Below are 57671 nucleotides of genomic sequence, written 5' to 3' on the forward strand. Positions count from 1 at the left end.
ACAGGATCGTGCCGATCGCGCCGCCTTTCACCCTGGGCTGCGCGGGCAGGAAGAATCGCGTATCGGCACGCACATGCGTGCGGCCGATCGCGGAAAGAATCCGCGCAATCAGGTCGGGACGCTTGTTCCGAACCGTCAGGAATGCGACCGATTCGGGCAACCAGAGCATCAGAATCGGCACGCAGAGCACCGCGAGCGCACCGCCCACCGTCAGCATCGCGCGCCATCCGTAACCGGGAATGATCCATGCCGCGATGAAGCCGCACAGCGCGGCGCCGACCGTGAATCCGCTGTACACGACCGTCACGAGGAACGAGCGCCGGCGTTCCGGCACGTACTCGGACCACAGCGTCACCACGTTCGGAATCACGGCGCCCAGCCCGAGCCCGGTGACGAACCGGATCGGCAGCATCGTCGCGAGCGACGTCGCATGCGCGGTGGCGAGCGTCCCGACGCCGATGATCAGCACGCTCGCGACCAGCACGCGCTTGCGCCCGAACCGGTCGGCAATCGGCCCGCCGAGCAGCGCACCCGCGGCAAGACCGAACAACGCGGCGCTGAGCACCGGCGCCAGCGCATTCTTCGTGACGCCCCATTCCTTGATGAGCTCCGGCACGACAAAGCCGATGATGACGGTATCCCAGCCGTCCAGCGAGATCACGACGAAGGTCAGCAATCCGACCAGCCACTGAAACGGGCTGACCGGGCGCTCGTCGATGAATTCGCGAACGTTGATGGCGCTTCCTGCTACCGGCATGGTTGTCTCCTGCGTTGGGGCTCCGGGCCCTTGCATTGCGTCGGTCGGACCCCGACGCGATGCCCCGCAGTGTTCGATCGCCGAAATTCGGCGTCCAACAAGAAATTCCGTTTGCGGCGACAAGGAAACGTTATCGATCGGCAGCGCTATTCGATTGCCCGGGCAGCCCGTCGCCCAGTTTCATCAGCAGCATCGGCGGCGCTTGAGGCCCACAAATACGTCCCTACCGTCACTTCCTGCCCCGTGTTAGCCACAAACACGATCGTATGCCTACTCGTTAGTTCACGTGGCGAGTCGGTGACGCTCGGCGCTGCTCGACAAACTGAATCTATCCAATGAAGGCGGCACGGTGTGATCAATCTCTCCACTAGCCCACTTATAAGAAAGAGGGATTCATGAAGCATAAACACAGATGCTTTCGACGACTACTTTGTATCCGGCGCCTATTGATGAGAACCGAGTCGGCGCGCCCGATGGTTAACCCTTATTCGAGAAAGTCGCTTTCATAGTATTCTTGCACGTAATTTTGCGTAATAGGAGTGTATCGGTTGCGCAGATCCTATGACCGAGGGGTGCGAAAACTGAAGCTTAAGAGTGGTTCGGAAATTGGAATATGGAATGATATGCCGCCCGTTATTTTCCTGGGTCTGCATTATCTTTCGGCGAGGCAATATTTGCTTTTAATGCTTGGCATTCATTTTATTGGTGGGTTTGTTGTCAATTGCTTTCCATTCAACCCAATACAAAGCATATAAAAATGACCATTACAGATGCAGTTGTCAGAGCGGGGGCATTGGCCGCAGTGTTGTTTGCCGCAAATAGAATGAGAGAAAAAGGGATGCTGACGCGGCAACCTGCCAAATCGAAATCTGCAGCAAGACAGAGAGTCGCGGCGACTGTGGTGTCGGCATTGATATTGGTCTTCTACCTCTACATCGTCCGCCACTATATTGCAAACATATTTAAATAAAATTAATTTAATTTAGATTTAAGTAAAATAAAAAATTCTAATTTTAGGGAAAGTTTCGGGTGGCGTCGGATCGCCAATTTAATTGGCCTCCAAAGATGTGATTAATGCTGAAATGGCATCTTTCTGATTCCATATTTCTTCCGATTCATCTGGGGTGGTGAAATGCCCGGGTAAAGGGCCGACAGGCAAGCGTGCCGCTCATTGGTGGAAAAAGGGTGCTATATACGTTTCCCTTTCTTCCGCTGCCTGCCGTCATTCCGCCCACGGAATCCTGACGCGGCCGGCGCATTGCCCTAATGCGCCGGCCTTCACGCGTACAAAACGACCCGGCCGGCCCGACACCGCTGCCACGCCAGACTTCCCCACGCGCTTAGGTGTTTATACTTATGCCGATTCCGATATCGCTTCAATCCAAGATTTCATTGGAAGGTTATCGGACTTGTTCCTAGACTGGTCCGGGGTATACATGCCGGGCCGGCAGGCCCAGCCCTGAACCGCGCGCCAAGCAGAACCAGAACAGCGTCGCGGCATACAACGACATCATCGGAGACGGACCATGACATTCATCAGGAAGCTGGCGGCCGGTGCGATCGTCGCCGCGGCGACGGTACTCGCGCCCGGCGCATTCGCGCAGCAAAAGCCGATCACGCTCGGTTTCTCGCAGGTCGGCGCGGAAAGCGCGTGGCGCACCGCTAACACCGTGTCGGTGAAGGGCGCGGCGAAGGACGCCGGCATCAACCTGAAATTCTCAGACGCGCAGCAGAAGCAGGAGAACCAGATCCGCGCGATCCGCTCGTTCATCGCGCAGAAGGTCGACGTGATCGCGTTCTCGCCGGTCGTCGAATCGGGCTGGGAGCCGGTGCTGACCGAAGCGAAGGCCGCGCATATCCCGGTGATCCTGACCGATCGCGGGATCGACGTGAAGGACCCGTCGCTGTACGTGACGATGATCGGCTCGGACTTCCTCGAGGAAGGGCGGCGCGCCGGCCACTGGATGGAAGAGCACTACAAGAACGACGCGGGCCCGATCAACATCGTCGAGCTGCAGGGCACGGTCGGCTCCGCGCCGGCCAACGATCGCCGCGCGGGCCTGCTCGAAGTGATCAAGAACAACCCGAAGTTCAAGGTGATCGCGTCGCAGAGCGGCGACTTCACGCTCGCCGGCGGCAAGCAGGTAATGGAAGCGTTCGCGAAGACCTACGGCAAGCAGATCAACGTCGTCTACGCGCACAACGACGACATGGCACTCGGCGCGATCCAGGCGATGGAAGAGGCCGGGATCAAGCCCGGCAAGGACTTGACCGTCGTGTCGTTCGATGCGACGAAGGGCGGCTTCCAGGCGATGATTGCCGGCAAGATCAACGTCGATGTCGAATGCAGCCCGCTGCTCGGCCCGCAGCTGATGAGCGCGGTGAAGGACGTCGCCGCCGGCAAGCAGCTGCCCAAGCGCATCGTGACGAACGAGACGGTGTTCCCGATGAACGTCGCGGCGCAGGTGCTGCCGACCCGCAAATACTGACATGGTCCGCACGGGCGGCGGCGTGTCACGCGTGACATGCCGTCGTCCGGCAACCGCTTCGAGGGAGGGTTCATGACGAGTCAGCCGGTGGTCGAGATGATCGGCATCGACAAGTCGTTTCCGGGCGTCAGCGCGCTGCAGCGCGTGAACTTCCGGCTGTTTCCGGGCGAGATCCACGCGCTGATGGGCCAGAACGGCGCGGGCAAGTCGACGCTGATCAACGTGCTCACCGGCGTGCATGCGCACGACGCGGGCGAGATTCGCGTCGGCGGCGAGCCCGTGCGCTTCGCCGCGCCGCGCGAGGCCGAGGCGGCCGGGATCCAGACGCTTTACCAGGAAGTGAACCTGTGCGCGAACCTGTCGGTCGCCGAGAACATCTTCGCGGGCCGGCAGCCGATGCGGCGCGGCGCGATCGACTGGAACACGATCCATGCGCGCTCGCGCGCCGCGCTGGCCGAACTCGACCTGTCGCTCGACGTCACGCGCTCGCTCGACGCGTATCCGATCGCCGTCCAGCAGATGGTTGCGATCGCGCGCGCCGTGTCGGTCGATGCGCGCGTGCTGATTCTCGACGAGCCGACGTCGAGCCTCGACGACGGCGAGGTCGCGCGGCTGTTCGCCGTGCTGCGCCGGCTGAAGGCGTCGGGCATCGCGATCCTGTTCGTCACGCATTTCCTCGAGCAGACCTATGCGGTGTCCGACCGGATCACCGTGATGCGCAACGGCGAACGCGAAGGCGAGTACTTGGCGCGCGACCTGCCGGTCGATGTGCTGGTCGCGAAGATGACCGGCCGCGAACGGATGTCCGATACGCTGCAGGCGGGCGCCGCCGCGGTCGAGCGCACCGCCGGCACGGCCGCGCCGTTCCTGTCGATGCAGCAGGTCGGCCGGCGCGGGATGATGAGCCCGCTCGATCTCGATGTGCGGCCCGGCGAAATCGTCGGGCTGGCCGGGCTGCTCGGCTCGGGGCGCACCGAAACCGCGCAGCTCGCGTTCGCGGCGGAGCGCACCGACACCGGCGCGATCGAAATCGACGGCACGCGCAAGCGGCTGGCGTCGCCGCACGATGCGGTCCGGCACGGAATCGCGTATTGCCCGGAAGACCGCAAGAAGGAGGGCATCGTCGCCGCGCTGTCGATCCGCGAGAACATCATCCTCGCGCTGCAGGCGCGGCGCGGCTGGTGGCGGCTGATCGGGCGCGCACGTCAGCGCGAGATCGCCGACACGTATATCGCGCGGCTCGGCATCAAGGCGCGCGACGCGGAGCAGCCGATCGGGCTGCTGTCGGGCGGCAACCAGCAGAAGGTGCTGCTCGCGCGCTGGCTCGCGACGGACCCGAAGCTGCTGATCCTCGACGAGCCGACGCGCGGCATCGACGTCGCCGCGAAGTTCGACATCATGGAGCGCGTGCTCGCGCTGTGCGCGACCGGGCTCGCGATCCTGTTCATCTCGTCGGAGATCGGTGAAGTGGTGCGCGTGAGCCACCGGATCGCGGTGCTGCGCGACCGGCGCAAGGTCGCCGAACTGACCGGCGCCGACGCGTCGGAGGAGCAGGTTTACCGGCTGATCGCGGGAGGCCAGTCATGATGCGTGTGCGCACGCTGTTTCGTCATCCGCTTGCGTGGCCGGTGCTGACGCTTGTACTGCTGTTCGCGCTCGACGTCGCGCATCGTCCGGGCTTCCTGTCGATCGCGCTGCTCGACGGCCACCTGTTCGGCGCGCCGATCGACATCCTGAACCGTGCGGCGCCGCTCGTGATCGTGTCGCTCGGCATGACGCTCGTGATCGCGACGCGCGGGATCGACATCTCGGTCGGCGCGATCGTCGCGATCGCCGGCGCGGCCGCGGCGATCGTGCTCGAGGCCGATCCGTCGCAGGTCGGCACGGCGCTGGCCGCCGCGCTCGGCGTCGGGGTGCTCGCGGGCGCGTGGAACGGCCTGCTCGTCGCGTTCGTCGGGATGCAGCCGATCATCGCGACGCTGATCCTGATGGTGGCCGGCCGCGGTGTCGCGCAATTGCTGACGGGCGGCCAGATCATTCCGATCGGCGCGCCCGGCTATCTCGCGCTCGGCGGCGGCTATCTGGCGACGGTGCCGTGCTCGGTGTGGATCGCGGTCGCGACGATCGCCGCGACCGCGCTGCTGGTGAACCGCACGGCGCTCGGGCTGTTCATCCGCGCGATCGGCGTGAACCCGGTCGCCACGCGGCTCGTCGGGCTGCGCTCGGGCGCGGTCGTGTTCGGCGTGTACCTGTGTTCCGGCGTGATGTCGGCGATCGCGGGCATCCTCGCGAGCTCGAACGTGCGCAGCGCCGACGGCAACAACGCGGGGCTGCTGCTCGAACTCGATGCGATCCTCGCGGTGACGCTCGGCGGCACGTCGCTGCTCGGCGGCCGCTTCAGCCTCGCCGGCTCGGTGCTCGGCGCGCTGATCATCCAGACGCTCACCTACACGACCTATTCGATCGGCGTGCCGCCGGAGGCGACGCTGGTCGTCAAGGCGGTCGTCGTGATCGTCGTGACGCTGATCCAGTCGGACGTGGCGCGTGCGCTCGTCGTCCGGCACGCGTCGCGACTGCTGCCCTCCGCGCGTTCGCGCGCCACCCCTGGAGCCACGCCCCGATGACCCGATTCCTTGGCCGGCTCGCCGACCCGCGCACGCTGCCGATCGTCGTGACGATCGTGCTGTTTGCCGCGCTGTTCGGCTTCGGATCCGTGATGTACACGGGATTTTTCTCGATGCAGGTGCTGACCGGCTTGCTCGTCGACAACGCGTTCCTGCTGATCGTCGCGATCGGGATGACGTTCGTGATCGTGTCGGGCGGGATCGACCTGTCGGTCGGCTCGGTCGTTGCGCTGACAACCATATTCTGCGCGATCGGCGCCGAGCGGCTGCACTGGCCCGTGTGGGTGATCGTGCCGCTCGTGCTCGCGTTCGGCGCGCTGTACGGCGCGGCGATGGGTGCGCTGATTCACTATTTCCGGCTGCAGCCGTTCATCGTCACGCTGGCCGGGATGTTTCTCGCGCGCGGCGCATGCTTCCTGATCACGACGCAGTCGATCACGATCAACGAGCGGACGTTTCATGCGGTCGCGGGCATCAGCGTGCCGGTCGGCGGCGGCACGCTGAGCGCGGGCGCGCTGATCGCGCTCGCGACGCTGGCCGTCGCGATCTACGTCGCGCATTTCACGCGGTTCGGCCGCAACGTGTACGCGATCGGCGGCAACGAGCGTTCGGCGCTGCTGATGGGGCTGCCGGTCGCGCGCACGAAGGTCGGCGTCTACGCGCTGAGCGGCCTGTGCTCGGCGCTCGGCGGCGTGGTGTTCACGCTGTACGTGCTGTCGGGTTACGGGCTGCAGGCGCAGGGGATGGAACTCGACGCGATCGCCGCGACCGTGATCGGCGGCACGCTGCTCACCGGCGGCGTGGGCTACGTGGTCGGCTCGGTGTTCGGCGTCGGCATCCTCGGCACGATCCAGGTGCTGATCACATTCGACGGCACGTTGAGTTCGTGGTGGACGCGGATCGTGATCGGCGCGCTGCTGTGCGTGTTCTGCGTGCTGCAGCGGGTCATCGAGCGGCATGCAACGCGGCGGCGCACGGGCGGCACGGGGCTCGGCGCGCAGCAGCCGAAGCGCGACGCCGCGCAACCGCGGCCGGCCGAGCCGGGCGAGGACGCGGCGGCGCTGGTGTCGACGATGCGGCGCGTGTAGTGCGAGTAGTGGATCGCACGACGCGCGCCGCGCCGTGACGGGCAACGGAGCCGCGGCGCGCGGTGCGGCCGATGCCTGGCCGCCGGTGCCTGTAGAAGACGGCCGGCGCGCGCGTTACGCGCGAACGGCTACCCGGTACAGGGTCGTTTGACGATAGACGGCGCCCGGATGAAGGATGACGTCGTCGCGCAGGTCGGCCATGTTGACCTGATCCGGGAAGCCGCCCGCTTCGACGCACAGCGCGGCGTGTTGCGCGCACTGCGCGCCGCCCCTCACGCGCAAGCCGCCCAGATAGTTGCCGGTATAGAGCTGGAGGCCGCGCTGATCGGTCGACACGACCAGTTCGCGGCCGCTTTCGGGATCGTAGATGCCGGCGACGGGCCTGACCGAGCGCGCGCCGTCGCGCAGCACGAAGCAGTGATCGAAGCCGCGCGCCCGCGCGAGTTGCGCATGCGGCCAGTCGAGGCGCGCGCCGAGCGGCGCGCTCTGCCGGAAATCGAAAGCGGTGCCGGTCACGTCCGCGGTGCCGGTCGGGATCAGCGCGTCGTCGACTTCGAGGAACGCATCGGCGTCGATGCTCAGCACGTGGCCGCGCACGTCGCTGCCCGCGCGGCCGCTGAGGTTGAAGTAGCTGTGATTCGTGAGGTTGAGCGGCGTAGGTGCGTCGGTGACGCCGGTGTAGTCGATCGTCAGCGTGCCGTCGTCGTCGAGCGCATACCGAACCTGCACGCTCACGTTGCCCGGAAAACCCGCGTCGCCTTCGGGCGAGTCGAGCCGCAGCGTCAGGCCGCCGCAGTCGTCGACGACTTCCCAGCGCTGCCGGTGAAACCCGCTCGCGCCGCCGTGCAGCAGATTGCCGTTCTCGTTGCGATCGAGCAGGTAGTCGACCCCGTCGAGCGTGAAGCGCGCGCCGGCGATCCGGTTCGCCCAGCGGCCGACCGTCGCGCCGAGATAGGCGCCCGATTCGACATACTCGGCGGGCGTGTCGTGCGCGAGCACGATATCGGCGAAGCGTCCGGTGCGGTCGGGCGCGAGCCACGACACGACGGTCGCGCCAAGGTCGCTGACGACGACGCGCATGCCGTGCGTGTTGCGCAGCGTATAGCGCCGCACCGTGTCGCCGTCGGGCAGCGTGCCCCACGGCTCGGAAGGCACGCGTGCGACGCCGGGTGCCGGGCGGGGGGAATCGGTATCGATGTGCATGAGTGGATTCGATGTAAACGGCAGGCTTCAGTGCGCGGCGATCGCGCGCTCCTGGTATTCGCGCGGCGTGCAGCCCAGCTCGCGCCGGAACACCGCGTACATGTACTGGACCGACGTGAACCCGCAGCGGATCGCGACCTCGGCGCTCGACGCCTGCTTGCCGGCGAGCAGCGCCTGCGCCGCTTCGAGCTTGTGGCGCAGGATTTCCTGGTGCACGGTGCGCTGCAGTTCGCGCCGGAAGTGCTCTTCGAGCAGCGAGCGCGACACGCCGACGTAATCGGCGACCTGCTCGGTCTTGATGCCCTGGCACGCGTACTGGCGAATGAAGTGGCGTGCGCGCATCACATGCGGGCTCGCGACCGGCTGGTGGCGGGTCGAATCGAGCACGTTGATCCCGACCGGCGGCACGAGAATCCGCCGGTCGGGAAAACGCGCGCCGCCCAGCATCTGGTGCAGCAGGTGCGCGGCCGTGCGGCCCATTTCCTCGGTGCCCTGGATCACGGACGACAGCGGAATGCGCGTGAGCGTGCGCGTGAGCGGGTCGTTGTCGATGCCGATGATCGCGACCTGTTCCGGTACGGCGAGGCCCGCGATCAGGCACGCCTGCAGCAGGTGCCGTGCGCGCGCGTCGGTCACCGCGATCACGCCGACGGGCTTCGGCAGCGCATGCAGCCAGCCGATCAGTTGCTCGATCGCGTGGTTCCACCCCGATGCGCTCGTCGACAGCCCGCGGTAGATCGGCGCGTCGACGCCGTCCGCGCGCGCGAGGCCGTCGAACGCGAGCTCGCGCTGCTGCGCCCAGCGGTTCTGCTGCGCGACGGGCAGGCTATACATCGCGAAGTGCGGCAGCCCGGCGCCGATCAGGTGCGTGTACGCGAGCGACACGAGCTTGGCGTTGTCGGTCGCGATATACGGCACGCCGTCCGGATACTGCGCCGGATCCTCGTACGACGAACCGAGCGCGACGATCGGCAGCGGCGAGCCGGCGAGCGCGTCGGCGACGGCCGGATCGTCGAAGTCCGCGATGATGCCGTCGCCGTCGAAGCGCTCGATGCCGGCAAGCCGGCAGCGGAAGTCGTCTTCGAGGAACAGGTCCCACACCACGCGCGTCGAGCGCAGGTACTGGCCGATGCCGCTGATGATCTCGCGGTCGTAGACCTTGTTCGCGTTGAACAGCAGCGCGATGCGGTGCGGCGTCTGGGTGGAAGGGGCGCGGTTCATCTCGGTCTCGAGGCGCGCGCCGTCCGTGGCGTCGCGCCGTTGTCTCCGGGCGCGCGGGCGAAGCCGCGCGGTTGTCTGCTGTCCGGCGATTGTAGGACGGAACGCGTGCCGTGCGCAGCGCGCTGGCAAGAAACGTTAAGCGTGCTGCGCAATTTCGCAATTGCGGGCGACGGGGCGCGCGGGCACGATCCAGCCAGATCGAATTCGGCCCGCACGCCGCCGCGATGCGCGCCGCACTGCAACAAGAAACCGGACGGAGACGCCATGTCGTATTTCGAACATATTCCCGCGATTCGCTACGAAGGTCCGCAGTCGGACAACCCGCTTGCCTACCGGTATTACGACCGCACGAAGCTCGTGCTCGGCAAGACGCTCGAGGAGCACCTGCGGATCGCGGTGTGCTACTGGCACACGTTCGTGTGGCCCGGCCACGACATCTTCGGCCAGGGTGCGTTCCGGCGGCCGTGGCAGCAGCCGGGCGACCCGCTCGAGCGGGCGCGGCAGAAGGCCGATGCAGCGTTCGAGTTCTTCACGAAGCTCGGCACGCCGTTCTATACGTTCCACGACACCGACGTCTCGCCGGAAGGCGACAGCCTGCACGAGTATGTCGAGAACTTCGCGCGGATGACCGACTACCTGGGCGAGCGCCAGCAGGCGACGGGCGTCCGGCTGCTGTGGGGCACCGCGAACCTGTTCTCGCATCCGCGCTTCGCGGCGGGCGCGGCGACCAACCCGAACCCCGACGTGTTCGCATGGGCCGCGACCCAGGTGCGCCATGCGCTCGACGCGACGCATCGGCTCGGCGGCGAGAACTACGTGCTGTGGGGCGGCCGCGAAGGGTACGAGACGCTGCTCAATACCGATCTCGTGCGCGAGCGCGAGCAGTTCGCCCGCTTCCTGTCGATGGTCGTCGAGCACAAGCACCGGATCGGTTTCAAAGGGGCGCTGCTGATCGAGCCCAAGCCGCAGGAGCCGACCAAGCACCAGTACGACTACGACGTCGCGACCGTGCACGGTTTCCTCACGCAATACGGATTGCAGAACGAAATCCGCGTGAACATCGAAGCGAACCACGCGACGCTCGCCGGCCATTCGTTCCATCACGAGATCGCGAACGCGTTCGCGCTCGGCGTGTTCGGCAGCGTCGATGCGAATCGCGGCGATCCGCAGAACGGCTGGGATACCGACCAGTTCCCGAACAGCGTCGAGGAACTGACGCTCGCGTTCTACGAGATCCTGCGCCACGGCGGCTTTACCACCGGCGGCATGAACTTCGACGCGAAGGTGCGACGCCAGAGCGTCGATCCGGAAGACCTGTTCTACGGCCACGTCGGCGCAATCGACGTGCTTGCGCTCGCGCTCGAGCGCGCGGCCGTGCTGGTCGGGAACGACCGGCTCGACGCGCTGCGCCGGCAGCGTTACGCGCAGTGGGACAGCGCATTCGGCCGCGAGATCCTGTCGGGCGCCTACACGCTGGAGTCGCTTGCCGCCGACGCGCTCGCGCGCGGCGTGAACCCGCAGCATGCGAGCGGCGCGCAGGAGCGGCTCGAGAACATCGTGAACCAGGCGATCTACGGGCTGCGCTGACGCCATGTACATCGGACTCGATCTTGGCACCTCGGGCGTGAAGGCCGTGCTGCTCGACCGCGACGGTGCGGTGCGGGCCAGCGCGAGCCGGCCGCTGTCGGTGAGCCGGCCGCGGCCGCGCTGGTCCGAGCAGGCGCCGCGCGACTGGTGGGACGCGGCGTGCGGCACGCTGGCGGCGCTCGTCGCCGACGCGCGCGCGGCCGGCATCGATCCGCGTGACATCGACGCGCTCGGCCTGACCGGGCAGATGCACGGCGCGACGCTGCTCGATGCGCGCGGCGACGTGCTGCGCCCCGCGATCCTGTGGAACGACGGCCGCGCGGATGCCGAGTGCGCGGAACTCGAGCGTCTGGCGCCCACGCTGCGCGCTGTCGCCGGCAACCTCGCGATGCCGGGTTTCACCGCGCCGAAGCTGCTGTGGGTGCGCCGTCACGAGCCGGACGTGTTCGCACGGATCGCCCACGTGCTGTTGCCGAAGGATTATCTGCGCTACCGGCTGACCGGCGTGTTCGCGACCGATCCGTCGGATGCCGCCGGCACGCTGTGGCTCGATGTCGAGAAACGCGACTACGACGACACGCTGCTCGCCGCGTGCGGGCTGTCGCGCGCGCAGATGCCCGCCGTGTTCGAGGGCAACCGCATCACCGGCACACTGCAACCGGCGGTGGCGCGCGCGCTGGGGCTGCGCGAGATTCCGGTCGTCGCGGGCGGCGGCGACAACGCGGCCGGCGCGGTGGGCGTCGGCATCGTGCGGCCCGGCGATGCGTTGTTGTCGCTCGGCACGTCGGGCGTTTATTTCGCGGTGTCGGACGGTTTTCGCGCGAATCCCGAATCGGCGGTCCACAGCTTCTGTCATGCGTTGCCGCACACCTGGCACCTGATGTCGGTGATGCTGAATGCGGCCGGCTGCGTCGATTTCACCGCGCAACTGGCCGGTTACGACGGCGTTGGGGCGCTGCTCGCCGACGCCGAGACGAACGCACGCGCGGACCGCCCGTGGTTCCTGCCTTATCTGAGCGGCGAGCGCACGCCGCACAACGACGTGAACGCGAAGGGCGTGTTCTACGGACTGACGCCCGACACGCAGCGCGCGGATCTCGCGAACGCGGCGCTCGAGGGCGTCGGCTTCGCGCTGCTCGACGGAATCGACGCGCTGCATGCGGCCGGGCTCGCGCCCGACGGCATCACGGTCATCGGCGGCGGCTCGCGCAGCGCGTACTGGACACAGATGCTCGCCGACCTGAGCGGCCGCGCGCTGACGCTGCGCGCGGGCGGCGAAGTCGGCCCGGCGCTCGGCGCCGCGCGGCTTGCGCATCTCGCGCTCGAACCGGATGCGCCGCTCGACGCGGTGTGTCCGCAGCCGCCGGTGGTGGCCGTGCGCGAACCTGACATGGCGCGCCACGCGTGGTATCGCGACGCGCGGCGGCCGACGTTTCGCGCGCTGTATCGCGCGCTCGAACCGGTGTTTGCGACAAGCACGGGCCTTGCGGCATAACGCCGTGCCGTGCGGTGGCTAGACGATGGGCGGCGTGCTTCGGCGGCCGCCCGGCGTTCGTGGGGTTGTCCAATAAAGAGAGGAGTTGGAGACATGAAATCCGTAACGCGTCGTACCGTATTGAGTGCGCTGGCAGGCGCCGCTACGTTGGCGGCTCTCACGCTTGGCGCGCCGCTCGCGCATGCGAGCAAGGACAAGCCGGAGATCGGCTTCTGCATCGACGACCTGCGCGTCGAGCGCTGGTCGCGCGACCGCGACTATTTCGTGGCCGCCGCCACGCAACTCGGCGCGAAAGTGTCCGTGCAGTCCGCGGACGCGAGCGAGGCGCGGCAGATCTCGCAGATCGAGAACCTGATCTCGCGCGGCGTGGACGTGATCGTGATCGTGCCGTTCAATTCGAAGACGCTCGGCAACGTCGTCGCCGAGGCGCGCAAGGCGGGCATCAAGGTGGTGTCGTACGACCGGCTGATCCTCGACACCGACGTCGATGCGTACATCTCGTTCGACAACCAGAAGGTGGGCGAGCTGCAGGCGCAGGGTGTCTACGACGCGAAGCCGAAGGGCAACTATTTCCTGCTCGGCGGCGCGCCGACCGACAACAACGCGAAGATGCTGCGTGAAGGACAGCTGAAGGTGCTGAAGCCGGCGATCGATCGCGGCGAGATCAAGATCGTCGGCCAGCAGTGGGTGCCGGAATGGAGCGCGTCGAACGCGCTGCGGATCGTCGAGGATGCGCTGACCGCGAACAACAACAAGATCGACGCGATCGTCGCGTCGAACGACGGCACCGCGGGCGGCGCGATCCAGGCGCTTGCCGCGCAGCATCTGGCCGGCAAGGTGCCGGTGTCCGGGCAGGATGCGGACCTCGCGGCGGTCAAGCGCGTGATCGCCGGCACGCAGACGATGACCGTCTACAAGCCGCTCAAGCTGATCGCGAGCGAAGCGGCGAAACTCGCGGTGGATCTCGCGAAGGGCACGAAGCCCGCGTTCAACGCGCAATACGACAACGGCAAGAAGAAGGTCGACACGGTGCTGCTGCAGCCGACGCTGCTGACCAAGCGCAACGTCGACATCGTCGTGAAGGACGGCTTCTATACCCAGGCGCAGCTGGCGAGCCAGTAACGGCGCGGCGCGCGGACGGCCCACCGGTGCGTCCGCGCGCATACTGCGAGGCATGAGCGAATGACCGAACCCTTGCTGACGATGCGCGGCATCGTCAAGGATTTCGACGGCGTGAAGGCGCTCGACGGCATCGACCTGATGGTGCGGCCGGGCGAGTGCGTGGGGCTGTGCGGCGAGAACGGCGCGGGCAAATCGACGCTGATGAAGGTGCTGTCGGGCGTTTATCCGCACGGCACGTGGGACGGCGAGATCCGCTGGGAAGGCGCGCCGCTCGTCGCGTCAGGCGTGCGCGACACCGAGCGCGCGGGCATCGTGATCATCCACCAGGAACTGATGCTCGTGCCCGAACTGTCGGTGGCCGAGAACATCTTCCTCGGCAACGAGATCACGCTGCCGGGCGGGCGCATGCACTACGCGGCGATGGTCCAGCGTGCCGAGGAACTGCTGCACGAATTGCGGATCGACTCGATCAACGTCGCGCAGCCGGTGATGAACTACGGCGGCGGCCACCAGCAGTTGATCGAGATCGCGAAGGCGCTGAACAAGCGCGCGAAGCTGCTGATCCTCGACGAGCCTTCGTCGTCGCTGAGCGCTGCCGAAACGCGCATCCTGCTCGACATCGTGCGCGACCTGAAGCGCCGCGGCGTCGCGTGCGTGTATATCTCGCACAAGCTCGACGAGGTCGAGGCCGTGTGCGACACGGTGACCGTGATCCGCGATGGCCGCCATGTCGCGACCGAGCCGATGCGCGCACTGACGACCGACCGGATCATCGCGATGATGGTCGGCCGGGAGATCCGCGACCTGTATCCGCGCGAGCCGCACGAGATCGGCGACGTCGTGCTGGAAGCGCGCCACGTGACCTGCCGCGACGTGACGAACACGCGCCGCAAGCGAGTCGACGACGTGTCGTTCAGCGTGCGGCGCGGCGAGATCCTTGGCGTCGCCGGGCTGGTCGGCGCGGGCCGCACCGAGCTGATGCAGGCGATCTTCGGCGCGTATCCGGGCGCGTGCACGGCGACCGTGCTGATGAACGGCCGGCCGCTTACGATCCGCTCGCCGGCCGACGCGATCCGCGCCGGCATCGCGATGGTGCCCGAGGATCGCAAGCGCCACGGCATCGTGCCGCAGCTCGGCGTCGGCCACAACATCACGCTGGCGGTGCTGCGGCGCTTCGCGGCGCGCGGGCGGATCGACGCGGCCGCGGAGCTGGACGCGATCCGCACCGAGATGCAGCGGCTGTCGGTGCGCGCCGCGCACCCGTTCCTGCCGATCTCGAGCCTGTCCGGCGGCAACCAGCAGAAGGCCGTGCTCGCCAAGATGCTGCTGGCCGAGCCGCAGGTGCTGATTCTCGACGAGCCGACGCGCGGCGTCGACGTGGGTGCGAAGGCCGAGATCTACCGGCTCGTGTTCGCGCTCGCGAAGCGCGGCGTCGCGCTGATCGTCGTGTCGTCTGAAATGCCCGAGGTGCTCGGGCTTGCCGATCGCGTGCTGGTGATCGGCGAAGGCGAGCTGCGCGGCGATTTCGTCAACGACGGCCTCACGCAGGAACAGATCCTCGGCGCCGCGCTGACGCCCGCGCGGCGGCCGACCGAACCCATTGCAGCGAGTACCACATGAATTCCGAACTTTCCTCTTCTACCGCGGCAGCGCCGGATGCCGACGCGCGACGTCCAGCGAGTCGTCAACTTCGCCAGGTCTTCGTGCGCTACAAGATTCTCGCGCTGCTGTTCGCGGTCGTGGCGATCTGGGCGTTCTTCTCGGTGCTGACCGACGGTGCGTTCGTCACGCCGCGCAACGTGTCGAACCTGCTGCGGCAGATGTCGATCACCGGCATGCTCGCGTGCGGGATGGTGTTCGTGATCATCGCGGGCGAGATCGACCTGTCGGTCGGGTCGCTGCTCGGGCTGCTCGGCGGCGTCGCGGCGATCCTCGACGTGAACCGCCACTGGCCCGTCGCCGCGACGGTGCCGGCCGTGCTCGCGCTCGGCGTGCTGGTCGGGCTCTTCAACGGCTGGTGGTCGACCTACCGGCGCGTGCCGTCGTTCATCGTCGGGCTGGGCGGGATGCTCGCGTTTCGCGGGATCCTGCTCGGCGTGACGGGCGGCTCGACGATCGCGCCGGTGTCGGACGGCTTCGTGTTCCTCGGGCAGGGCTATCTGCCGCGCGTGGCGGGGGACGGCCTCGCGCTGCTGCTGTTCGCGCTCGTCGTGCTGCTGGTCGTGCGACAGCGCGGCACGCGGCGCCGCTACCGGCTCGCGGTCGCGCCGCTATGGCAGGACGTCGTGAAGATCGCGGGTGCGGGCGCGGTGCTGTTCGCGTTCGTCGCGACGCTCGACCGCTACGGCGGCATTCCGGTGCCGGTGCTGCTGCTGCTCGCGCTGCTCGGCATCTTCTCGTGGATCGCGACGCAGACCGTGTTCGGCCGCCGCATCTACGCGGTCGGCTCGAATCTCGAAGCGACGCGGCTGTCGGGCGTCGATACCGATCGCGTGAAGCTCGCGATCTTCGCGCTGATGGGGCTGATGTGCGCGTTCGCCGGCATCGTGAACACCGCGCGGCTCGCGGCCGGCTCGCCGTCCGCGGGCTCGATGGGCGAACTCGACGCGATCGCCGCGTGCTTCATCGGCGGCACGTCGATGCGCGGCGGGTCGGGCACCGTCTACGGCGCGCTGATCGGCGCGCTCGTGATGGCGAGCCTCGACAACGGCATGTCGATGCTGGACGTCGACGCGTACTGGCAGATGATCGTCAAGGGCGCGGTGCTGGTGCTGGCGGTGTGGATCGACGTGGTGTCGCGGTCGAACCGGCGGTGACGCGGGCCCGTCAACGAGAGGACGACATGAAACGGAACCCGGTTCCCATGCGCGGTAGCTCCGCGGTGGCGGCCGCGCCGCTCGCGAAGCCGGGCGTCGAACAGGACCACGGGCCGGTGCTCGGCCTGGGCGATCCGCGCGACCGCCGCGTCATCGCGGATGCGCTGCGCGCGCTGCTGCGCGAGCGCGCCGAAGCGCTCGCGTTCGCGATGCGCATGGCGGACGAGCGCAACCAGCCGAGGCCCGACGCGAACGATTTCGCGCTGACCGACATCATCCGGCTGGCGCGTGTCGTCGAGCGTGCGGAGCGATGCGGCGACGTCACGCCTGTCGCGGTGCGCTGACGCGCGCATCGGCGCGGCGCGGCGTTTCCTACGGCATCGGTACGCCCCACGCCGCTGTCACGTCGCCGCCGAGCCGCCATTCGCTGAACGGGCGGCGCGGCGCGATGATCGCCGGCAGGCGGCGATCGCCGAAGCGTGCGTAGTACGGCTCGACCCAGCTCAGTTCGTCGCGGAATGTCCACGGGAACAGGTCCTGCTTGACCGGCGTGATCTTCGTGAAGCTCGCGGGATTTTCGACGGCGTCGATCACGAGATTCGCGAGGCGGCCGATCGCGCCGCCGTTTTCGCGGTAGAGGTCGATATTGCGCCGTTGCACGAGTTCCGCCGCGAACACGAGCGGCAGCAGCGCAAAGGTGTGATAGTGCAGTGCGCGGTCGCCGCGCTTGACTTCACGCGCGAGCGAACCGTCCGGGCCGATGTCGCGAATCCCTTCGCGCACCCGCAGCAGGCCCGAATCGATCAGGCTCGCATTGTCGGTGACGGTGCCGATCGCGATCAGGTCGAGCCCCGCCCAGTACACGAGATTGTTGTGCAGGTGGTTGATCGCTTCCGCATCGCGGGTGGCGATCGCGATGCGTTCGAGCCACGGATCGATCGCGTTGAATTGCGCGCGGTTCGCTTCGCGCAAGCCGCGCGGCATGCGCAGAATCACCATTGCGAAATCGGTGCCGGCCCACGAGCGCTCGTAATAGCCTTGATAACCGGAGATATGGCCCATCAGCGCATCCGATTGCGCCCAGCTGTCGAGCAGCGTCAATGCGCACGACCAGTCGCCATGATCCGCCGCCGTGTTGAGCTTCGACACGAAATCGCGCATCGGCTTCACGGCGCGCGCATAGCCGGCGGCATCGTCGTAGTAGCCGGGCGGATCGATCGTCCGTACGGGGGCGGGCACTTCGCATGCACGCGACGGCGGCGCGGCGCCGAACAGCGCGGCTACGGTAAGCAACGTTGCGAATAGCGGTCGGATCGACAGATGGCGCATGCGGCCCTCGGTGGTAACGATTGTTTTACGATGCGTAAGCCGATTGCGCGGTGCCGGCCCGACGCGATCGGTACGACTGCAAGCGGTGGCAGTCTATCGTTTCGGTCTTTCATCCGCCTTTCCCGAATTGCAACAGGGATGGGCCGGCGCGGCGCTCGGTCCCGCGCCGGGCGGCGTCCTCGTGCGGCACTTCACTTCGGTTATCCGGCCGTCTTTGCGTCCGCACGCCGCGCGAAGGCCGCCCCGATGCCTCTGCTGACCATCTGCGCGTTCGTGGCCAATGCGGCGAGCATCGTGCTGCCAATCCCGAACCCGGCGAATCTAATGCCGTATGGCTCGCGCACGCCTGCGCCCGGCGCCTGACGCACGACGCACGACGCACGACGCACGACGCACGACGCACGACGCACGCCGCGCGACGCGCGCCGCACGCCAGGCGACCGATTCGGCTAGAACGAGTAGGCGAGCGACGCGAACAGGCTGCGCGGCGCGCCCGGCGTGACCCACAGGCTGTTGTACGAGCTGACGTAGGTCGTGCGATTGAACAGGTTGTTCAGCACGACCGACGCGCGCAGGTGCTTGTTGACCTGCATGTAGCCGTTGAGCTGCACGGTCGCATAGGCGGGCAGCTCGAAACCGTCCTGCGTGTTCGCCGTATTGCCGGCGCGGCGCCCGACATAGATCACGCCCGTACCGATGCCGGCCTTGTCCGCGAACGGCAGCGCGGTTTCGTACATGAGCAGCGCGCTGCCGCTCAGCTTCGGAATGTCGACGAGGCGCGCGCCGGGCGTCAGCACGGCATCGCGCGTGACCTCGGCATCGACGTACGCGAAGTTGACGATGCCGCGCAAGCCATGGCCCAGGTCGCCGTTCCATTCGAATTCGACGCCGCGGCTGCGCACCTCGCCGGCCGCGCGCGAGAAGCCTGCATTCGCCGGATCGGCGGTCAGCACGTTGCGCTTGTTGACGTAGAACGCCGCAACGGTCGCGAGCCAGCGCGCGCCGGCCCATTTTGCGCCGGCCTCATAGCCGTGCCCCTTCTCGGGGTCGAACGCGCGGCCGGCGGCATCGGCGCCGTTGTTCGGCCGGAACGAATACGCGGTGTTCGCATACAGCGACAGCGCGGGGCTCATTTCATAGACGACACCGACGCGCGGACTCAACGCGGTCTGCAGCTGGCTGCTCGTCACGCCTTTCAGGCGATTCTCGACCGACTGGTGGAAGCGATCCCAGCGCAGCCCGGCGAGGATTTTCCAGTGCGGCCCGAACGCCAGCGTGTCCTGCGCATAGACGCCTTGCCCGTCGTCGCGCTCGAGCAGGCTGGTCGCGGTGCGCAGCGCGGGTGCCGGCTGGCCGTAGACGGGATCGAAGATGTCGATCGCATACGGCGCGGCGGCGGTCGGCGTCGAGCGCGCGACGAACTGGTCGTAGTTGAAGCGATACGCGTCGACGCCCATCACGAGCGTGTGACCGATGCCGCCGGTGCGGAACTTGCCGGTCGTTTCGACGCGGCCTTGCAGGTCGTTCGAGTGAAACGCGACTTGCCGGTAGCGGCGCCACAGCGTGCGTCCGTCCGGCTGCAGCGCGAACGCTTCGGACGAGCGTCCGGACAGGTCGGTGTCGCGCTGCGCGAAGCCGGCGTTGATCGACCAGTTCGCATCGACGCGATGCTCGAGCGTGAACTGGTGGCCCGTGTTGCGCACGTCGTAGTCGCCGTCGCGCGGCTCGCCGAGGAAGCGCGATGCGGGAATCGCGCCGAGCTGCCCGTTGACCGCCACCACGCCGCGATCGAGCGGCGCGCGCTGGCGCGCGCTCTCGAACTCGTAGTGGAGCGTCGTGTCCGCGCCGATGTCCCACGTGAACGACGGCGCGAACAGGTAGCGTTTGCTCGACACCGTATCGCGGAAGCTGCCGTTGTTCTCGTTCATCGCGACGAAGCGGTACGCGAGCGATTTCGTGACGGGCCCGGTCGAATCGAGCGTCTCGCGCAACGCGCCGTAGCTGCCGGCCGACACGCCGACGGTGTTCGCGCGCGCGAACTGCGGCTGCTTCGTCGTGTAGCTGATGAGCCCGCCCGGATCGCCGCGGCCGTACAGCGCGGACGCGGGCCCCTTGAGCACTTCCATGCGCTCGAGGTTGGCGGTGTCGCGCGGGACGCTGATCCCGCGGTTCCACGAGAAGCCGTTGACGAGGTAGTCGGTGCCGGACGTGTTGCCGTCGCCGGCAAATCCGCGCACCGCGTAGTTGTCCCACAGGCCACCGAAGTTGTTCTGCCGCGCGACGCCCGCGACCCAGTCGTACAGGTCTTCGCCGCGCGTCGCGGCGACGGTCCGGGCCAGTTTCGCGTCGACGCTGCTGACCGCGAACGGGATCTCCATCACGTCCGTCTCGGTGCGCGTCGCGCTCGTCGATTCGGGCGCACGAAACGGCGCGGTGGCGCGCTGCCCCGAGACCTCGATGGCCGGCAGCGATACCTCCTGCGCGTCGGCGGCGCTCAGGCCGGCCGTGCCGACGACGATGGCCATCGGTGCGGCCGCCCAGTTCTTCCTGCTCATACCCCGTCCTTTGATGTGGTCTGCATTCGGGCAGGGCGGATGGCCTCGCGCCGACGTCTGTGTTCCAAACAGTACATTCGCGCCGGAATTTAATGCAAATGAGAGGCATTTGCAATCGTAAGTTGATGGGGCTGCCGCATGCGATGAGACTCGGTCGGCTACCGGGCGGCGACCTGCAACGCGTGGAGCACGTCCTCGTGCGCCAGGACGGCGGCGGTCCAGGTCTGCGGATGCTCCGCGCGGTCGCGCATGGCCGTCGCGATCGGGTCGCGTCGACTGCCGGACGGCGTGCCGACGAAGCGGGCGGGCACCGGATCGCCGGCGGTTTCCGCGATCGGTCGCGTTGGTCTTCCGAGGACGGTGTCGGGTCTGTTTTCCTGTACGTGGCCGGCTTCAAAAGAATGGAACATGTCGGTCACGGTGCGACGGCCGACGCGGCTAGGCGCCGGACGTGCCCGCTTCCAGCCGGAACAGGGATACCGACTCGGCAAGCCGGCTGCCCTGTTCCTCGAGCGACTTCGATGCGGCGGCGGCTTCTTCGACTAGCGCCGCATTCTGTTGCGTGACTTCATCCGTTTGCGTGATGGCCAGGTTGACCTGCTCGATGCCGCTGCTCTGCTCGTTCGATGCCGCCGCGATCTCGCCCATGATGTCCGTCACGCGTGCGACCGCCTGCGTCACCTGGTTCATGGTGTCGCCCGCGTTGTTCGCGAGGATGTTCGTCTGGAATGCGATGCCTTCGATCATCCCGGTGATATCGGCGATTCTCGTCGAGCTGTCGCTGATCTCCGTCATCGTTTCGACCACCAGGTCGTGCGGCGACTTCACGAGCACCAGGTTGCGAGCCGAGATGGCGCGCCGATCGACGGCAACGCTGAACTGGCACACGCCTCTGCAAATCCTTGCTCAGATTCTGGCTAACCCCACGGATCGAGTTCCTGTTCAGTAACCCGCGAGGTGTTGCACTTCGCCCTTGAAACCGCCCGGATTGAGGGTGCTTGAAAAACGCAATCGTTTGTCGGGTGAGAAAATTCGAAATGGTCAAGAACGCTCGATTTGGAGCGTTCTTGTGTGAGGTTTTTAATTCAGATGTTATGGAGTACGTGATTTATAAGGCGATACTGTCGCGAAATTGCCACTATCCGTTCGGATCGCCATGAGATCGCCGATCGACGCGGGATCGTCAGCCTGGAACGGCAGGTGTGTCGCTTTCCAGGCGCGAAGCCGCCGGATCGCCGGAGCCGGCGAGCAATACTGGCGGTACGATCTCGCAGCCGGCGATCGGTGTGCTGCGTTGCCCGGCGAGACGGATGCCGGAAGGCAAAGGCGGCAGCGGTCGAACGCAGCGCCCGTCAAGCCGGATGCACAAGCGATCCCGTGTCGCCGCGGCACACGCGGTTTCTACCGTGGCGCTTCGCTGTATACAACGCGAGGTCCGCTTGATGCGTGAGCGCGTCGATCGACGCCGGGCGGGCGCGATGCCCGGTCGCGTATCCGATGCTGACCGTGAAAGCGGGAACCGTCTCGTCGAATTCGGCGAGACGGTTGCGTTCCACTTCCGCGCGAATGGCCTCCGCGACCTTCGCGGCGCCACTTTCATCGGTGTCCGGCAGCACCGCGACGAACTCTTCGCCGCCGTAGCGCGCGGCGATGTCGCCGCGCCGCCGCGTGTGCGCACGGATGCATTCGGCCAGGAATCTGAGCGCCGTGTCGCCCCGCGCATGCCCGTATCGGTCGTTGTACTGCTTGAAGTGGTCGGCATCGATGAACAGCACGGACAGGCTGCCGTCGTTGCTGCGCTGGACTCGCTCCCATTCGTCGGCCAGTGCGGCATCGAGCGCGCGGCGGTTGTGCAGGCCCGTCAGCGGATCGGTGCGGGTGAGATCGGTCAGCAGTGTCTGCTTGCGAAGATTGTCCCGCAACGCGAATGCGAGCAGCCAGACGACGGCGCAGAAGAGCGCGCAGATAAGCGATGCCGACACGCCGACCGACCATGACATGCGCGTGAAACCGGCCAGCACGTCGCGCTCGGCAGGCGCGACGACGGCAATCAGCGGGGTGCCGGGCACCCGCTGGAACGTGTAGAGCCGCAAGGTTCCATCGATGCGCGAGTAGGCTGCATAGAATCCCGATTCCTGGTTCAGCATGCGATCGAAGGTCTTCGATCGGCTCAGGCGAACCATCTGGTGTTCGCTCAACGGCGGATTTCTGGCCAGGATGGTGCCGTCCGTGCGCAGGATCGCGCTGATGCCGTTCGGCCCGACGTTCAGTCGGGCCAGCAGCTGATCGAAGTAGGCGAGGTCGATCGCGACAACCGCGATTCCGTTGAACGCGTGGTCCGGCCGTTCGATGCGCCGGGACAGCGCGATGGACTCCGTGCCGCTGCGCGAGCGCGCGCGATAGGCCTCGGATACGTAAAGGCCGACGTTCGCCGAGTCACGATGGACCTTGAAGTAGTCGCGATCGCTGAAGTCCCAACGGTGAGTCGGGCCGCAACACCCGTCGATCAGCTGGCCGTTCCGGTCCGTCACGCCCATGCCGGTCACGTATTGCGCAGCCGCGCGCTGAAACAGCAGGTCGTGCCGCAGCTCGGCGTCCATGCGCCGGACCTCCGGCTTGCCGAGATCGGATGCGAGCGCGATCAGTGCGTTGTTGGACGTTTCGACGCTCCGCGCGATCTCGCTGACCAGCACGGCGGCGACGTTGCGCGAGGTCTCGTGCGCGTGCTCGACGACTCCGCTTCTCGTGGCCCACAGCGTCATCGCGCTGATGCTCAGCGCCGCGAGCGACATCAGTGTGCCGAGCGCGCCGACGACAAGATGGTTTCGTCCAGCCCAGTCGGCGATTTTTTCGATGGAAGTGGATGCGGACATGCTCGCGCTCGTGGGGAAAGCCCGATGCAATGACCGAGGCTGCGCTGAAATCCGGGTTAACGGCAGGTAAGCGGGGAAATCGAGGCTTGCATGCGAAGCGAATCGGCGGGGCGTTGCCGCAAACGTGTGCGGCCGCCCCGCCGGTTCCGTCGAAGCCGCTACGTCAGGCGGGCACGCCGGATTCGTCGACGAGCCGTCCGAGCCGGACGACGGTGACGCCGGGCCGCAATTGCCGCAGCGACGGCATCACGAGCACGCAATCGGGATAGGGCGTGACGACGGGGACGTCGTTCGACCAGCCGATCACGGTGCCGGCGTCCGGGAAATGTTCGAGGCCGGTATAGTCGCCCGCGAAACGGAACACGCCGTTCGTCGCGACCACGGGCTCCGTCACCTGCACGATGCGCATCGTGTCGGGCAGCGGCAGGAACCAGTCAGCGGGCAGGTCGTTTTGCTCGATCACGCCGGACGCAACCAGGAAACGGGCCGTCGAGTCGCGGGCGACGTCCACCGCGCGTGCTTCCCAATGCTGCCCGCATTCCACCAGCATCGCGCATTTCGGGCTGCCCGGTTCGCCGAAGGCCGCGTAATCGCGCATCCGCGTGCCTTCCGGGTGGCCTTCGTCGCGGATCACGGTGGCCGGCGCGCCGACCCGGCGCGCGAGCGCGACACCCTTGTCGAGCGGCCCCGCGACGATCAGCGGCGCACTGCGCTCGTGCATCGAATGCAGGTCGAGCAGCCAGTCGGCCGCATCGACGAACGGGCGCAGCGCGCGGGCGCGATCGAGTTCGACCGACCGGGCCGACAGATCGTCGAGCACGGCGGGCGTCCACACGCGGTTGAAATCCTGGTCGACGAAGCGCGCCGCGTCCGGCTGCGCGGGATCGAAGCGCGCGTAGGCCGCGACGTTCGCAAACGACAGCGTGAGCGTGCCGCGCCGCGGCCGCACGCCGAGCGCGAGCAGCGCGTCGACGACGATCGCGCCGCAGACTTCGTTGCCATGCGTGAGCGCGTTGACCATCACGTTCGGGCCGGCCTCGCCGGACGCGAAGCGGTAGACGTGGTCGACGCCGGTATTGCCCGCGCGGTGCGGCGCGAGGTCGGGAAACGAAACTTCGATCGGGTAGGGGGTGAAAGCGGTCATGGCGGCGTACCGGGTAACGAAAACGTAAGGAAGGGGCGCGCGATCAGTCGAGCCCGCCCTGGCACAGGTACTTGATCGACAGGTAGTCGTCGAGGCCGTAGCGCGAACCTTCGCGGCCGTAGCCCGATTCCTTCACGCCACCGAACGGCGCGGCTTCGCTCGCGAGCGCGCCCTCGTTGATGCCGACGATGCCCGTTTCGAGCCGCGCCGACACGCGCGCGATCCGCCGGACGTCCTGCGTGTAGAAATACGCGGCGAGCCCGAACGGCGTGTCGTTTGCGGCGGCGACGGCTTCGTCCTCGGTATCGAACGGAAACAGCGCGGCGACCGGCCCGAAGGTTTCCTCGCCACCGAGCTGCATGCCGGGGGCCGCATCGGCGAGCACGGTCGGCGCGTAATAGTTCGGCCCCAGTTCGGGCAGGCGCCTGCCGCCCGTCAGCACGCGGGCGCCGCGCTCGACCGCATCGTCGACATGGCGCGCGATCTTGTCGGCCGCGCGTGCGTTGATCATCGGGCCGATCTGCGCGGCTGGGTCGGTCGCAGGCGCGACTTTCAGCGCGCCGACCCGCGCGGCGAGCTTCGCGGCGAATGCGTCGTAGATGCGGGCCTGCACGTACACGCGATTCGGCGACACGCAGGTCTGGCCGCCGTTGCGGAACTTGGCGGCCATCAGCCCGTCGACGGCGGCGTCGAGCTCGGCATCGTCGAACACGATGAATGGCGCATTGCCGCCGAGCTCGAGCGACAGCTTCTTCAGCGTCCCGGCCGATTCGCGCGCGAGCAGCTTGCCGACGGGCGTCGATCCCGTAAACGTGATCTTGCGCACGCGGCCGTCGGCGAGCCAGTCGGCCACCGCGTCGATGCCCTGCTCGCGCGATGCGGCGATCACGTTCAGCACGCCGGGCGGCACGCCGGCTTCCTGCGCGAGGAACGCCAGCGCGAGCGCCGTGAGCGGCGTGTCTTCGGCCGGCTTCGCGACGACCGTGCAGCCGGCCGCGAGCGCGGGCGCAATCTTGCGCGCGATCATCGCGAGCGGGAAATTCCACGGCGTGATCGCGGCGACGACGCCGATCGGCTCCTTGACCGCACTCAGCCGCTTGCCGCGCTGCTGTTGCGGAATCAGGTCGCCGTACGTGCGGGTCGCTTCCTCGGCGAACCACAGCACGTACGAAGCGCCGTACGCGACTTCGCCGCGCGCTTCGGCGAGCGGCTTGCCCTGTTCGCGCGACATCAGTTTCGCGAGATCGTCGGTGTGCGCGACGATCGCCGCATGCCACGCGCGCAGGATCGCCGCGCGTTCGCGGGCCGGCGTCGCGCGCCACGCGGGCAGCGCGCGCACGGCGGCGTCGGTGGCGGCACGTGCGTCGGCCGCGCTGCTGTCGGGCGCGTCGGCCACACGCTCGAGCGTCGCCGGATCCGTGACCGCGAAGCGACGGCCGTCGAGCGCATCGCGCCACGCGCCGTCGATCAGGTTTGCACTACGAACGAGTTCGGTGCGGGAGAGGGTAAGTGACATGGCAGGTCCTTGAATGATGTCGGCTAGACGGCGGCAGGCGGGCCTGTCGCGGCGACGCGCGTCCGGCGCGCCGCTGCTGTGCTCGCGATGGCCGCCGCTGCTCGTCAGTGCCGCTCGCCGAACAGCGATTCGAGCGGGTAGTGCCGCTTGACGAACGGCGACTTGATGATCACGTAGCTGAAATATTTCTCGATGCCGATGTTCTGCTCGAGCAGCCCTTCGACGATCGACTGGTAGTGGCTCACGCTGCGCGTGACGAACTTGAGCAGATAGTCGTAGCCGCCGCTCGCGAGATGGCACTCGACGATCTCGTCGACATCGCGGATCGCCGCGACGAACCGGTCGAAGTCCTCGCGCCGGTGGTCGGCCAGCGTGACCTCGGTAAACACCACCTGCACGTCGCCGAGCTTCTCGAGCTGGATGTGCGCGCCGTACCCGGCGATGTAGCCGGCTTTCTCGAGCCGCTTCACGCGGATCAGGCACGGGCTCGGCGACAGTCCGACCGCATCGGCCAGTTCGACGTTGGTCATGCGCCCGCGCTTTTGCAGCTGGGAAAGAATGCGCAGGTCGATCCGGTCTAGCTTGCTGTCCGTCATGTTCACGTGAGAAGGCAGATATGGAATGTCCGGTTACTTTAGAGTCGAACGGTAGCCGCCACAAGCCCGGCTTTCCCTCGCCCGCTTCACGCCCGTTTCAAGCCCGCTTCACGCCGGCTGCGCATGGGCGGCGTCGAGCGCGCGCTGCACGCCCGCGTCGGCCAGCACGTCGTCGAGCGTCTTGCGCACGCGATCGAACAGCAGGTCGAACTCGCCGGCCGTGAAGCTCAGCGCCGGCGCGAAACCGAGCACGCCGTCGCCGAACGCGCGGAACACGATGCCGTTCGCGTACGCGGCCGCCGTGATCCGGTCGGGCAGGTTCAGCGCCGGGTCGAAGCGTGTCTTGCGCGCCTTGTCGGCCACCAGTTCGAGCGCGCCGAGCAGGCCCGCCGAACGCGCGTCGCCGACCAGCGGATGGTCGCGCAGCGCGTCGAGGCCCGCCGCGAAGCGCGGCGCCATCGCCTGGCCGTTCGCGAGCAGCCCGCCGTCGTGATAGAGCCTCAGCACCTCGAGGCCGATCGCGGCGCTGACCGGATGCGCGGAATACGTGTGGCCGTGCCCGACCACCGCGGTTTCGGTGCGGCTGCCCGCGATCCCTTCATAGATTTCGTCGGACATCAGGACCGCGCCCATCGGTGCATAACCGGCCGTCAAGCCCTTCGCGACGGTCATCAGGTCCGGCTCGACGCGTTCGGTTTCGCATGCGAACAGCGGGCCCGTGCGGCCGAAGCCGGTGATCACCTCGTCGGCCACGAACAGGATGCCGAGGCGGCGGCATGCGTCGCGCATCGCCTTCAGCCAGCCCGCGGGCGGCACGATCACGCCGCCGGAGCCCTGCACCGGCTCGCAGAAGAACGCCGCGACGTTGTCCGCGCCGAGTTCCGCGACCTTCGCTTCGAGCGCGGCGACGGACGAGGCGATCAGCGCCTGCGGATCGTCGCCGAGCGGGTGGCGATACGGGTAGGGCGACGGAATGTGGTGCTGGTCGGCGCGCGGCAGGTCGAAATGGCGATGGAACGCGGGCAACGCGGTGAGCCCGGCGCCGATCGACGACGAGCCGTGATAACCGCGCTCGAGCGCGATCATGTGCTTCTTCGTCGGGCGGCCGGTCGCGTTGAAATAGTGCGTGATGAAGCGCACCGCGGAATCGACGGCGTCGGAGCCGCCGAGCGTGAAGTACACGCGGTTCAGCGCCGCGGGCGCGAGTGCCGCGAGCCGCTCGGCGAGTTCGATCGCGGGCTGCGATCCGAAATGGAAGTAGCCGGTGGCATACGGCAGTTTCGCCATCTGGTCGGCCGCCGCCTTCACGATGCTGTCGCGGCCGTAGCCGACGTTCACGCACCACAGGCCGGAAAACGCGTCGAGCAGCGTGTGGCCTTGCGCATCACGCAGGAACACGCCGTCGGCGGAGTCGAGCACGGTGACGCCGCGCGCCTCGTGCGTACGGTAATTGACGACCGGATGAATCAGATGTTGGCGATCGGCTTCGATCAGCGCGGAGTAGGTCATGGCAGGGCGGGACTCTCGTCGGGTGTCAGCGATGGAGTCATGCTAACGAGCGAGACATTCTCGCGTGCCTTCAATTTGCCGGCTGAAACGTACGGGCGCGGCGTTTGCAGGGCGCGCTTCGGCATTTTCTGCTGCGCCCGCGCGCCGGCGTGCCGGCGCGCGCGAACGTTCCTCAGTAACCGCGCGCGCGATCGACGACGCCGATCATCGGCTGCCCCGCGCGATGGCGCGCGAGGTTCGCCAGCACGGCGTCGACGGCGGTGTCGGGCCGCGTCGCGCTGGCGATGTGCGGCGTGATCCGGATGCGTGGATGGGTCCAGAACGGGTGTCCGGCCGGCAAAGGTTCGGGGTCCGTCACGTCGAGGATCGCGCTGTCGAGCCGGCCGCTGTCGAGCGCCGCGAGCAGCGCGGCCGCGTCGAGCTGCGGGCCGCGACCGACCTGCACGAGCGACGCGCCGGCCGGTAGCGCATCGAACACGCGCGCGCCGAGCAGCCCGCGCGTGTCGTCCGTCAGCGGCAGCAGGCAGATCAGGATGTCGGTGCGTGCGAGAAACGCATCCAGCGCCGCATCGCCCGCATGGCATTCGACGCCGTCGAGCGCGCGCGGCGTACGGCTCCAGCCGGCGCACGGGAAGCCGAAGCGCCGCAGCATGTCGAGCACGGCCTGGCCGAGCGTGCCGAGCCCGAGCACGCCGACGCGGCGCGACGCGGCCGCGCGCACCGGCCGCTCGTGCCACACCTGCGTGCGTTGCTGCGCCGCATAGTCGAACAGGTCGCGATGGATCGTCAGCACGGCCTGCGTCACATACTCGACCATGCCGTCGACGATGCCGGGCTCGATCATCCGCACGACCGGGATGTGCGCCGGCACGCGCGACAGGTCGAACTGGTCGATGCCGGCGCCGACGGAGAACACGATCTCGAGGTTCGGCAGCAGCGCGACCGGATCGTCGGGCGGCTGCCACGCGGCGAGGTAGCGCACCGCGTGCGGATCGCCGATGTCCGGCCAGATCCGGAACGCGAGGTCGGGCGCCAGTTCCGCGAAGCGGCGCGCCCATTGCGCGCCGCGCACCGGGTCGGCCTTGTAGACGAAACTCATCGGATGCGTCTCTTAGCCGAGCGCCTGGTTCACGATCGCGAACGCGCGCAGTACCGGGTCGCGGGCGGGCGCGTCGCCGCGCACCATCGCGACGACCGTGTCGACGCGCGGCAGCCCGAGCCCCTGCAGCCAGTCGGACAGGCCGCTGTCGCCCGGCACGTCGAGCCGCACGAACATGCCCTCGTGCAGCGCGAGCCAGTGGCTGATGAGCGCCTGCGCGCGCAGCGCGTCCGGCGCGATCACCGGGCCGATCGCATGGCCGCGGCCGAAGCGGCGAAACAGCGCGAAGCCGAGCAGTTCGCCGTCGCGGTCGAGCGCGATCCCGTTGGCGACGTCGAGCAGCGCCTCGGTCACCGCGTCGCGCGGATAGCCGGCCGCGCGCGACGCGAGCGCCGCGAGTCGCGGGCCGTCGTTGGTGCCGAGCGGCCGCAGCCGTTCGCCGGGCGGCAGCGAGATCAGCGGCGGCTGGAACACGGTGCCCTGGTGCTGGTCGATCGTGCCGATCGCGTGGAAGCCGAACTTCGCGTACAGCGGCTCGCCGGCCGGCGTCGCATGCAGGAACACCGTGCGCGTGCCGAAGCCGTCGACGAGCCGCGCGAGGAGTTCGCGGCCGATGCCGCGGCCGTGGCGCTCGGGCGACACGATCACCATGCCGAGCGACGCATGCGATTCGCCGAAGCGCCAGCCGAGCGCGGTGCCGACGACGCCGGTCTCGTCTTCGGCGACGAAGCCGCTGCCGAGCTGCAGCACGAAGCGCCAGTCGTCGACCCGATGCGGCCAGTTGAACGCTTCCGACAGCCGATGCGCGGCGGGCAGGTCGCTTTCGGCGAACGGACGATAGGTAAGCGTGCGGGAAGAATTGAGGTCGGCCACGCCGGACTCCGGATCGGTAGGAATGACGCCCCACTCTGCCAGCGCCGGCGCGGTGCGGATAGGACGATTCGCCTGTTTTTCGGCGGCAGCGGCCGGTCGCGCGAAATCGACGCAAACCGGTTCGAACGGCGCGACGCAACGCGCGTTCCGTGCCGGCGCGGGCGGTCAATCCGGCAGCATCTGCTACGGGAACGCCCGTACGATTGAAGCAACGCGGCGCGCTCGCCGCCCGGCGGGATCGCGTGGCAAGTGTGCACGAGCGGCGCGTTGCCGCTACGGCGATCCCGTCGGCCGGCCGGCGCGCGCTGCGCCTGGATCGCGCCGCAGATCGTGCCGTGCACGCCCCGCAACACGCGGCGATCGTGCGTTTCGACCGGCGCCGAACGATGCGCGAAGGATTTATTGCCCTGATTCAATTGTGTTCAACCCAGCCCGTCCCCGGCCCTGCCGGGGCTTCACACCGACAGGACGTCACCATGATTCAATTTGAACCGAAATTCATCACGTTCGACTGCTATGGCACGCTGACCCGCTTCCGGATGGGCGACATGGCGCGCGAGATTTACGCCGACCGCCTGGCGCCGGTCGATCTCGAGGAATTCGTGCGTGTGTTCGCCGGCTATCGCCTCGACGAGGTGCTCGGCGCGTGGAAGCCGTATCGCGACGTGGTCGTCAACGCGATCCGCCGCACCTGCAACAAGCTCGGCGTGAAGTTCGACGAAGCCGAGGCCGAGCGCTTCTATCTCGCGGTCCCGACCTGGGGCCCGCATCCGGACGTGCCGGCCGGCCTGTCGCGGCTCGCGAAGAAGTACAAGCTGGTGATCCTGTCGAACGCGTCGGACGACCAGATCATGAGCAACGTCGACAAGCTCGGCGCACCGTTCCACGCGGTGTTCACCGCGCAGCAGGCGCAGTCGTACAAGCCGCGCATGCAGGGCTTCGAATACATGTTCGACAAGCTCGGCTGCCAGCCGCAGGACGTGCTGCACGTGTCGTCGAGCCTGCGCTACGACCTGATGACGGCCGAGGATCTCGGGATCAAGCACAAGGCGTTCGTCAATCGCGGCCACGAGCCGGGCACGCCGTTCTACAACTACACGGAAGTGTCCGATATCGGCGATCTCGCGACGCGGCTCGGCCTGTAAGCGCCACGTCGGCGGCGCGCGCACGTGTCGCGCGTCGCGCCGCCGCTCGGGCCCGCCCGGGCGAATCCACGGAGCGGCCAACCCGGCCGCTTCGTCGTGTGCGTACGATCAGCGCACGAATCGAGGGTAAATACCGATGCAGTGACATTCAAGGTGGAGCCGCCAACGCCGATATCTGTACCGAATGGTTAATATCGCGAGGCTCCCGCATGAAGTTGTCCACGAAACTGCTGATGCTCGTCGCAGCCGCGCTGCTCGGTGTCGTATTGCTTGCCGCCATGTCGCTGCACACGCTGCGCGGCGCGCTGATCGACAGCCGTCGCGAAGAGATCGTCATTCTTTTGACGAAGGCCGAACATCTGGTCAATTCGTACCGCGCGTTGCAGGCAAGCGGGACGCTCACGGCGGATCAGGCCCAGCAGCAGGCAAAAGCCGCGCTGTCGGCGCTCAACGCGGATACGAAAAGCTACTACTGGGTCACGACTGCCGACGGCGTCAACCTGGTTCATCCGAACGCGAAGTTCATCGGCACCCGGGCCAAGGGGAATCGCACGACCGATGGCCTGACCGATAGCGAGGCTTACCGCGCCGGGATGGCGGCGGCGCATTTCGCGCTCGTCGACGTGCTGGTCAAGCGCAGCCCCGACGCGGATGCGGTGCCGAAACTCCAGGGCGTGGTCGCCATTCCGGACTGGAACTGGTGGATCGGCACGGGGTTCTTTTACGACGATATCGACGCGGCCTTCACGCGGCTCGCGATGGTGCTGGGCGCGATTGCGCTCGTCATCGCCGCGACGCTGGCGGCGATCGCATGGGGCGTCCTGCGCAGCGTCAGGCGCACGCTGGGCGGCGAGCCGGCGCACGCGACGCACATCGCGGCGCGTATCGCCGCCGGCGAGCTGGACGTCGAGTTCGATGCGGCACAGGCCGCGCCGGGCAGCCTGCTCGCGGCGCTCGGCGAAATGAAGGCGCGCCTGACCGAGACGATCGCCGAAATCCAGACCACGACCCACTCGATTGCCGTCGGCACCGGCGAGATCGCGCAAGGCAACCTGGACCTGTCGCAACGCACCGAGGAACAGGCCGCGTCGCTGCAGGAAACGGCCGCCAGCATGGAGCAGATCACGTCGACGGTCAGGCAGAACGCCGAGAATGCGCGTCAGGCCAATGTGCTCGTCACCACGGCCAAGGAAGCGACCGAACTCGGCGGTGCCGCGGTGCAGGAAGTCGTCGAAACGATGCGGCAGATTTCGGACGAGTCGGTGCGGATCGCCGACATTACCGTCGTGATCGAAAGCATCGCATTCCAGACGAATATTCTTGCGCTCAACGCAGCCGTCGAAGCGGCGCGCGCCGGCGAGGACGGGCGCGGGTTCGCGGTCGTGGCGTCGGAGGTCCGCTCGCTTGCCCAGCGCAGCGCCGCGGCGGCGAAGGACATCAAGGGGCTGATCGGGGTGTCGGTCGAGAAGGTCGGCAGCGGCAGCCGGCTCGTCGAGGCGGCGGGCGCGCGCATGACGGAGATCGTCCGGTCGATCGACCGGGTTGCCGACATCATGGGCGAGATCTCCACGGCCTCGGCCGAGCAAAGTACCGGCATCGAACAGGTCGGCAAGGCGGTCGCGCAAATGGATGAAGTCACGCAGCAGAACGCCGCGCTCGTGGAGCAGGCGGCCGCGGCCGCTTCGTCGCTGGATGAACAGGCGGCACGGTTGAGGTCGGCGGTCGCGGTGTTCCGGCTGGCCGGCTGAGCGGCATGCCCGGGCGGGAAAGCGGGCGCGGCGCGCATGCGCGGCCCGCCCGCGTCAGAAGATCACATACACCTTGCGCATCGTCTCGCGCACGTCCCACAGCCCTTCGGTGTTCGCGGCGAAGAACAGCGTGTCGCCCGCGCCGAACTCGATCGCTTCCTCGCCGTCCGGCCCAAACGTGCCGGCGCCTGCGAGGAAATGCATCACCTCCGCTTCCTTCACGCCGCGCCGGTAAGTACCCGGCGTGCATTCGAACACGCCCGTGTCGAACGCCTCGCTGCCCGGAATGACCACCTGACGGCCCGACACGCGGGCGGGCTCCGTGCCGGGCAATCCGGCCGTGCCCCAGTCTTCGGGCAATGCGGTGTCGACGGAGCGGGAAATCTTCTGAACTTTCATGCGTGGGTGTCCTGGCGGTGGTGAGAAATCGCCCCGGCGCAGCGGCTGCGAGGGCGGCTCACTGTCGCACGTGCGCGCGGCCGGCGACTAGGACGTTTCGCTCGTTTCGACCCGCGCTGGCCCGCGAGCGCGCAATCGACGCAAAACATGCGGTTTGGGGTCGCCGAACGCGTTTCGGATGCCGAACGGGCAATTTTGTCGGTGAAATCTGCGGCGGCCGCCGCTTTACGATTCCCTTTGTCACGCATCTGTCGCGAGTCGAGCAGGAAGGTGCGGCGGCACACGCGAGCGCGCAGCAAATCATGCTGCGCGGCCGGCCCAAAACGGTCGAATCGTGTCGTGCAGGCGCCCCGAATCGCGATAACCGCCATTTTGGCGGTGCTTAAATGAACTCAATGCGTACGACGTTGCACTCGCTACCAGCAGGCGGGCGCGGCGGGAACCTCGAACCACGCTGGCCCCCAGGACCCACTTTCCACAGTCAGGAGCAGTTCGGATGAGCGACGATATCGACAACGGCGGAGATCACCGCGGCTTCACGCGCCGCGACATGATGCGGATCATGGCGGCGGGCGGCATGATGGCCACCGGCGCCGGCGGACTGCTGATGGGCGCGCAGCCGGCGTTCGCCGCGCCCGCGCCGAAGCGCGGCGGCAAGATCCGCGTGGCGAACGAATCCAGCTCGACGGCCGATACGCTCGACCCGGCCAAGGGCTCGACGGGCGCCGACTACATCCGCTTCTTCATGTTCTACAGCGGCCTCACGCAGCTGGATGCGAGCCTGACGCCGCAGATGAACCTGGCCGAGTCGCTGCGCACCAGCGACGCGAAGACCTGGGTCATCAAGCTGCGCAAGGGCGTCACGTTCCACGACGGCAAGACGGTCGGCCCGGCCGACGTCGTGTTCTCGCTGCTGCGCCACAAGAACGCGGCCACGGCCTCGAAGGTCAAGACGATCGCCGACCAGTTCACCGACGCGAAGGCGACCGGGCCCGACGAAGTCACGCTCACGCTCGCCAGCGCGAACGCGGACCTGCCGGTGATCCTCGCGACGCCGCAGCTCGTGATCGTGAAGGACGGCACGACCGACTTCACGACGGGCATCGGCTGCGGTCCGTACAAGCTCAAGACGTTCAAGCCGGGCGTGTCGACGGTCGGCGTGCGCAACGACAGCTACTTCAAGCCGGGGATGCCGTATCTCGACGAGATCGAGCTGATCGGCATCAGCGACAGCGCCGCGCGCCTGAACGCGCTGCTGTCGGGCGACGTGCACCTCGTGAACGCGGTCGACCCGCGCTCGACGCAGCGCGTTGCGTCAACGCCCGGCTATGCGCTCAAGGAAACCAAGTCGGGGCTCTATACCGACCTCATCATGCGCAGCGAAAGCCCGCTGACCGCGAACCCGGATTTCGTCGAGGGGATGAAGTACCTGTTCGACCGCGAGCAGATCCGTTCGGCGGTGTTCCGCGGCTATGCGGTGATCGGCAACGACCAGCCGATTCCGCCGGGCCATCGCTACTTCAACGCGTCGCTGCCGCAACGATCGCACGATCCGGACAAGGCGAAATTCCTGTTCCAGAAGGCGGGCGCGCTGGGCGTCGCGCTGCCGCCGATCTATGCGACGTCGGACGCGAACGGCTCGATCGAGATGGCCGTGCTGCTGCAGCAGGCCGGCCAGAAGATCGGACTGAACCTGCAGGTGAACCGCGTGTCGGCCGACGGCTACTGGTCGAACCACTGGATGAAGCATCCGCTCGGCTTCGGCAACATCAATCCGCGTTCGAGCGCCGACGTGCTGTTCACGCAGTTCTTCAAGTCGGATGCGCCGTGGAACGAGTCGGGCTGGAAGAACGCGAAGTTCGATCAATTGCTGCTGGCCGCGCGTTCCGAGACGGACGACGCGAAGCGCAAGCAGATGTACGGCGAGATGCAGGTGATCGTCGCGCAGCAGGGCAGGGTCGGCATCCCGGCGTTCATCAGCTTCCTCGACGGCTACGACAAGCGCCTCGGCGGCCTCGGTTCGATCCCGACCGGCGGAATGATGGGCTTCATGTTTGCCGAGAACGTGTGGTGGAACGCGTGACGCCGTTGCCTGCCGCAGCCGCGTGGCCGGTGCGGGTTGCCGCGCCGGCCACGCTCGAACCTTCCAGGAGGGCCGCGTGATGAACCGGATTCTGCTCGGACTGATCGGCCGCCGCATCGCGGTCACCGCGCTGACGCTGCTGATCGTGTCCGTGATCATCTTCGCGATCACGAACCTGCTGCCGGGCGATGCCGCGCAGGCCGCGCTCGGCCAGTCCGCGACGCCGGAAACGGTGGCCGCGCTGCGCCAGCAGTTCGGCCTCGACATGCCGGCCCACGTGCGCTACGTGCACTGGCTCGCGAGCCTGCTGCACGGCGACTTCGGCCGTTCACTGTCGAGCGACATGCCGGTGTCCGACATGATCGGCGGCCGCCTGCCGAAGTCGCTGACGCTCGCCGCGATCACGACCTGCGTATCGGTGCCGATCGCGCTGGTGCTCGGCATCCTCGCGGCGGTCAAGCGCGAGTCGGCGATCGACCGCGCGATCAGCCTCGGCACGCTGTCGCTCGTCGCGACGCCGGAATTCCTGATCGCGACGGTCGCCGTGCTCGTGCTGGCGGTGAAGCTGCACTGGCTGTCCGCGCTGTCGTACAGCGGGCCGATCGAAAGCGTCCACGATTTCCTGCGCGCGTATGCAATGCCGGTGCTGACGCTCTGCGCGGTCGTGATCGCGCAGATGGCACGGATGACGCGCGCGGCGGTCATCGAGCAACTGAGCGCGTCGTATGTCGAGATGGCCGTGCTCAAGGGCGCGAGCCCCGCGCGCGTGGTGCTGCGCCATGCGCTGCCGAACGCGATCGGGCCGATCGCCAATGCGATCGCGCTGAGCCTGTCGTACCTGCTCGGCGGCGTGATCGTCGTCGAGACGATCTTCAACTATCCGGGCCTCGCCAGCCTGATGGTCGATGCGGTCGGCAACCGCGACTTCCCGTTGGTGCAGGCGTGCACGCTGATCTTCTGCGTGGCCTACCTGACGCTCGTGCTGTTCGCCGACCTGTGCTCGATCGTGTCGAACCCGAGGTTGCGGACCTGACCGTCCCGTCCTTCTCCCGAGATGCCGAACATGGACCCGACCGAACCCGTACAACGCAGCAGCGCGCTGCCGCCGCCCGGCGATCCGCGCCCGTCGTGGGGCGACACGCCGCCTGCCGCGCCTTCTCCCGAGCAGCCGCGCAAGCGCCGCGCGATGCGCCCGGCCCTGACCACCGGCGGCTGGATCGGCCTGTCGATGGCGAGCCTGATGCTGTTCATCGCGGTGTTCGCGCCGCTCCTCGCGCCGCACGAAGTCGGCACGATCGTGACACCCGACGTGTTCGCGCCGTTCAGCGCGAAGCTGCCGTTCGGCTCGGACTTCCTCGGCCGCGACATGCTGAGCCGGATCCTGTTCGGCACGCGGCTGACCGTGCTGCTCGCGCTCGCCGCGGTGCTGCTCGCCGCGCTGACCGGCACGACGCTCGGGCTGCTCGCGACGGTGTCGGGCCGCGTGGTCGACGAGACGATGAGCCGCGTGCTCGATGCGCTCACGTCGATCCCGTCGAAGATGTTCGCGCTGATGATCGTCGCCGCGTTCGGCTCGTCGCTGCCGCTGCTGATCCTGACGGCCGCGATCAGCTACATGCCGGGCTCGTACCGGATCGCGCGCGCGCTGGCGGTCAACATCAGCACGCTCGAATTCGTGCAGGTCGCACGAGCGCGGGGCGAGAGCGCGCTGTATATCGCGTGCGTCGAGATGCTGCCGAACATGATTCACCCGATGCTCGCCGACACGGGCCTGCGCTTCACGTTCGTCGTGCTGCTGCTGAGCGGCCTGAGCTTCCTCGGGCTCGGCGTGCAGCCGCCGTATGCGGACCTCGGCTCGCTCGTGCGCGAGAACATCGCCAGCCTCGGCGACGGCTCGGCCGTCGCGATCATGCCCGCGGTCGCGATCGCGATCCTGACGGTGGGCGTCAACCTGTTGATCGACGGCTTGCCGCATCGCGGCCGCCGCAAGGGCGCGGCCGCTGCCGCGGGAGCACACTGATGCGACACGAATCGAACCCGCTCGTCGAGGTGCGCGGGCTGCGCGTGGTCGGCGGCCGGCCGGGCGGTGCGGAAACGACGATCGTCGACGGCGTCGACTTCGACGTCCGGCGCGGCGAGGTGCTCGCGCTGATCGGCGAATCCGGCTCCGGCAAGACGACGATCGCGCTGTCGCTGATGGGCCATGCGCGCGCCGGCTGCCGGATCGCCGGCGGCTCGGTCAAGCTCGACGGCTCGGACGTCTGCAAGTTGTCCTCACAGGCGCTGACTGCGCTGCGCGGCCGCAGGGTCGCGTATATCGCGCAGAGCGCGGCCGCCGCGTTCAACCCGTCGCGGACGATCCTCGACCAGGTGATCGAGAGCGCGCTGATCCACCGGACGCTGACGAAGCGCGATGCGCGGGCGAAGGCGGTCGAGCTGTTCCGCGCGCTCGCGCTGCCGGAGCCGGAGACGATCGGCAAACGCTATCCGCACCAGGTGTCGGGCGGCCAGTTGCAGCGCCTGATGGCGGCGATGGCGCTGATCACCGATCCGGAGCTGGTGATCCTCGACGAACCGACGACGGCGCTCGACGTGACCACGCAGATCGACGTGCTGCAGGCGTTCAAGAGCGTGATCCGGCGCTACGGGATGAGCGCGGTGTACGTGTCGCACGATCTGGCCGTCGTCGCGCAGATGGCCGACCGGATCATCGTGCTGAGCGACGGCGTGATCCGCGAGTCGGGCGACACCGAACAGATCCTGCATGCGCCCGCGCATCCGTACACGCAGAGCCTGATCGCGGCGGTCGCGCCGAGCGATGCCGAACCGGCGGCGAAACCCGCGCCCGCCGCGCCTGCGCCGCTGCTCGACGTGCGCGGCGCGATCGCCGGCTACGGCGGCCGCACCGCGAAAGGCTGGCCGGCCAAGGTGATCCTGCACGAAGTGGACCTGCGCATCGGGCGCGGGCAGACGGTCGGCGTGATCGGCGAATCGGGCTCGGGCAAGACGACGCTCGCGAAGGTGATCGCGGGCCTGGTGCCGGCCACCGGCGGGCAGATCCTGCTCGACGGCGAGCCGCTCGCGCTCGACATCGGCAAGCGCACGAAGGAGCAGCACCGGCGCGTGCAGATCGTGTTCCAGAACGCGGATACCGCGCTCAATCCGGTGCATACCGTCGAGCGCACGCTCGCGCGACCGCTCGCGTTCTATCACGGCATCAAGGGCGAGCGCGCACGGCGGCGCGTCGCGGAACTGCTCGAGCTCGTGCGGCTGCCGCAGGCCGTCGCCGGGCGGCGCACCGGCGAGTTGTCCGGCGGGCAGAAGCAGCGCGTGAACCTCGCGCGCGCGCTCGCGGCGGAGCCCGACCTGATCCTGTGCGACGAGGTGACGTCGGCGCTCGATACCGTGGTCGGCGCCGCGATCATGGACCTGTTGCGCGAACTGCAGGCGAAGCTCGGCGTGTCGTACGTGTTCATCACGCACGACATCGCCAAGGTGCGCGCGATCAGCGACGACATCGTCGTGCTGTATGCGGGCCGCCGCGTCGAGACGGGCAGCCGCGACGCGTTGTGCGCGCCGCCTTATCACCCGTACTCGCACCTGCTCGTGTCGTCGGCGCCGGAACTGCGCGCGGGCTGGCTCGACGATGCGGCCGAGCGTTGCCACCGGCCGCTGGTGCCGATCGGCGCGAGCGCGGACAACGCCGGGCTGTGCCCGTTCCTGTCGCGCTGCCCGATGCGGGTGGACGGCGTATGCAATCGGACGGCGCCCGTGCTGCGCACCCTCGACAACGGCGCGCAGGTGCTGTGCCATCGCAGCGAGGACGACCTGAAGCGCTTCCAGGCGGAGCCGGCGGCGGTCGTCGCGCCGGTGCAGCCGGTGCGCCTGTAGTGGGCCGCACCATCAGTTCACCGCGCTCGCGTAGGCCGGCGATCGGCTTTCCGCACAGGCTGCTGCGGCAGTCGCGAAAAACGGTGGATTGTGCGTGCGCCGTGCGCGAATACGCCGTAACTGCGCTTCTTGACGGTGATTAAATGGTTTTCAATGAGCGATCGCCGATCGCCGCCGGAGCGTTCGAGAAGGATCCGATGAAACTCGAATCGTACTGGCTGGATACTCGCCCCGCGTTTCGCACCGGCCGTGAAGAGCCCGTTGAAGGACGCGCCGACGTAGTCGTAGTCGCCATTACGCATTCGGGTTCTGCGGACATGGCTTCCAGCTCGAGCCCGGCGTCGGCGGCGCGATGGCGCAACTGATCGACGCCGGCGCGACCGGCACGCCGATCGAGTCGTTCGCGGCCGCGCAGGCGGCCGCATGAGGATGGCGAACATGGTCGCTCTGTTCCACGATTCGGTCGAAAGTGCGGTGCTCCGCGCTGCTGGCGTCGGGCGGCCCGTATCGCCGGCCATCGGCGACGTGCTGCGCACGATCGATGCGTCGTTCGCGCAGCCGCTGAATCTCGATACGCTCGCGGCGGTGGCCGGGTTGAGCGTGTCGCGTTTCACCGCGCGTTTTCGCGGCGAAATCGGGCTGTCGCCGCATCGGTATCTGTGTCTGGTGCGTGTCCGGCGTGCGCAGGACTTGCTGCGCGGCGGCGTGGCGCCGTCGGTCGTGGCGACCGAGGTCGGTTTCTTCGACCAGAGCCATCTGTGCCGGCATTTCCGGCGGGTGCTCGGGATTACGCCGCGCGATTACGTGAGCGCGCGGTCGGGTGGGGCGCAGGGGCGAACGTCGTCGGTGCGCACGCACGATGAACGCCGCGACGCGTCCTGTCACGCCGCGTAGGCGAAAGCGGAGCGGGCGCGCGGCTGCGACCGGCCCTGGCTGCTCGGTGAAGCCGCCTGCCGGCCTGTGGCTTTGTCATTAAACCGTGTTTAACGATCGCTTTTCTGGATGTTAATCAGTCGGGAAGGTCTGAGACGCATAATTGCAGGCACGAACCACCAGCCGCGCGATTGAATGATTTCGCAACGAATACGCTTTATCCAACAGATCAATACTCCTGACGGTTTCCGGAAAAGAAGTCGCGAGAACAACGATTTCCGGTACCGCCCGAGGGCATTTCAACAAGATCGTCGCGCAATGCGCAGGAGCAGAAATGACCGTAGCATTCGTGTTGCACCGTGCCGACGGCACGCCTTTGTCAACCGTCTTCCGCAGGGAGTCATTCGGCGAGAACGACCCTTTCGGGCGACATCGGGAGATCGCATGGGAAGGCCGCGACTCGATGGCCGCGGGCCGTATCGGCTTCGTGGGCGAGCTCGACGTGCCGAGCTTTCCGCACATTGAAACCATCATCGTCGTGAAGGGAGAGCTTACGCTCGAAGTGCCCGGAGCGGCGCCGTTGGTGCTCGGTCCGCAAGCGGGGGCGGTCATCGGCTGCGGCACAACGGTCCGCGTCAACGCAGCATCGCCCGTGCTTTTCATGTTCTGCGTGGCGGCTTGCAGGAATCCGACGAAACGCGGCCTCTTTGCGCTGCGCGCCGATGCCGACTTCAAGCCGTCTGCATCGCTGCCGGCCGACGTGCTGCTCGGTCCCGCTCCGCAATGCCGCAGTGACAACGTCTTCACCGACGACGGCGCAGGTTACTGCGCGGGTACGTGGGATTCGACGCCGTACCATCGGATCGTTCGCCCGCATCGGGTGAACGAGTTCATGCAGCTGCTGGCCGGCAGCGTACGGTTCGCCGCGCCTGATGGCAGCGTGCTGTCGGTCGGCGCCGGCGACGCGCTTTTCGTCCCGCAGGGTGCATCGATCGGGTGGGAAAGCAGCGATCGCGTGGCGAAGTTCTACGTCGTGCAAGACGTCCAGGTATCTACTGAGCAACATTGATCATGTCGCCTCCACTGCAGCACATACAAACTTCGCCCACGCTGCCGGCCGCGGCTGACGTCGTCGTGATCGGAGGCGGGATCATCGGCGTTTTTACCGCCTACTACCTGGCCCTGCGCGGGGTTTCGGTCGCGCTGGTCGAGAAGGGCAGGATCGGAGCCGAGCAGTCGAGCCGCAACTGGGGCTGGTGCCGGCAGCAAAACCGCGACGCGCGCGAGTTGCCGATGGCAAGCAAGAGCCTCGATCTCTGGGAACGATTTGCCGCCGAATCCGGCGAAGACACGGGTTTTCATCGTTGCGGGCTGTTGTATCTGAGCAATGACGAAGCCGAGTTGTCGCGTTGGTCCCGTTGGGGCGAGTTCGCAAAGACCGCGGGCGTGACGACGTACATGCTCGACAGCCGGCAAGCGAGCCAGCGCGGGCAGCCAACCGGGCGACCCTGGAAGGGCGGCGTCTTTTCGCCGAGCGACGGCACCGCCGACCCGGCGAAGGCCGCGCCGGCCGTGGCCGCTGCACTGATGAAGCTCGGCGGCAGCGTCAACCAGCACTGCGCGGCCCGCGGCATCGAACTCGAGGGCGGGCGGGTTGCCGGCGTCGTCACGGAAGCCGGGGTGATCAAGACCAGAACGGCCGTGCTCGCCGGTGGCGCGTGGGCGTCGTCGTTCTGCCGCCAGCTCGGCATCCGTTTTCCTCAGGCCTCGATCCGCCAGTCGATCCTGAGCGTGTCGCCTGTCGAACAGCGCTTGCCGGATGCGCTGTTCACCTCCGGCGTGTCTGTTACGCGTCGGAGCGACGGACGCTACGCACTGGCCATCAGCGGCCGCGCGCGCGTGGATGTGACGCCGCAGTTCCTGCGATTCGCCCCGCATTTCGTGCCGATGTTCGCGAAGCGCTGGCGCAGCCTTCTTCCGGGAGGCCTCGAAGGCATGCGCGGCGGCCACGAATCGCTGAAGCGGTGGCGACTCGATGCGCCGACACCGATGGAGGCGGTGCGCATTCTCGATCCGAAGCCCGATATGCCGACGGTCACCGAAACGTACCGCCGTGCCGTCGAACTGCTGCCCGAACTTCGTGAAGCGACGATCACTCACGCTTGGGCCGGGTTCGTCGACAGCACGCCGGACGGCGTCCCGGGTATCGGCGAAGTGCCGGGCGTGCCGGGCTTGATCCTGGCAGCGGGCTTTTCCGGGCACGGCTTCGGCATCGGCCCAGGCGCGGGTCACTTGATCGCGGATCTCGCCACCGGTGTGCGGCCGATCGTGGACCCGATACCGTATCGGCCCGGCCGATTCGGCGAATCCGCCTGGGGCAAGGTCGCTGATTTTTAGTTTGCGGCCGTCACGTGAAAGGCGGTGGCGGCATTTGAATGATGTGCTTTGGTTCGGATCGGTGCGGCGAATGCCCGCCGCCTTTCCAGCCTGGTGCGCCAGCTTTGGAGTGTGTGATGCGTTTCAGTTCCTACTGGCTCGATACGTCCGAGCCATTCGTGAGCAGCTCGCCGGATCTGCCTGACGGAAGTTGCGACGTGGTCGTGGTGGGCGGCGGAATCACGGGTTCGGCAGCGGCACTGGCGCTGTCGAAAAAAGGCGCCCGCGTCGTTGTCTGCGAAGCCGGCACCGTGGGGCAGGCGGCGTCGGGACGCAACGGCGGCATGTGCAACAACGGCTTCGCGCAGGATTACGCTTCACTGTCGCAGCGCATCGGCACGGAACTGGCCAACCGGTTGTATCTTGCGTTCGACGCGGGTGTCGACACGGTCGAGCGGCTGGTCCGGGAGGAGTCGATCGACTGCGATTTCGTGCGCTGCGGAAAGCTCAAGCTCGCGGCGAAGCCGGAGCACTACGACAAGCTGGTACGAAGTCAGGCGCTGCTCGCCGGGAGCGTGGATCCCGACACGCGCGTGGTGACGAAGGCGGAACTGCGCGACGAGATCGGCTCGAACCGTTATCACGGCGGGTTGATCTTCGAGAAGAGTGCCGGGATGCACGTCGGCCGCTATGTGCGCGGCCTTGCGAACGCCGCGCAAGCGCGCGGTGCGCACATCCTGGAGCGTGCGCCGGTACTCGGGTTAAAGAGGGAGCCGGGTGGCGCATACGCGTTGCGAACGCCGCTCGGTGAGATCCGTACGCGCCAGATTCTTCTGGCGAGCGGCATTTCGCAGGTGGGGCCGTTCGGCTGGATCCGACGCAGGATCGTGCCGGTCGGCGCTTTCATCATCGTCACCGAGCCTTTGCCGCGTGAACTTCTGGACCGGTTGCTGCCGACTCGCCGGATGGTCGCCGACACGAAGAACTTCGTCAACTTCTTTCGCGTCACGCCCGACAACCGGATGCTGTTTGGCGGGCGTGCGCGTTTTGCGACGTCCAACCCCCGTTCAGACGAAAAGAGCGGGCTGATCCTGCGACAGCAGATGGCCGCCGTGTTCCCAGAACTGGCCAGCGTGCGCATCGACTATTGCTGGGGCGGCATGGTCGACATGACGGCCAACCGCCTGCCGCGCGCGGGCCAGCGACGAGGTGTTTATTACTCGATGGGCTATAGCGGCCACGGCACGCACATGGCCACGCTGATGGGCACGCTGATGGCAGAGATCATGGACGGGCGAGCCGATCTCAACCCGTGGAACAGCTTCGACTGGCCCGCTATTCCCGGCCACTTCGGCAAAGCATGGTTTTTGCCGTTCGTGGGCGCGTGGTACCGACTCAAGGACACCCTGCAATGAATTCACCTGTTCATCATCTGATGCAAGCCGGAAGACTGGATCGATTCTTCATCGACGGAGACTGGGTCATGCCCGACGGCGACGATCGGTTCGCGGTCGTCTGCCCTTCCACTGAAGACAGGCTGTGCGAAATTCCGCTTGGGAACGCACGCGACGCCGACCGCGCGGTGCAGGCCGCGCGCGACGCTTTCGAACGCTGGGCCGCGACGTCGCCGCAGCAACGCGCCGCGCTGCTCGACCGCGTTCATGCGCTGATACTCGAGCGTGCCGAACTGTTTGCCACGGCGCTCACGATGGAAATGGGCGCGCCCATCAGCTATGCGCGCGGTGCCCATGTGCCGCTTGCGGCCGAACATATCCGGGTCGCGCGCGACAATCTGGCCAGCTACCCGTTCCGGACCCGGCGGGGGACGACCGCGGTCGTGCGCGAACCGATCGGCGTGTGCGCGCTGATCACGCCGTGGAACTGGCCGATCTATCAAATCACGGCGAAGGTCGGCCCGGCTCTCGCAGCGGGCTGTACCGTGGTCCTGAAACCTAGCGAGCTGTCGCCGCTCAGCGCGTTGCTGTTTGCGGAAGTGATCGCCGATGCGGGCGTGCCCGCGGGCGTATTCAACCTGGTGAGCGGCAGTGGAACGGAAGTGGGCGCGGCGCTCGCATCGCACCCGGAGGTCGACATGGTTTCGATCACGGGGTCGACGCGTGCGGGCGTACTGGTTGCGCAAGCGGCGGCTCCGACCGTCAAGCGCGTTGCGCAGGAGCTTGGAGGCAAGTCGCCGAACATCGTGTTGCCCGATGCGGACCTGTCGCGTGCCGTCGCGCCGGGCGTTGCCGCAGCGTTCCGGAACATGGGCCAGTCGTGCAGCGCGCCGACCCGCCTGATCGTACCGCGCAGCCTTCTGGGTAGCGTCGAAGAGTTGGTCGTCGCGGCAACGGAACGGATGGTCGTCGGCGATCCGTTCGCCGAAGCGACGACGCATGGCCCGCTGGCCAATCGCGCGCAGTTCGATCGCGTCGAGCAGATGATCGACGCGGGCATCGACGAACGGGCGAAGCTCATCGCCGGTGGGCCCGGACGGCCCGCGGGTTTCAATCGAGGCCTTTATGCGCGGCCAACCGTCTTTTCCGATGTCGGCACCGGCATGACGATCGCGCAGCAAGAAATCTTTGGTCCGGTCCTCGCGATCCTTCCTTACGACACCGTCGAAGAAGCCATCGCTATCGCGAACGATACGGTTTACGGGCTTGGCGCACATGTGCAGGGCACCGACAAGGAACGCGTGCGCGCGGTGGCTGCGCGCATCCGGTCGGGTCAGGTGCATCTGAACTACCCGGCATGGGACCCGCAGGCTCCGTTTGGCGGATACAAGCAGTCGGGAAACGGTCGCGAGTACGGGATCGAAGGGATGGAAGAGTACATGGAGATCAAGTCGATCCTGGGTTTCCATGATTGAAGCAGTTGCTGCGCGCGATGCGACGGCAGTACGGATTTGAATCCGTTTGCTTGGTAAAGGTGCCGAGATTGGAAACCCCCGTCATCCCCGAGGCGTCGCTGAAAACGCATCACGCGCACTGGGCGACATTGCGCCGCGATCTGCATGCGCATCCCGAGTTGCGATTCGAAGAGCACCGGACGGCCGACGTCGTCGCCCGTGAGCTTGAAGATCTTGGCTACGCGGTTTCACGTGGGATCGGAGGCACGGGAGTCGTCGCGAGCCTGACCGGTGCGAATCCGGGCCGCGGCATCGTGCTCCGTGCCGATCTGGATGCGTTGCCGATCCAGGAAGCCAATGACTTTGCGCACGCATCGTGCGCCCACGGGGTCATGCACGCGTGCGGGCATGACGGGCATACCGTCATGTTGCTGGGGGCCGCGCGAATCCTGAAGGAACTACGGCAGTTGCCGGGCACGGTTCATTTCGTGTTCCAGCCCGGAGAAGAGGGGGGCGCGGGCGCGCGAAAGATGATCGACGACGGGCTGTTCGAGCAATGTCCGACGGATGCGGTATTCGGCATGCATAACTGGCCCGGTTTGCCTGCCGGGCATTTCGGGTTGCGTACCGGCCCGATCATGGCCGCGGGCTCCCGGTTCAGGATTACGGTAACGGGCAAGGGCGCGCATGCGGCGCAGCCGCATCTGGGCGTCGACCCCGTCCCCCTCGCGTGTTCGATGGTGCTGCAGTGTCAGACCATCGCTGCGCGGCACAAGGATCCCGTGGATCCCGCCGTCATTTCCGTCTGCATGTTCCATGCGGGAACGACGGACAATGTCATTCCGGACAGCGCCGAGTTGCGCGGGACGATTCGCACGCTATCGTCGGCATTGCAGCAGAAGCTGCAGCGCGACGTCCAGCTCATGTGCGAGGGGCTGGCCCGTGCCTATGGCGCGCAAGTCGAGGTCGAGTTTTTTCAGTACTACCCCGCGACGGTCAACACGCCGGCCGAGACGGCGCTCTGCGAAACGGTTATTCGCGAGACGTTCGGCGACGAACGTCTTTACCGCGACGTGCCGCCGAACATGACATCCGAAGACTTCGGCTTCATGCTGGAGGAGCGGCCCGGCGCTTATGTGCTGATCGGCAATGCGCCGGCCGGAACGGCCGCGCCGGCTCTGCATCACCCGAAATACGATTTCAACGACGACATCATTCCGGCCGGCGTCCGGTATTGGGTCGCCTTGGCGCAGCATTACTTCGGGACCGTTTGACGCGGCGGTTCGATCCATCGTGCCCGGGATCGATTCGTCGCGCGATCGGGCGCGGTGCCCGCATCGCGCATGCGGATCAGTCGCGACAGGCGTTCGCCGGTTGATAAGCATTACGAATATATTATTTTCTATATTCGATTTCGTGAACATGCCGGTACGATGCGTGTGCCGCGAAAGCACGGGCGTAGATGCCGGCTCGTCGAACATCCGGTGAGAACGGCTCGCGCCGTCGTTCGCACCCGGTTGCGGAACGGTGCCATTTGGAAGGATCGCTTGATGAAACAGGAACTCGTGATGAACGATTCTCGCTCGATGACGGAGCTTCGCTATCGAAGGTTCACCGCGGCCGATATACCCGCGGCCCACGCTCTGTCCATGGCGCTTCGCTGGCCCTTCAGGCTGGAAGACTGGCAGTTTTCCGCCGACACGTCGATCGCGTTCGTGGCCGAGGAACGCGGCGTGGTCATTGGTACGGCGATGTGCTGGAAGTTCGGCTCGGACCGCGCTTCCGTCGGGCACGTCATCGTGTCGTCCGCACACCAGGGCAGAGGTATCGGCCGCGAGCTGATGGAGGCACTCCTCGAAGAACTGGGGCCGCGCATCACGTTCCTGCATGCGACGCCGGCCGGCCTGCCACTCTACGAGAGGCTCGGTTTCAACGTGTGCGGATCGCTGGACCAATATCAAGGGAACGTGAGTCAGCCTGCCGCGGTTGCACTGCTCGATGGCGAGAGACTGCGGGCCGGGACGCCTGCCGATTTGCGTTGCCTCGTCGAACTGGACACGCGCGCTTCCGGCCTCGAGCGCGATGCGCTTTTGTCGGCATTGTCGAAGCGCGGGAAAAGCGTCGTGCTCGAGCGCGACGGCGAAATCGTCGGATTTTCGGTGCTGCGCCACTTCGGTCGCGGTTACCTGATCGGCCCGGTGGTCGCACGGCGTTCGACCGACGACGCGCATGCAAGGGCCCTGATCGGCTATTGGATGAGCGGATTGGATAACGAATTCGTTCGCATCGACGTACCTTCGGGAACGAGTTTGCCGGACTGGCTCGGTGCTCAGGGATTGACGCGAGTGGACACCTGCTCGAAGATGGTTCGCAACGCGCTCGCGGCAGCACACGGCGGTGCGCTCGATCCGGCATGCGGGCTGTACGGGCTAATCAGTCAAGCGATGTTGTAGGCCACGGCCGCGCACCCGGCGGCAGCCGTTCGCGTCCATCAAAACCGTAATCGCGCCCTGAGGCCAGCCGGAAAACATGGAAGCCGGTGTTTCGTAAAGGCGGCCTTGATTTCAGTGCAATGTGTGCCAAGAACGCGGGCATCAACTGACCGATGCTTGCGATGCTTTACCGAAGATGAGGGACGGCCCCTCGAAGTCGGCTTGCAGGAGCAGGCTTCAAACCGCCACAAGCTGCGTGGGTAAAGAGCCCTCGTGGTGAGCGTTGTTGGAAAAGCCGGGGGCACTCCCGGCAGGTGGGAGTCAAAGAGACGAACGTGAGTGAACCGCTGATGACGTGTCGTAAAAATCATATTCGATGTCAAAACCGGGGGGATTGCATGCTCCGGGACAAGTTTGGGCGATGCCTGCTGACGGCCCATTCGGCATCCGGCATAAAGGCGGCGTGACTTTGACTCAGGCTTCGGTAAGGAACTTGGGAACCTGTCGTCCCGATGCGAAGGGAAAAATCCAAGCGGAAGGCCTCCGCAAGGATGAGAGTACCGATGCGGGACACAGGGGCGGAGACGTCCGTAGTAGGGTTGAGGGGCCCGTAATGGGACTGGACCGAAGGGGCGTCATCGTCTGGCTTTATCCTGCGGGCAACCCGCAAGGGGAGGACCCGCATGGATAAGGCAAAACCGTTTTGTATTTCCAAACGTGAGGTGTGGGAAGCGTATCAGCAGGTGAAGGCCAACCGTGGGGCGGCGGGCGTGGACGGGCAGTCGATGGCGGAGTTCGAGGTGGATCTGAAAAACAATCTGTATCGGATCTGGAATCGCATGTCTTCCGGCAGCTACATGCCGCCGCCGGTTCTGCGGGTTGACATACCCAAAGCGGGAGGTGCGGGTACGAGGCCGTTGGGGATACCGACGATCTCTGATCGCATCGCGCAGACGGTGGTCAAGCGATATCTGGAGCCGCTCGTGGAGCCTGTGTTCCACAGCGACTCATACGGGTATCGTCCCGGACGTTCGGCGCATCAAGCGCTCGACGCGACCCGGCAGCGATGCTGGGAGTACGAGTGGGTGCTGGACCTCGACATCAAGAACTTCTTCGGCAGTATCGAATGGGACTTGATGATGAGGGCGGTGCGTCGCCATACGGATTGTGCGTGGGTGCTGCTTTATATCGAGCGCTGGCTCAAGGCGCCCGTGCAAATGCCTGACGGGTCTGTGGTGCATCCGGACAGGGGCACGCCGCAAGGCGGTGTCGTCAGTCCATTGCTGGCCAACCTGTTTCTCCACTACGCGTTTGACCGGTGGATGCAGAAGCATCACCCGGGTGTGCCATTCGAACGTTATGCTGATGACGCCATCTGTCATTGCAAGAGCGAAGCGCAGGCGCGCGAGCTCAGGCAGGGACTGGAGAAGCGGCTGATCGAATGCAAGCTGGAACTGCATCCGGAAAAGACCAAAATCGTGTACTGCAAGCAGGCCAACCGGTCAGCCAGCTATCCGCTCTGTCAGTTCGACTTCCTGGGCTATACGTTCAGACCGCGAAGTGCCAGGAATCGGATGGGTAAGTTGACGGTAGGCTTCCTGCCTGCGGTCAGCAACAAGGCTGCGAAGGCGATTCGGCAGCAATTGCGTCGCCGCAGTGCATTGCACCGTCATGATCTGAGTCTGTCTGAGTTGGCGGACCGAACGCGTCCGACCTTGCTTGGCTGGATTCAGTACTACGGTCGATTTTATCGGTCCGCACTGGGCCAGGTACTCCTTGCGGTTGATGCCGCTCTGGTCCGTTGGGCTCAACGGAAATACAAACACCTCCACGGCCGGAAGGTGCGCGCCGCAGCATGGTTGAAGGACATTAAGTCCCGGCAGCCGAGCTTGTTCGCGCATTGGGTTATGGAGACTACGGTTGGACGATAGGAGCCGGATGAATCGAGAGGTTCACGTCCGGTTCTGTGAGAGCGTGCGGGTGCGATTCCCGTGCGCTACTCGACGCGTGCCAGGAATGCGGACATCAACCGACCGATGCCCGCGATGCTTTACCGAAGATGAGGGACGGCCCTTCGAAGCCGGCTTGCAGGAGCAGGCTTCAAACCGCCACGAGCTGCGTGGGGAAAGCGCCCTCGTGGTGAGCGTCGTCGGAAAAGTCGGCGGCATGAAAATCGTGATCGATGTCAAAACGGCGTTGTCACGTCATTGTCTTGCCCGCGACGAAATACCGTGCGCCGCGCGCGTTTCTCGTGCGCTGGAAATCCTCCGACGATTCGCCGCGCAGCAGGGCGTGAACCGACCCATGTCATCCGGACTCAGTCCGCTTTCCGGGTAACGACCAATCCCCGGCACGCTTGCGCCTCCGACACTTCAACTTGACAACGCCGCGGCGACCATGGCGGCATGCGTGCAGTCGGGCACGAAACCCGTCGCGCTCGCCGGCCGTGCGCGACGAAATCTTCGGGCCGGTATTGACCGTGCAGACGTTCGACGACGAGGCGCTCGCGCTCGCCGCGCACTGCGGGTGATGCGCGGCCTCGAGGCCGGCACCGTGTGGATCAACCGCTATGGCCGCACGTCGGATTTCGTGATCCCGACCGGCGGCTACAAGCAGTCGGGCATCGGCAAGGATCTCGGCCGCTACGCGTACGAGGCGAACCTGCGCTTCAAGAGCGTGCTGATCGACATGTCGGTGGAGGCGTGACGAATGGCGCCGGCGCGTTCCATCACCGGATCGGACGGCATTCGGCCGGTGCGCGCGGGCTGCCGCGCGCGGCTTGCGCATGGTGTGCTGCCGCGGCCGCGCAAAACAGCGGATGATGCGCGCGCCGCGCGCCAATACGCGGCAACTCCGCTTTTTGACGATGATTAAATGGTGTTCACCGGGCGGCCATCGCCCGATCGCGAACCTGCGGCGACAGGCGGGCCGGCGCGCCGCATGCACGTCGTGCGCGGCGCCTGAATGCTCACGAAGGATCCGATGAAACTCGAATCGTACTGGCTGGATACCCGCCCCGATTTTCGCGCCGGCAGCGAAGGGCCCGTCGAAGGGCGTGCCGACGTGGTCGTGATCGGCGGCGGTTTTACCGGATTGTCGGCGGCGCTGGCGCTCGCGCAGCGCGGCGTGTCGGTCGTGGTGCTCGAAGCCGCGCAGGTCGCCGCAGAGGCATCCGGCCGCAACGGCGGCCAATGCAACACCGGCGTTGCGCAGGACTACGCATCGCTGGCCGCGCGAATCGGCGCCGAGCAGGCGAAGCAGTTCTATCGCGCATATGAGAGCGCGGTGCGAACCGTCGAATCGATCGTTGGCGAACAGGCAATCGACTGCGATTTCCGGCGCGCCGGCAAGCTGAAGCTTGCCGCGAAGCCGCAGCATTTCGCGGGGCTCGCGAAGACCTTCGACGTATTGCGGCGCGACGTCGATCCGGACATCGAACTGATCGAGCCATCGCGGATTCGCGATGAAGTCGGCTCCGACGGCTTCCACGGCGGCCTGCTGCAGCGCAACGGCGCGCAGATGCACATGGGCAAGTTCGGCGTCGGGCTCGCGCAAGCGGCCGTGCGGGCCGGCGCGCGCATCTACGAGCGGGCGGCCGTCACGCAGCTCGAGCGGCTCGATGGCGAGCGTCACACGATCACCTGTGCGCGCGGCACGATCGTGGCCGATCGCGTGCTGGTGGCCACGGGCACATCGCAGCAGGGGCCGTTCGCGTGGTTCCGGCGGCGCATCGCGCCGGTCGGCAGTTTCATCGTCGTCACCGAACCGCTGCCCGACGAGCAACTGAACCGGCTGCTTCCGCATCGCCGCGCGTACGTGACGTCGCGCCAGATCGGCAACTACTTCCGCGTGACGCCCGACAACCGGCTGCTGTTCGGCGGCCGCGCGCGCTTCGCGATGTCGAGCCCGCGCTCCGACGCGAAAAGCGGCGACATCCTGCGCGCCGGGATGGCCGAGTATTTCCCGGCGCTCGCGGACGTGCGGCTCGACTATTGCTGGGGCGGGCTCGTCGACATCACCGCCGACCGCCTGCCGCGTGCCGGCCAGCACGACGGCGTCTATTACTCGATGGGCTACAGCGGCCACGGCGTGCAGATGTCGGTGCACATGGGCCGCGTGATGGCCGACGTGATGTATGGCGCTGCCGCGGCGAATCCGTGGCGCGAACTCGACTGGCCGGCGATACCAGGCCATTTCGGGCACGCGTGGTTCCTGCCGTTCGTCGGCGCGTATTACCGGCTGCAGGACATCCTGCACTGAATGATGAAAACGATGGAAAGACGCACGACGGGCCGGCCGGTGGGCGGCGCGCTCGCGCGACAGGAGGGTTGGATATGACAGGGCGATTCGTTCGTCTCGCCGAAACCGGGCGCCGTCCGGTGGCGTTCCGCGTCGACGGCCGTACGGTGAACGGGCTCGAGGGCGATACGCTGCTCGTCGCGATGCTGACGCAGACGGGCCACGTGCGGCAGTCCGAGTTCGGCCCCGAGGCGCGGGCCGGTTTCTGCCTGATGGGCGCGTGCCAGGACTGCTGGGTCTGGACGGCCGACGGCGAGCGCCTGCGCGCGTGCACGACCGTCGTGCAGCCGGGCCTCGACATCGTCACCCGCCAACCGGAGGCGCAATGGTCGAATCACGCGTAATCGTCGTCGGCGCCGGGCCGGCCGGCGTGCGCTGCGCGCAGACGCTGGTGGAAGCCGGTGTGCGGCCGCTCGTGATCGACGAAGGCCGGCGCGACGGCGGCCAGATCTACCGTCGTCAGCCCGACACGTTCTCGCGCCCGTACGACAAGCTGTACGGCACCGAGGCCGCGCGCGCGAAAGACCTGCACGACACGTTCGAGCGCCTGCGCGCGTCGCTGGACTACGCGCCCGACACGCTGGCGTGGAACGTGTCCGGCGGCGCGCTCTATACCGCGCACGACGGCGCGTCGGTGCGCCACCCGTACGACGCGCTGGTGCTGTGCCCGGGCGCGACCGACCGGCTGATGCCCGTCAAGGGCTGGCAGTACGCGGGCACGTACAGCCTCGGCGCAGCGCAGATCGCGCTGAAGGCGCAGGCATGCGCGATCGGCGCGAACGTCGTGTTCATGGGCTCGGGCCCGCTGCTGTATCTCGTCGCGAACCAGTACGTGCAGGCCGGCGCGAAAGTCGCGGCCGTGCTCGACACGTCGCCCGTGACGAACCGGCTGCGCGCGCTGCCGAAACTGCTCGCGCGGCCCGACGTGCTCGCGAAGGGCATCGCGCTCACGCGAGCGCTGAAGCGTGCCGGCGTGCGCATCGAGCACGGGATCGAGCCGCTCGAGATTCACGGCGATCCCGCGCAGGGCGTGTCGGCCGTCGGTTTTCGCACCGCCGCCGGCACCGCCGCGCGCATCGATTGCGACGCGGTCGCACTGGGCTACCACCTGCGCGCCGAGACGCAGCTCGCGGATCTCGCCGGCTGCGCGTTCCGCTTCGACGGCGACACGCGGCAATGGCTGCCGCAGCTCGACGACCTGGGGCGCAGCTCGGTCGCGGGCGTCTATCTGGCCGGCGACGGCGCGCGCGTCCTCGGTGCGGATGGCGCGGAAGCGGCGGGCCGCCTTGCGGCGCTCGCGCTGCTGACGGATCTCGGCCGGCCGGTCGACGCGCGCGCGGTCGCCGCGCTGCAGCGCGAACGCGCGAAGATGGACCGTTTCCGCGCGGGGCTCGCGCAGGCGTTTCCGTGGCCCGCGCAACAGGCCGCGACGCTGTCCGACGACACGATCCTGTGCCGTTGCGAGGGCGTGAGCGTCGGCGAGCTGCGCCGCGTGATCCGCGACGAAGGCGCGTGCGACGCGAATCGCGCGAAGGCGTTCAGCCGCGTCGGGATGGGGCGCTGCCAGGGCCGCTACTGCGGCCACGCGGGGGCCGAGGTGATTGCCGCCGCGGCCGGCGTGCCGCTCGAGGCGGTCGGCCGCCTGCGCGGGCAGGCGCCCGTGAAGCCGCTGCCGGTCGCGCTGCGCGCGGCGGGCGAGCCGCCCGCGCCGCGTGACGAAGCCGTGACGATGAAGGGGGACGAGTGATGCGGGCCGATGCGGATGTCGTGATCGTGGGCGGCGGCTTCATGGGCGCCGCGGCCGCGTTTTTCCTGCGCCGGCGCGGCCGCTCGGTGATCCTGCTCGAACGCGGGCTGATCGGGCAGCAGGCGAGCGGCGTCAATTTCGGCAACGTGCGGCGCCAGGGCCGTTACCTGCCGCAACTGCCCCTCGCGAACCGTTCCCGCGAGATCTGGTGCCGAATGCCCGAGCTGATCGGGCACGACGCCGAATTCCTGCAGACCGGGCACGTTCGCGTGTGCTACCGGCAGGAGCAGGACGACATGTTCGACGCCTACGCGCGCGACGCCGCGCAATACGGGCTGAAGCTCGACCTGTATCGCGGCGCGGCGATGCGCGCGAAGTTTCCGTTTCTCGGCCCGGAGGTGCTGAGCGCGTCCCATTCGGCGCTGGACGGCCACGCGAACCCGCGCCTCGCCGCGCCGGCGTTCGGCCGTGCGGCGGCGCGTGCGGGGGCGCGGATCGAGGAGAACACCGCGATCGCGACCGTCGAGAAGGACGGCGGCACGTTCCGCGCGACGAGCGTGGACGGCCGCGTGTTCTGTGCGCCGAACCTGCTCGTGACGGCCGGCGCGTGGGGCAATCAGCTCAGCACGCAGTTCGGCGAACCGGTGCCGATCGCGGTCAACGGGCCGCAGATGTGCGTGACGGAGCCCGTCCCGTATTCGATCCTGCCGGCCGTCGGCGTATCGTCGCCGCATATCGAGGAAGTCGTGTACTTCCGGCAGGTCGCGCGCGGCAACATCGTGATCGGCGGCTGCGCGCGCGCGCCGGCCTATCTCGACGAACGGCGCGCGAAGGTGCTGCCCGAGAGCACGCTGCTGCAGTTCACGCAGCTCGCGCGCGTCGCACCGGCGCTGACGCGGCTGAACATCATTCGCGTATGGAGCGGTGTCGAGGGCTATATGCCGGACGACCGGCCGATCATGGGACGCAGCGCGAAGGTCGACGGGCTGTATTACGCGTTCGGCTTCTGCGGGCACGGCTTCCAGCTCGGCCCGGGCGTCGGCGACACGATGGCGGAGCTGATCGACACGGGCGCGACGAGCACGCCGATCGAGCCGTTCGCGATCGGGCGCTTCGCGATGCCGGCCGACGCGACGCACGCGACAACCTGACGGAGCCGCGCATGGGAGACCTTTTTCATCCTGCAGGCGAACCCGCTGCGGCCCGCCCGTTCGGCGTTGCGCAGCCCGTGTCGAGTGCCGTCGGCGGCGCGCTGCGCATCATCGAGACTTCGTACGCGCAGCCGTTGAGCATCGAGGCGCTCGCGGCGGCGGTCGGGCTGAGCGTGTCGCGTTTTGCCGCGCGCTTTCGCAACGAGCTGGGCGTGTCGCCGCATCGCTATCTGTGCCTCGTGCGCGTGCGGCGCGCGCAGGACCTGCTGCGCGCGGGGCTGCCGCCGTCGGTCGTCGCGACCGAGGTCGGGTTCTTCGACCAGAGCCATCTGTGCCGCCATTTCAGACGGGTGCTCGGGCGCACGCCGCGCGATTACGTCGACCGGCCGAACGCGGCCCGACCGAACGCGGCCCGGCCGAGCGGCGCGCCGGGCTCGGCGTCGGGGCGGCGCGCGGCGCCGGCGCGCGAGCAGGGTGCAGGCAGCACGGCGGCTTCGGCCTGACGTTTCGCGCGTATCGGGGCTTCGGCGCTGGTTCGGCACCGACATGTCGGCTTGGGAGGGATCGGTCCAAGCCGACGGATGAACTCAGCGCAACCCGCCCAACTGCTCGTCGATCGTCCGTGTCAGCGGTGACTCGACGTCGCCGGTGTGCTTCGTCTGAACGGGTTCGATCAGGACGATCCAGCATTCGTCGTCAGCGACCGGATTGTGCAGCGTGCCTCTCGGCACCACGTGCATCGAACCCGCGGGCAGATCGACGATACGGCCGCCTTCATATTCGATCTTGAGGTGTCCGCGCACGACGAAGAACAGTTCATCCTCGTGCGCATGGTCGTGCCAGACGAGCTGCCCGCGTACTTTTGCAACCTTCACGTATTGATCGTTGACCTGTGCAACGACTTTGGGCGACCAGTATTCCGACACGTCGCCGAATGCGGCTTCGAGGTCGAATGATTCGGCAAACACATTGACAGGCACGGTTGTCTCCTTGCAGGGGGGCGAAACGATCCGGGCCGGGGTTCTGGCTGGCGTTGGAATCGGCCTGTTCGCCAGGGTTTCGCTTGCCGATGAACTCCGGCATCCGGACATGATCATGATTCTCGACGAATTCATCAGCGAGATGACGGATGTCAGTCTCATCTGGCCGAAACGTCGATGTGTCCCGGCGCGCGTGCGCCGGGCGACGGCGTTGTTTGCCACGGCCATTCCACCGCGCGTTCGAGTCAACGGAATCGTTTCGTGCAGGCGGCGTCGTTCGGGTGCGTCGCGACCGGCGCCGAAGCGTTCGCGTCCGCACTGTCAGGCCGGTTCGGCCGAGTCCGTCTCGGCATCGAATGACGTCTCGGCAATACGTGCGCGTTTCAGCGTGCCGGCCAGCTTCTCGATCGCGTGCAGATCGAGCGCGTCGAGGTGCTCGCGCATCGCCTGCACGAACGCCGCATGATCCGGCTCGTGCGCAAACCGATCGAGCCATTCCTCGATATCGGTGAGCCGCCCGTCGCCGGCGAGCAGGATCAGCGCGTCGAGCGCATCGTCGGACGGGCCGTGCGGCAAGGGCGCGGCGATCTCCGGTTCGGTATCGTCGGCCGGATGAAACCGCCGGACGAGTTCCGACACCGGCACGAGCGCGTGCCCGACTGCCGGCGCGACGATCGGGAACGAGAACGACGTGCCGACGCCCGGCCGGCTGGCGACGGCCAGCTCGCCGCCCATCGCGCCGACGATGCGCTGCGCGATGAACAGGCCGAGCCCGGTTCCGCCGTTCACGGCCTGCACCTGCTGGTACGCGCGGAAGATGTCGCGGGTGCCGCTGATGTCGATGCCGATGCCCGTATCGGCGACCTCGAACAGCAGGCGCCACGCATCGCCTTCCCGCGACGCATGAACCGACAGCGTGACCGTGCCGTCGCGCGTGAATTTCGATGCGTTGGACAGCAGGTTGAGCAGCACCTGCTGCAACCGCATCCCGTCGATCGACACCATGCGCGGCAACGGCGTGGCCGGCCGGTAGACGAACCGGTTGTCCTGCTGCGCGCACAGCGCGAGCGCGTAGTGCGCGATGTCGTCGAGCAGTGCGGGCAGGTCGGTCGTGTCCGGCGACACGCCGAGCGGCTGCAGCTCGGCCTTGGTGAACGCGAGCAGTTCGTCGATCAGCGCGAGCTGGTAGCGGATGCTGCGGTCGATCGACCGGATCAGCCGCGCCTGGCTGCGCGTCGCGCTTTGCAGCAGCAGCTTCGCGTAGCCGTTGATCGTGGACAGCGGCGCGCGCAGGTCGTGGCTCACATAACCGAGCGTCTCGATCTTCTGCTGCATGTGCGTCGTCACCTGCTGCAGCGCGTCGTTGAGCGCGACCGTGCGCCTCGCGACTTCGTCGCGCAGGCGATCCTGTTCGGTGAGCTGGAAATGTTCGAGCCGTTTTCTCGCCTCGGTGCGCTGGCGGCCCACGTGGTGGATCCACGCAGCCAGCACCAGCAGGTGCGTGGCGAGCCCGATGATCGCGATGACGGGGTTCGGATAGATGTCGGACTTGAGCCACAACAGGAACGGCGGCAGCGCGTCCATGCCGTCGAGCGTGCGCAGCAGCATGTTGAAGCCGGCGAGCGTAATCGCGATCAGCATCACGCGGCCTGTCGGCGTCCGGCGGATCGCGAGCGTCAGCGCGATGCCGAGGTTCACGATCCCCAGCACGGCGTTCAAGCGCAGGCAGAACCACGTGAAGGTCAGCAGGTCGCCGAACGCGGCGCCGGCCATTCCCGCGCATTCGAGGCCGAGGATCGTCAG

47 protein-coding genes and 3 pseudogenes (2 of these 50 running past the window's edge) are annotated in these 57671 nt (G+C 67.2%); 33 read left to right on the forward strand and 17 right to left on the reverse strand.

Annotated features, from left to right (window positions below; translation table 11 throughout):
- Nucleotides 1-757 carry the 5' portion of an MFS transporter gene (locus tag LXM88_RS01840; RefSeq protein WP_262531485.1) on the reverse strand. It extends 632 nt beyond the left edge of the window, so the window shows 757 of its 1389 coding nt (coding positions 1-757); the start codon lies at nt 755-757; its stop codon lies beyond the left edge, outside the window.
- Nucleotides 758-1514: 757 nt separating this feature from the next.
- Between LXM88_RS01840 and LXM88_RS01845 the strand changes: the two genes are divergently transcribed.
- From LXM88_RS01845 to yjfF, 5 genes are all read left to right on the forward strand, one after another.
- Entirely contained in the window at nt 1515-1727 is a 213-nt protein-coding gene (locus LXM88_RS01845; protein WP_262531487.1) for a hypothetical protein, read from the forward strand.
- Between the two features lie 556 nt (nt 1728-2283).
- Nucleotides 2284-3246 carry an ABC transporter substrate-binding protein gene (locus LXM88_RS01850; RefSeq protein WP_047904419.1) on the forward strand — a complete coding sequence of 321 codons (963 nt, stop codon included), beginning with the start codon at nt 2284-2286 and terminating at the stop codon, nt 3244-3246.
- A gap of 72 nt (nt 3247-3318) precedes the next feature.
- Nucleotides 3319-4833, forward strand: a complete 1515-nt coding sequence (locus LXM88_RS01855; RefSeq protein WP_262531488.1) for a sugar ABC transporter ATP-binding protein — start codon at nt 3319-3321, stop codon at nt 4831-4833.
- Nucleotides 4830-5870, forward strand: a complete 1041-nt coding sequence (locus tag LXM88_RS01860; protein ID WP_262531490.1) for an ABC transporter permease — start codon at nt 4830-4832, stop codon at nt 5868-5870. The genes LXM88_RS01855 and LXM88_RS01860 overlap by 4 nt, the downstream gene beginning before the upstream one ends.
- On the forward strand, nt 5867-6958 hold the full coding sequence (gene yjfF / locus LXM88_RS01865) for a galactofuranose ABC transporter, permease protein YjfF (RefSeq protein WP_262531492.1): 1092 nt from the start codon (nt 5867-5869) through the stop codon (nt 6956-6958). Before LXM88_RS01860 ends, yjfF begins: the two co-directional genes overlap by 4 nt.
- 114 nt (nt 6959-7072) lie before the next feature.
- On the opposite strand, the gene LXM88_RS01870 is transcribed toward yjfF, so the two are convergent.
- The gene (locus LXM88_RS01870) at nt 7073-8161 is read right to left on the reverse strand and encodes an aldose epimerase family protein (protein ID WP_262531493.1); all 1089 of its coding nucleotides are present in this window, start codon (nt 8159-8161) and stop codon (nt 7073-7075) included.
- Between the two features lie 27 nt (nt 8162-8188).
- Nucleotides 8189-9382 carry a XylR family transcriptional regulator gene (locus LXM88_RS01875; RefSeq protein WP_262531495.1) on the reverse strand — a complete coding sequence of 398 codons (1194 nt, stop codon included), beginning with the start codon at nt 9380-9382 and terminating at the stop codon, nt 8189-8191.
- Nucleotides 9383-9646: 264 nt separating this feature from the next.
- Between LXM88_RS01875 and xylA the strand changes: the two genes are divergently transcribed.
- From xylA to LXM88_RS01905, 6 genes are all read left to right on the forward strand, one after another.
- The gene (gene xylA, locus LXM88_RS01880) at nt 9647-10969 is read left to right on the forward strand and encodes a xylose isomerase (RefSeq protein ID WP_262531496.1); all 1323 of its coding nucleotides are present in this window, start codon (nt 9647-9649) and stop codon (nt 10967-10969) included.
- Between the two features lie 4 nt (nt 10970-10973).
- Nucleotides 10974-12464, forward strand: a complete 1491-nt coding sequence (gene xylB / locus LXM88_RS01885) for a xylulokinase (protein WP_262531498.1) — start codon at nt 10974-10976, stop codon at nt 12462-12464.
- A gap of 93 nt (nt 12465-12557) precedes the next feature.
- Complete coding sequence (gene xylF / locus LXM88_RS01890) at nt 12558-13586, forward strand: D-xylose ABC transporter substrate-binding protein (RefSeq protein WP_262531500.1); 1029 nt, start codon at nt 12558-12560, stop codon at nt 13584-13586.
- Between the two features lie 60 nt (nt 13587-13646).
- Entirely contained in the window at nt 13647-15206 is a 1560-nt protein-coding gene (xylG, locus tag LXM88_RS01895; RefSeq protein WP_262531501.1) for a D-xylose ABC transporter ATP-binding protein, read from the forward strand.
- Nucleotides 15203-16402 (forward strand): sugar ABC transporter permease, encoded by a 1200-nt coding sequence (locus LXM88_RS01900; protein ID WP_262531503.1) that lies wholly within the window; start codon nt 15203-15205, stop codon nt 16400-16402. Before xylG ends, LXM88_RS01900 begins: the two co-directional genes overlap by 4 nt.
- A gap of 47 nt (nt 16403-16449) precedes the next feature.
- Nucleotides 16450-16746: a hypothetical protein gene (locus LXM88_RS01905; protein ID WP_262531504.1), complete on the forward strand. Its 297-nt coding sequence runs from the start codon at nt 16450-16452 to the stop codon at nt 16744-16746.
- 28 nt (nt 16747-16774) lie between these two features.
- On the opposite strand, the gene LXM88_RS01910 is transcribed toward LXM88_RS01905, so the two are convergent.
- From LXM88_RS01910 to LXM88_RS01965, 11 genes and pseudogenes are all read right to left on the reverse strand, one after another.
- Nucleotides 16775-17731, reverse strand: coding sequence for a mannuronate-specific alginate lyase (locus LXM88_RS01910; protein WP_262531506.1), 957 nt, complete (start codon nt 17729-17731; stop codon nt 16775-16777).
- 449 nt (nt 17732-18180) lie between these two features.
- On the reverse strand, nt 18181-20286 hold the full coding sequence (locus LXM88_RS01920; protein ID WP_262531507.1) for a TonB-dependent siderophore receptor: 2106 nt from the start codon (nt 20284-20286) through the stop codon (nt 18181-18183).
- A gap of 158 nt (nt 20287-20444) precedes the next feature.
- On the reverse strand, nt 20445-20705 hold the full coding sequence (locus LXM88_RS01925) for a hypothetical protein (protein WP_262531509.1): 261 nt from the start codon (nt 20703-20705) through the stop codon (nt 20445-20447).
- 19 nt (nt 20706-20724) lie between these two features.
- Nucleotides 20725-21093, reverse strand: a pseudogene (locus LXM88_RS01930) (methyl-accepting chemotaxis protein); the annotation flags it as partial.
- A 545-nt stretch (nt 21094-21638) separates the two neighbouring features.
- The gene (locus LXM88_RS01935) at nt 21639-23159 is read right to left on the reverse strand and encodes a sensor domain-containing diguanylate cyclase (protein WP_262531510.1); all 1521 of its coding nucleotides are present in this window, start codon (nt 23157-23159) and stop codon (nt 21639-21641) included.
- A gap of 163 nt (nt 23160-23322) precedes the next feature.
- On the reverse strand, nt 23323-24303 hold the full coding sequence (locus LXM88_RS01940) for a M14 family metallopeptidase (protein WP_262531512.1): 981 nt from the start codon (nt 24301-24303) through the stop codon (nt 23323-23325).
- 43 nt (nt 24304-24346) lie between these two features.
- Complete coding sequence (locus LXM88_RS01945) at nt 24347-25819, reverse strand: NAD-dependent succinate-semialdehyde dehydrogenase (RefSeq protein ID WP_262531513.1); 1473 nt, start codon at nt 25817-25819, stop codon at nt 24347-24349.
- A gap of 104 nt (nt 25820-25923) precedes the next feature.
- On the reverse strand, nt 25924-26415 hold the full coding sequence (locus LXM88_RS01950; RefSeq protein ID WP_262531515.1) for an Lrp/AsnC family transcriptional regulator: 492 nt from the start codon (nt 26413-26415) through the stop codon (nt 25924-25926).
- Between the two features lie 108 nt (nt 26416-26523).
- Nucleotides 26524-27924, reverse strand: a complete 1401-nt coding sequence (locus tag LXM88_RS01955) for an aspartate aminotransferase family protein (RefSeq protein ID WP_262531516.1) — start codon at nt 27922-27924, stop codon at nt 26524-26526.
- 172 nt (nt 27925-28096) lie between these two features.
- Entirely contained in the window at nt 28097-29023 is a 927-nt protein-coding gene (locus LXM88_RS01960; RefSeq protein WP_262531517.1) for a 2-hydroxyacid dehydrogenase, read from the reverse strand.
- 12 nt (nt 29024-29035) lie between these two features.
- Nucleotides 29036-29896: a GNAT family N-acetyltransferase gene (locus LXM88_RS01965; protein ID WP_262531519.1), complete on the reverse strand. Its 861-nt coding sequence runs from the start codon at nt 29894-29896 to the stop codon at nt 29036-29038.
- Nucleotides 29897-30372: 476 nt separating this feature from the next.
- On the opposite strand from LXM88_RS01965, the gene LXM88_RS01970 reads away from it, so the two are divergent.
- Both LXM88_RS01970 and LXM88_RS01975 read left to right on the forward strand, forming a co-directional pair.
- Nucleotides 30373-31041, forward strand: a complete 669-nt coding sequence (locus tag LXM88_RS01970) for a haloacid dehalogenase type II (RefSeq protein WP_262531520.1) — start codon at nt 30373-30375, stop codon at nt 31039-31041.
- Nucleotides 31042-31250: 209 nt separating this feature from the next.
- Nucleotides 31251-32789 (forward strand): methyl-accepting chemotaxis protein, encoded by a 1539-nt coding sequence (locus LXM88_RS01975; RefSeq protein WP_262531522.1) that lies wholly within the window; start codon nt 31251-31253, stop codon nt 32787-32789.
- 54 nt (nt 32790-32843) lie between these two features.
- On the opposite strand, the gene LXM88_RS01980 is transcribed toward LXM88_RS01975, so the two are convergent.
- Entirely contained in the window at nt 32844-33188 is a 345-nt protein-coding gene (locus tag LXM88_RS01980; protein ID WP_262531524.1) for a cupin domain-containing protein, read from the reverse strand.
- Between the two features lie 496 nt (nt 33189-33684).
- Between LXM88_RS01980 and LXM88_RS01985 the strand changes: the two genes are divergently transcribed.
- The 20 genes and pseudogenes from LXM88_RS01985 to LXM88_RS02080 all read left to right on the forward strand — a co-directional run bounded on the left by LXM88_RS01985 (nt 33685) and on the right by LXM88_RS02080 (nt 55391).
- Nucleotides 33685-35271, forward strand: coding sequence for an ABC transporter substrate-binding protein (locus LXM88_RS01985; RefSeq protein ID WP_262531525.1), 1587 nt, complete (start codon nt 33685-33687; stop codon nt 35269-35271).
- A gap of 79 nt (nt 35272-35350) precedes the next feature.
- Nucleotides 35351-36304, forward strand: a complete 954-nt coding sequence (locus LXM88_RS01990) for an ABC transporter permease (protein ID WP_047904373.1) — start codon at nt 35351-35353, stop codon at nt 36302-36304.
- Nucleotides 36305-36334: 30 nt separating this feature from the next.
- Complete coding sequence (locus LXM88_RS01995) at nt 36335-37291, forward strand: ABC transporter permease (RefSeq protein WP_262531527.1); 957 nt, start codon at nt 36335-36337, stop codon at nt 37289-37291.
- Nucleotides 37291-39162, forward strand: coding sequence for an ABC transporter ATP-binding protein (locus LXM88_RS02000; protein WP_262531529.1), 1872 nt, complete (start codon nt 37291-37293; stop codon nt 39160-39162). Before LXM88_RS01995 ends, LXM88_RS02000 begins: the two co-directional genes overlap by 1 nt.
- Before the next feature lie 295 nt (nt 39163-39457).
- A pseudogene (locus LXM88_RS37235) lies at nt 39458-39589 on the forward strand (sarcosine oxidase subunit beta); the annotation flags it as partial.
- An 11-nt stretch (nt 39590-39600) separates the two neighbouring features.
- Nucleotides 39601-40056 (forward strand): helix-turn-helix domain-containing protein, encoded by a 456-nt coding sequence (locus LXM88_RS02010; RefSeq protein WP_262531530.1) that lies wholly within the window; start codon nt 39601-39603, stop codon nt 40054-40056.
- 313 nt (nt 40057-40369) lie between these two features.
- Complete coding sequence (locus LXM88_RS02015; RefSeq protein WP_262531531.1) at nt 40370-41104, forward strand: cupin domain-containing protein; 735 nt, start codon at nt 40370-40372, stop codon at nt 41102-41104.
- A 2-nt stretch (nt 41105-41106) separates the two neighbouring features.
- Nucleotides 41107-42432 (forward strand): NAD(P)/FAD-dependent oxidoreductase, encoded by a 1326-nt coding sequence (locus tag LXM88_RS02020; protein WP_262531533.1) that lies wholly within the window; start codon nt 41107-41109, stop codon nt 42430-42432.
- A gap of 116 nt (nt 42433-42548) precedes the next feature.
- Nucleotides 42549-43826, forward strand: coding sequence for an NAD(P)/FAD-dependent oxidoreductase (locus LXM88_RS02025; RefSeq protein ID WP_262531535.1), 1278 nt, complete (start codon nt 42549-42551; stop codon nt 43824-43826).
- Nucleotides 43823-45280: an aldehyde dehydrogenase family protein gene (locus LXM88_RS02030; RefSeq protein ID WP_262531536.1), complete on the forward strand. Its 1458-nt coding sequence runs from the start codon at nt 43823-43825 to the stop codon at nt 45278-45280. Before LXM88_RS02025 ends, LXM88_RS02030 begins: the two co-directional genes overlap by 4 nt.
- Before the next feature lie 68 nt (nt 45281-45348).
- Nucleotides 45349-46533, forward strand: a complete 1185-nt coding sequence (locus LXM88_RS02035; protein ID WP_262531538.1) for a M20 aminoacylase family protein — start codon at nt 45349-45351, stop codon at nt 46531-46533.
- Nucleotides 46534-46809: 276 nt separating this feature from the next.
- Entirely contained in the window at nt 46810-47712 is a 903-nt protein-coding gene (locus LXM88_RS02040) for a GNAT family N-acetyltransferase (protein WP_262531540.1), read from the forward strand.
- Between the two features lie 662 nt (nt 47713-48374).
- Nucleotides 48375-49622 (forward strand): group II intron reverse transcriptase/maturase, encoded by a 1248-nt coding sequence (gene ltrA, locus LXM88_RS02045; protein WP_262531542.1) that lies wholly within the window; start codon nt 48375-48377, stop codon nt 49620-49622.
- Nucleotides 49623-49707: 85 nt separating this feature from the next.
- A complete protein-coding gene (locus LXM88_RS02050; RefSeq protein ID WP_262531543.1) occupies nt 49708-50028 on the forward strand; it encodes a hypothetical protein in 321 nt (106 codons plus the stop codon).
- 100 nt (nt 50029-50128) lie between these two features.
- Nucleotides 50129-50397 (forward strand): annotated as a pseudogene (locus LXM88_RS02055) (aldehyde dehydrogenase family protein); the annotation flags it as partial.
- 276 nt (nt 50398-50673) lie between these two features.
- Nucleotides 50674-51951: an NAD(P)/FAD-dependent oxidoreductase gene (locus LXM88_RS02060; protein ID WP_262531544.1), complete on the forward strand. Its 1278-nt coding sequence runs from the start codon at nt 50674-50676 to the stop codon at nt 51949-51951.
- 74 nt (nt 51952-52025) lie between these two features.
- Entirely contained in the window at nt 52026-52334 is a 309-nt protein-coding gene (locus tag LXM88_RS02065) for a (2Fe-2S)-binding protein (protein WP_262531545.1), read from the forward strand.
- Nucleotides 52316-53737, forward strand: a complete 1422-nt coding sequence (locus LXM88_RS02070) for an FAD/NAD(P)-dependent oxidoreductase (protein ID WP_262531547.1) — start codon at nt 52316-52318, stop codon at nt 53735-53737. The genes LXM88_RS02065 and LXM88_RS02070 overlap by 19 nt, the downstream gene beginning before the upstream one ends.
- Entirely contained in the window at nt 53737-54888 is a 1152-nt protein-coding gene (locus LXM88_RS02075; RefSeq protein ID WP_262531549.1) for an NAD(P)/FAD-dependent oxidoreductase, read from the forward strand. The genes LXM88_RS02070 and LXM88_RS02075 overlap by 1 nt, the downstream gene beginning before the upstream one ends.
- 11 nt (nt 54889-54899) lie before the next feature.
- A complete protein-coding gene (locus LXM88_RS02080) occupies nt 54900-55391 on the forward strand; it encodes a helix-turn-helix domain-containing protein (RefSeq protein WP_262531550.1) in 492 nt (163 codons plus the stop codon).
- Nucleotides 55392-55475: 84 nt separating this feature from the next.
- Here the strand turns inward: LXM88_RS02080 and LXM88_RS02085 are convergent, their stop codons facing one another.
- Nucleotides 55476-55856 carry a cupin domain-containing protein gene (locus LXM88_RS02085; protein ID WP_412524094.1) on the reverse strand — a complete coding sequence of 127 codons (381 nt, stop codon included), beginning with the start codon at nt 55854-55856 and terminating at the stop codon, nt 55476-55478.
- Between the two features lie 333 nt (nt 55857-56189).
- Nucleotides 56190-57671, reverse strand: the 3' portion of a protein-coding gene (locus LXM88_RS02095; protein WP_262531553.1) for a sensor histidine kinase. 867 nt of this gene lie beyond the right edge of the window; only the last 1482 of its 2349 coding nucleotides appear in the window; its start codon lies beyond the right edge, outside the window — the gene reads right to left on this strand; the stop codon is at nt 56190-56192.

This window comes from Burkholderia sp. S-53 (genome assembly GCF_025560745.1).
GTDB lineage: Bacteria > Pseudomonadota > Gammaproteobacteria > Burkholderiales > Burkholderiaceae > Burkholderia > Burkholderia pyrrocinia.

Bases quoted from the DNA above. Each gene is read 5' to 3' on its own strand.
- LXM88_RS01845 (WP_262531487.1), top strand. From the start codon at position 1,515: ATGACCATTACAGATGCAGTTGTCAGAGCGGGGGCATTGGCCGCAGTG.
- LXM88_RS01850 (WP_047904419.1), top strand. From the start codon at position 2,284: ATGACATTCATCAGGAAGCTGGCGGCCGGTGCGATCGTCGCCGCGGCG.
- LXM88_RS01855 (WP_262531488.1), top strand. From the start codon at position 3,319: ATGACGAGTCAGCCGGTGGTCGAGATGATCGGCATCGACAAGTCGTTT.
- LXM88_RS01860 (WP_262531490.1), top strand. From the start codon at position 4,830: ATGATGCGTGTGCGCACGCTGTTTCGTCATCCGCTTGCGTGGCCGGTG.
- yjfF (WP_262531492.1), top strand. From the start codon at position 5,867: ATGACCCGATTCCTTGGCCGGCTCGCCGACCCGCGCACGCTGCCGATC.
- LXM88_RS01870 (WP_262531493.1), bottom strand. From the start codon at position 8,161: ATGCACATCGATACCGATTCCCCCCGCCCGGCACCCGGCGTCGCACGC.
- LXM88_RS01875 (WP_262531495.1), bottom strand. From the start codon at position 9,382: ATGAACCGCGCCCCTTCCACCCAGACGCCGCACCGCATCGCGCTGCTG.
- xylA (WP_262531496.1), top strand. From the start codon at position 9,647: ATGTCGTATTTCGAACATATTCCCGCGATTCGCTACGAAGGTCCGCAG.
- xylB (WP_262531498.1), top strand. From the start codon at position 10,974: ATGTACATCGGACTCGATCTTGGCACCTCGGGCGTGAAGGCCGTGCTG.
- xylF (WP_262531500.1), top strand. From the start codon at position 12,558: ATGAAATCCGTAACGCGTCGTACCGTATTGAGTGCGCTGGCAGGCGCC.
- xylG (WP_262531501.1), top strand. From the start codon at position 13,647: ATGACCGAACCCTTGCTGACGATGCGCGGCATCGTCAAGGATTTCGAC.
- LXM88_RS01900 (WP_262531503.1), top strand. From the start codon at position 15,203: ATGAATTCCGAACTTTCCTCTTCTACCGCGGCAGCGCCGGATGCCGAC.
- LXM88_RS01905 (WP_262531504.1), top strand. From the start codon at position 16,450: ATGCGCGGTAGCTCCGCGGTGGCGGCCGCGCCGCTCGCGAAGCCGGGC.
- LXM88_RS01910 (WP_262531506.1), bottom strand. From the start codon at position 17,731: ATGCGCCATCTGTCGATCCGACCGCTATTCGCAACGTTGCTTACCGTA.
- LXM88_RS01920 (WP_262531507.1), bottom strand. From the start codon at position 20,286: ATGAGCAGGAAGAACTGGGCGGCCGCACCGATGGCCATCGTCGTCGGC.
- LXM88_RS01935 (WP_262531510.1), bottom strand. From the start codon at position 23,159: ATGTCCGCATCCACTTCCATCGAAAAAATCGCCGACTGGGCTGGACGA.
- LXM88_RS01940 (WP_262531512.1), bottom strand. From the start codon at position 24,303: ATGACCGCTTTCACCCCCTACCCGATCGAAGTTTCGTTTCCCGACCTC.
- LXM88_RS01945 (WP_262531513.1), bottom strand. From the start codon at position 25,819: ATGTCACTTACCCTCTCCCGCACCGAACTCGTTCGTAGTGCAAACCTG.
- LXM88_RS01950 (WP_262531515.1), bottom strand. From the start codon at position 26,415: ATGACGGACAGCAAGCTAGACCGGATCGACCTGCGCATTCTTTCCCAG.
- LXM88_RS01955 (WP_262531516.1), bottom strand. From the start codon at position 27,924: ATGACCTACTCCGCGCTGATCGAAGCCGATCGCCAACATCTGATTCAT.
- LXM88_RS01960 (WP_262531517.1), bottom strand. From the start codon at position 29,023: ATGAGTTTCGTCTACAAGGCCGACCCGGTGCGCGGCGCGCAATGGGCG.
- LXM88_RS01970 (WP_262531520.1), top strand. From the start codon at position 30,373: ATGATTCAATTTGAACCGAAATTCATCACGTTCGACTGCTATGGCACG.
- LXM88_RS01975 (WP_262531522.1), top strand. From the start codon at position 31,251: ATGAAGTTGTCCACGAAACTGCTGATGCTCGTCGCAGCCGCGCTGCTC.
- LXM88_RS01980 (WP_262531524.1), bottom strand. From the start codon at position 33,188: ATGAAAGTTCAGAAGATTTCCCGCTCCGTCGACACCGCATTGCCCGAA.
- LXM88_RS01985 (WP_262531525.1), top strand. From the start codon at position 33,685: ATGAGCGACGATATCGACAACGGCGGAGATCACCGCGGCTTCACGCGC.
- LXM88_RS01990 (WP_047904373.1), top strand. From the start codon at position 35,351: ATGAACCGGATTCTGCTCGGACTGATCGGCCGCCGCATCGCGGTCACC.
- LXM88_RS01995 (WP_262531527.1), top strand. From the start codon at position 36,335: ATGGACCCGACCGAACCCGTACAACGCAGCAGCGCGCTGCCGCCGCCC.
- LXM88_RS02000 (WP_262531529.1), top strand. From the start codon at position 37,291: ATGCGACACGAATCGAACCCGCTCGTCGAGGTGCGCGGGCTGCGCGTG.
- LXM88_RS02010 (WP_262531530.1), top strand. From the start codon at position 39,601: ATGGTCGCTCTGTTCCACGATTCGGTCGAAAGTGCGGTGCTCCGCGCT.
- LXM88_RS02015 (WP_262531531.1), top strand. From the start codon at position 40,370: ATGACCGTAGCATTCGTGTTGCACCGTGCCGACGGCACGCCTTTGTCA.
- LXM88_RS02020 (WP_262531533.1), top strand. From the start codon at position 41,107: ATGTCGCCTCCACTGCAGCACATACAAACTTCGCCCACGCTGCCGGCC.
- LXM88_RS02025 (WP_262531535.1), top strand. From the start codon at position 42,549: ATGCGTTTCAGTTCCTACTGGCTCGATACGTCCGAGCCATTCGTGAGC.
- LXM88_RS02030 (WP_262531536.1), top strand. From the start codon at position 43,823: ATGAATTCACCTGTTCATCATCTGATGCAAGCCGGAAGACTGGATCGA.
- LXM88_RS02040 (WP_262531540.1), top strand. From the start codon at position 46,810: ATGAAACAGGAACTCGTGATGAACGATTCTCGCTCGATGACGGAGCTT.
- ltrA (WP_262531542.1), top strand. From the start codon at position 48,375: ATGGATAAGGCAAAACCGTTTTGTATTTCCAAACGTGAGGTGTGGGAA.
- LXM88_RS02050 (WP_262531543.1), top strand. From the start codon at position 49,708: ATGCGGACATCAACCGACCGATGCCCGCGATGCTTTACCGAAGATGAG.
- LXM88_RS02060 (WP_262531544.1), top strand. From the start codon at position 50,674: ATGAAACTCGAATCGTACTGGCTGGATACCCGCCCCGATTTTCGCGCC.
- LXM88_RS02065 (WP_262531545.1), top strand. From the start codon at position 52,026: ATGACAGGGCGATTCGTTCGTCTCGCCGAAACCGGGCGCCGTCCGGTG.
- LXM88_RS02070 (WP_262531547.1), top strand. From the start codon at position 52,316: ATGGTCGAATCACGCGTAATCGTCGTCGGCGCCGGGCCGGCCGGCGTG.
- LXM88_RS02075 (WP_262531549.1), top strand. From the start codon at position 53,737: ATGCGGGCCGATGCGGATGTCGTGATCGTGGGCGGCGGCTTCATGGGC.
- LXM88_RS02080 (WP_262531550.1), top strand. From the start codon at position 54,900: ATGGGAGACCTTTTTCATCCTGCAGGCGAACCCGCTGCGGCCCGCCCG.